The sequence below is a fragment of the Streptomyces sp. NPDC088915 genome, from assembly GCF_044749825.1.
In the GTDB taxonomy this organism is placed as follows: domain Bacteria; phylum Actinomycetota; class Actinomycetes; order Streptomycetales; family Streptomycetaceae; genus Streptomyces.
This window is the reverse complement of sequence record NZ_JBIVIR010000001.1, coordinates 672,897-727,789: the sequence shown is the minus strand read 5'-3', so window position 1 is coordinate 727,789 and position 54,893 is coordinate 672,897. Positions and strand designations below refer to the sequence as shown.

The 54,893-nt window shown below is 72.7% G+C and carries 55 protein-coding genes (2 of these 55 cut by a window edge); 19 read left to right on the top strand and 36 right to left on the bottom strand.

Annotation, left to right across the window (positions count from 1 at the left end; all coding sequences use genetic code 11):
* A protein-coding gene (gene cseC / locus ACIP5O_RS03490) for a two-component system sensor histidine kinase CseC (protein WP_356539023.1) crosses the window boundary here: on the top strand, positions 1-82 show its end. Its footprint begins 1,238 nt before the window's first position; the window shows 82 of its 1,320 coding nt (coding positions 1,239-1,320); its start codon lies beyond the left edge, outside the window; its stop codon occupies positions 80-82.
* A 90-nt stretch (positions 83-172) separates the two neighbouring features.
* Here cseC and ACIP5O_RS03485 read toward each other — a convergent pair whose 3' ends face one another.
* On the bottom strand, positions 173-1,750 hold the full coding sequence (locus ACIP5O_RS03485; RefSeq protein ID WP_401288017.1) for an MDR family MFS transporter: 1,578 nt from the start codon (positions 1,748-1,750) through the stop codon (positions 173-175).
* A 102-nt stretch (positions 1,751-1,852) separates the two neighbouring features.
* Between ACIP5O_RS03485 and ACIP5O_RS03480 the strand changes: the two genes are divergently transcribed.
* On the top strand, positions 1,853-2,410 hold the full coding sequence (locus ACIP5O_RS03480; RefSeq protein ID WP_401288015.1) for a TetR/AcrR family transcriptional regulator: 558 nt from the start codon (positions 1,853-1,855) through the stop codon (positions 2,408-2,410).
* Between the two features lie 23 nt (positions 2,411-2,433).
* On the opposite strand, the gene ACIP5O_RS03475 is transcribed toward ACIP5O_RS03480, so the two are convergent.
* Positions 2,434-3,138 carry a M23 family metallopeptidase gene (locus ACIP5O_RS03475; RefSeq protein WP_401288013.1) on the bottom strand — a complete coding sequence of 235 codons (705 nt, stop codon included), beginning with the start codon at positions 3,136-3,138 and terminating at the stop codon, positions 2,434-2,436.
* A gap of 572 nt (positions 3,139-3,710) precedes the next feature.
* Here ACIP5O_RS03475 and ACIP5O_RS03470 point away from each other — a divergent pair.
* Positions 3,711-6,464, top strand: coding sequence for an NACHT domain-containing protein (locus ACIP5O_RS03470; protein ID WP_401288010.1), 2,754 nt, complete (start codon positions 3,711-3,713; stop codon positions 6,462-6,464).
* Between the two features lie 71 nt (positions 6,465-6,535).
* Here the strand turns inward: ACIP5O_RS03470 and ACIP5O_RS03465 are convergent, their stop codons facing one another.
* Positions 6,536-9,058, bottom strand: coding sequence for an ATP-dependent Clp protease ATP-binding subunit (locus tag ACIP5O_RS03465; protein WP_053646569.1), 2,523 nt, complete (start codon positions 9,056-9,058; stop codon positions 6,536-6,538).
* Between the two features lie 518 nt (positions 9,059-9,576).
* Between ACIP5O_RS03465 and ACIP5O_RS03460 the strand changes: the two genes are divergently transcribed.
* Entirely contained in the window at positions 9,577-10,167 is a 591-nt protein-coding gene (locus ACIP5O_RS03460) for an SCO3374 family protein (RefSeq protein ID WP_401288007.1), read from the top strand.
* On the opposite strand, the gene ACIP5O_RS03455 is transcribed toward ACIP5O_RS03460, so the two are convergent.
* From ACIP5O_RS03455 to ACIP5O_RS03410, 10 genes are all read right to left on the bottom strand, one after another.
* Positions 10,146-10,481: an Lsr2 family protein gene (locus ACIP5O_RS03455; RefSeq protein WP_401288004.1), complete on the bottom strand. Its 336-nt coding sequence runs from the start codon at positions 10,479-10,481 to the stop codon at positions 10,146-10,148. The two genes, ACIP5O_RS03460 and ACIP5O_RS03455, sit on opposite strands and share 22 nt — an antisense overlap.
* A 132-nt stretch (positions 10,482-10,613) precedes the next feature.
* Positions 10,614-11,159 (bottom strand): amino-acid N-acetyltransferase, encoded by a 546-nt coding sequence (locus ACIP5O_RS03450; RefSeq protein ID WP_356539037.1) that lies wholly within the window; start codon positions 11,157-11,159, stop codon positions 10,614-10,616.
* 9 nt (positions 11,160-11,168) lie between these two features.
* A complete protein-coding gene (locus ACIP5O_RS03445; protein WP_401288001.1) occupies positions 11,169-11,600 on the bottom strand; it encodes a BlaI/MecI/CopY family transcriptional regulator in 432 nt (143 codons plus the stop codon).
* A 138-nt stretch (positions 11,601-11,738) separates the two neighbouring features.
* Positions 11,739-11,918, bottom strand: a complete 180-nt coding sequence (locus ACIP5O_RS03440; protein WP_356539041.1) for a hypothetical protein — start codon at positions 11,916-11,918, stop codon at positions 11,739-11,741.
* A gap of 14 nt (positions 11,919-11,932) precedes the next feature.
* Positions 11,933-12,505 carry a hypothetical protein gene (locus tag ACIP5O_RS03435; protein ID WP_401288143.1) on the bottom strand — a complete coding sequence of 191 codons (573 nt, stop codon included), beginning with the start codon at positions 12,503-12,505 and terminating at the stop codon, positions 11,933-11,935.
* A 151-nt stretch (positions 12,506-12,656) separates the two neighbouring features.
* A complete protein-coding gene (locus ACIP5O_RS03430; RefSeq protein WP_356539043.1) occupies positions 12,657-13,463 on the bottom strand; it encodes a type III pantothenate kinase in 807 nt (268 codons plus the stop codon).
* Positions 13,463-14,485 carry a carboxylating nicotinate-nucleotide diphosphorylase gene (gene nadC, locus ACIP5O_RS03425; RefSeq protein WP_401287997.1) on the bottom strand — a complete coding sequence of 341 codons (1,023 nt, stop codon included), beginning with the start codon at positions 14,483-14,485 and terminating at the stop codon, positions 13,463-13,465. The genes ACIP5O_RS03430 and nadC overlap by 1 nt, the downstream gene beginning before the upstream one ends.
* 42 nt (positions 14,486-14,527) lie before the next feature.
* A complete protein-coding gene (locus ACIP5O_RS03420) occupies positions 14,528-16,210 on the bottom strand; it encodes an L-aspartate oxidase (protein ID WP_401287995.1) in 1,683 nt (560 codons plus the stop codon).
* Positions 16,207-17,226 (bottom strand): pantoate--beta-alanine ligase, encoded by a 1,020-nt coding sequence (panC, locus tag ACIP5O_RS03415; RefSeq protein ID WP_401288141.1) that lies wholly within the window; start codon positions 17,224-17,226, stop codon positions 16,207-16,209. The genes ACIP5O_RS03420 and panC overlap by 4 nt, the downstream gene beginning before the upstream one ends.
* Positions 17,227-17,606: 380 nt before the next feature.
* The gene (locus tag ACIP5O_RS03410) at positions 17,607-18,572 is read right to left on the bottom strand and encodes a Rossmann-like and DUF2520 domain-containing protein (RefSeq protein ID WP_401287992.1); all 966 of its coding nucleotides are present in this window, start codon (positions 18,570-18,572) and stop codon (positions 17,607-17,609) included.
* Between the two features lie 125 nt (positions 18,573-18,697).
* On the opposite strand from ACIP5O_RS03410, the gene ACIP5O_RS03405 reads away from it, so the two are divergent.
* Positions 18,698-19,900 (top strand): threonine aldolase family protein, encoded by a 1,203-nt coding sequence (locus ACIP5O_RS03405; protein ID WP_401287989.1) that lies wholly within the window; start codon positions 18,698-18,700, stop codon positions 19,898-19,900.
* Positions 19,901-19,916: 16 nt separating this feature from the next.
* Here ACIP5O_RS03405 and ACIP5O_RS03400 read toward each other — a convergent pair whose 3' ends face one another.
* On the bottom strand, positions 19,917-20,246 hold the full coding sequence (locus ACIP5O_RS03400) for a hypothetical protein (RefSeq protein WP_401287987.1): 330 nt from the start codon (positions 20,244-20,246) through the stop codon (positions 19,917-19,919).
* Between the two features lie 147 nt (positions 20,247-20,393).
* On the opposite strand from ACIP5O_RS03400, the gene ACIP5O_RS03395 reads away from it, so the two are divergent.
* The gene (locus ACIP5O_RS03395) at positions 20,394-21,482 is read left to right on the top strand and encodes a DUF5937 family protein (protein WP_401287985.1); all 1,089 of its coding nucleotides are present in this window, start codon (positions 20,394-20,396) and stop codon (positions 21,480-21,482) included.
* Between the two features lie 89 nt (positions 21,483-21,571).
* Here ACIP5O_RS03395 and ACIP5O_RS03390 read toward each other — a convergent pair whose 3' ends face one another.
* Positions 21,572-22,249 (bottom strand): response regulator, encoded by a 678-nt coding sequence (locus tag ACIP5O_RS03390; RefSeq protein ID WP_401287983.1) that lies wholly within the window; start codon positions 22,247-22,249, stop codon positions 21,572-21,574.
* Positions 22,250-22,271: 22 nt separating this feature from the next.
* Positions 22,272-23,477, bottom strand: a complete 1,206-nt coding sequence (locus tag ACIP5O_RS03385; RefSeq protein ID WP_401287980.1) for a sensor histidine kinase — start codon at positions 23,475-23,477, stop codon at positions 22,272-22,274.
* A 96-nt stretch (positions 23,478-23,573) separates the two neighbouring features.
* Here ACIP5O_RS03385 and ACIP5O_RS03380 point away from each other — a divergent pair, with 96 nt between their 5' ends.
* Entirely contained in the window at positions 23,574-24,578 is a 1,005-nt protein-coding gene (locus tag ACIP5O_RS03380) for an SAM-dependent methyltransferase (protein ID WP_401287977.1), read from the top strand.
* A 64-nt stretch (positions 24,579-24,642) separates the two neighbouring features.
* Positions 24,643-25,785 (top strand): NADH-quinone oxidoreductase subunit D, encoded by a 1,143-nt coding sequence (locus ACIP5O_RS03375; protein ID WP_356539060.1) that lies wholly within the window; start codon positions 24,643-24,645, stop codon positions 25,783-25,785.
* A gap of 8 nt (positions 25,786-25,793) precedes the next feature.
* Here ACIP5O_RS03375 and ACIP5O_RS03370 read toward each other — a convergent pair whose 3' ends face one another.
* From ACIP5O_RS03370 to ACIP5O_RS03350, 5 genes are all read right to left on the bottom strand, one after another.
* The gene (locus tag ACIP5O_RS03370) at positions 25,794-26,282 is read right to left on the bottom strand and encodes a GNAT family N-acetyltransferase (RefSeq protein WP_401287973.1); all 489 of its coding nucleotides are present in this window, start codon (positions 26,280-26,282) and stop codon (positions 25,794-25,796) included.
* Positions 26,279-27,337 (bottom strand): hypothetical protein, encoded by a 1,059-nt coding sequence (locus ACIP5O_RS03365; RefSeq protein WP_401287971.1) that lies wholly within the window; start codon positions 27,335-27,337, stop codon positions 26,279-26,281. Before ACIP5O_RS03365 ends, ACIP5O_RS03370 begins: the two co-directional genes overlap by 4 nt.
* 130 nt (positions 27,338-27,467) lie before the next feature.
* A complete protein-coding gene (locus ACIP5O_RS03360; protein WP_401287969.1) occupies positions 27,468-28,466 on the bottom strand; it encodes an ABC transporter substrate-binding protein in 999 nt (332 codons plus the stop codon).
* Between the two features lie 10 nt (positions 28,467-28,476).
* Positions 28,477-29,169, bottom strand: coding sequence for an ABC transporter permease (locus ACIP5O_RS03355; protein ID WP_356539065.1), 693 nt, complete (start codon positions 29,167-29,169; stop codon positions 28,477-28,479).
* Between the two features lies 1 nt (position 29,170).
* Positions 29,171-29,857: an ABC transporter permease gene (locus tag ACIP5O_RS03350; protein WP_401287966.1), complete on the bottom strand. Its 687-nt coding sequence runs from the start codon at positions 29,855-29,857 to the stop codon at positions 29,171-29,173.
* 142 nt (positions 29,858-29,999) lie between these two features.
* On the opposite strand from ACIP5O_RS03350, the gene ACIP5O_RS03345 reads away from it, so the two are divergent.
* Entirely contained in the window at positions 30,000-30,965 is a 966-nt protein-coding gene (locus tag ACIP5O_RS03345) for an ATP-binding cassette domain-containing protein (RefSeq protein WP_356539069.1), read from the top strand.
* Positions 30,966-30,992: 27 nt separating this feature from the next.
* Here the strand turns inward: ACIP5O_RS03345 and ACIP5O_RS03340 are convergent, their stop codons facing one another.
* Positions 30,993-32,105 (bottom strand): alpha/beta hydrolase, encoded by a 1,113-nt coding sequence (locus ACIP5O_RS03340; protein ID WP_401287962.1) that lies wholly within the window; start codon positions 32,103-32,105, stop codon positions 30,993-30,995.
* Between the two features lie 165 nt (positions 32,106-32,270).
* On the opposite strand from ACIP5O_RS03340, the gene ACIP5O_RS03335 reads away from it, so the two are divergent.
* The 6 genes from ACIP5O_RS03335 (at position 32,271) to ACIP5O_RS03310 (ending at position 37,108) form a co-directional block, all read left to right on the top strand.
* Positions 32,271-34,115: a phosphatidylglycerol lysyltransferase domain-containing protein gene (locus tag ACIP5O_RS03335; RefSeq protein WP_401287959.1), complete on the top strand. Its 1,845-nt coding sequence runs from the start codon at positions 32,271-32,273 to the stop codon at positions 34,113-34,115.
* 27 nt (positions 34,116-34,142) lie between these two features.
* On the top strand, positions 34,143-35,003 hold the full coding sequence (gene folP / locus ACIP5O_RS03330) for a dihydropteroate synthase (protein WP_356539073.1): 861 nt from the start codon (positions 34,143-34,145) through the stop codon (positions 35,001-35,003).
* Between the two features lie 56 nt (positions 35,004-35,059).
* A complete protein-coding gene (locus ACIP5O_RS03325) occupies positions 35,060-35,491 on the top strand; it encodes a nuclear transport factor 2 family protein (protein ID WP_401288139.1) in 432 nt (143 codons plus the stop codon).
* A 134-nt stretch (positions 35,492-35,625) separates the two neighbouring features.
* Entirely contained in the window at positions 35,626-35,985 is a 360-nt protein-coding gene (folB, locus tag ACIP5O_RS03320; RefSeq protein WP_125668569.1) for a dihydroneopterin aldolase, read from the top strand.
* On the top strand, positions 35,982-36,581 hold the full coding sequence (folK, locus tag ACIP5O_RS03315) for a 2-amino-4-hydroxy-6-hydroxymethyldihydropteridine diphosphokinase (protein ID WP_401287955.1): 600 nt from the start codon (positions 35,982-35,984) through the stop codon (positions 36,579-36,581). Before folB ends, folK begins: the two co-directional genes overlap by 4 nt.
* A gap of 47 nt (positions 36,582-36,628) precedes the next feature.
* Positions 36,629-37,108, top strand: coding sequence for a DUF3180 domain-containing protein (locus ACIP5O_RS03310; RefSeq protein WP_401287953.1), 480 nt, complete (start codon positions 36,629-36,631; stop codon positions 37,106-37,108).
* 15 nt (positions 37,109-37,123) lie between these two features.
* Here ACIP5O_RS03310 and ACIP5O_RS03305 read toward each other — a convergent pair whose 3' ends face one another.
* The 8 genes from ACIP5O_RS03305 to dacB form a co-directional block, all read right to left on the bottom strand.
* On the bottom strand, positions 37,124-37,747 hold the full coding sequence (locus tag ACIP5O_RS03305; RefSeq protein ID WP_401287950.1) for a histidine phosphatase family protein: 624 nt from the start codon (positions 37,745-37,747) through the stop codon (positions 37,124-37,126).
* Positions 37,748-37,807: 60 nt separating this feature from the next.
* Positions 37,808-38,785, bottom strand: coding sequence for a hypothetical protein (locus ACIP5O_RS03300; protein ID WP_401287947.1), 978 nt, complete (start codon positions 38,783-38,785; stop codon positions 37,808-37,810).
* Positions 38,786-38,880: 95 nt separating this feature from the next.
* On the bottom strand, positions 38,881-39,486 hold the full coding sequence (gene folE, locus ACIP5O_RS03295; RefSeq protein WP_401287945.1) for a GTP cyclohydrolase I FolE: 606 nt from the start codon (positions 39,484-39,486) through the stop codon (positions 38,881-38,883).
* 106 nt (positions 39,487-39,592) lie between these two features.
* On the bottom strand, positions 39,593-41,614 hold the full coding sequence (ftsH, locus tag ACIP5O_RS03290; protein WP_401287942.1) for an ATP-dependent zinc metalloprotease FtsH: 2,022 nt from the start codon (positions 41,612-41,614) through the stop codon (positions 39,593-39,595).
* Positions 41,615-41,785: 171 nt separating this feature from the next.
* A complete protein-coding gene (gene hpt, locus ACIP5O_RS03285; protein WP_030219931.1) occupies positions 41,786-42,325 on the bottom strand; it encodes a hypoxanthine phosphoribosyltransferase in 540 nt (179 codons plus the stop codon).
* 41 nt (positions 42,326-42,366) lie between these two features.
* Complete coding sequence (tilS, locus tag ACIP5O_RS03280) at positions 42,367-43,413, bottom strand: tRNA lysidine(34) synthetase TilS (RefSeq protein ID WP_401287940.1); 1,047 nt, start codon at positions 43,411-43,413, stop codon at positions 42,367-42,369.
* Positions 43,414-43,621: 208 nt separating this feature from the next.
* Complete coding sequence (locus tag ACIP5O_RS03275; protein WP_401287937.1) at positions 43,622-44,761, bottom strand: zinc-dependent metalloprotease; 1,140 nt, start codon at positions 44,759-44,761, stop codon at positions 43,622-43,624.
* Positions 44,762-44,815: 54 nt separating this feature from the next.
* On the bottom strand, positions 44,816-46,255 hold the full coding sequence (dacB, locus tag ACIP5O_RS03270; protein ID WP_401287934.1) for a D-alanyl-D-alanine carboxypeptidase/D-alanyl-D-alanine-endopeptidase: 1,440 nt from the start codon (positions 46,253-46,255) through the stop codon (positions 44,816-44,818).
* Between the two features lie 102 nt (positions 46,256-46,357).
* Here dacB and ACIP5O_RS03265 point away from each other — a divergent pair, with 102 nt between their 5' ends.
* Both ACIP5O_RS03265 and ACIP5O_RS03260 read left to right on the top strand, forming a co-directional pair.
* The gene (locus tag ACIP5O_RS03265; protein WP_015034462.1) at positions 46,358-46,849 is read left to right on the top strand and encodes an inorganic diphosphatase; all 492 of its coding nucleotides are present in this window, start codon (positions 46,358-46,360) and stop codon (positions 46,847-46,849) included.
* A 169-nt stretch (positions 46,850-47,018) separates the two neighbouring features.
* Entirely contained in the window at positions 47,019-48,722 is a 1,704-nt protein-coding gene (locus ACIP5O_RS03260; RefSeq protein WP_401287931.1) for a threonine/serine exporter ThrE family protein, read from the top strand.
* 13 nt (positions 48,723-48,735) lie between these two features.
* On the opposite strand, the gene ACIP5O_RS03255 is transcribed toward ACIP5O_RS03260, so the two are convergent.
* Complete coding sequence (locus ACIP5O_RS03255; RefSeq protein ID WP_401287929.1) at positions 48,736-49,440, bottom strand: DedA family protein; 705 nt, start codon at positions 49,438-49,440, stop codon at positions 48,736-48,738.
* 151 nt (positions 49,441-49,591) lie between these two features.
* Here ACIP5O_RS03255 and ACIP5O_RS03250 point away from each other — a divergent pair, with 151 nt between their 5' ends.
* A complete protein-coding gene (locus ACIP5O_RS03250; RefSeq protein ID WP_381733095.1) occupies positions 49,592-49,960 on the top strand; it encodes a YbjQ family protein in 369 nt (122 codons plus the stop codon).
* Positions 49,961-50,140: 180 nt separating this feature from the next.
* Positions 50,141-51,430 (top strand): ion channel protein, encoded by a 1,290-nt coding sequence (locus ACIP5O_RS03245; protein ID WP_401287926.1) that lies wholly within the window; start codon positions 50,141-50,143, stop codon positions 51,428-51,430.
* A 12-nt stretch (positions 51,431-51,442) separates the two neighbouring features.
* On the opposite strand, the gene ACIP5O_RS03240 is transcribed toward ACIP5O_RS03245, so the two are convergent.
* The 5 genes from ACIP5O_RS03240 to ACIP5O_RS03220 form a co-directional block, all read right to left on the bottom strand.
* Positions 51,443-52,207, bottom strand: a complete 765-nt coding sequence (locus ACIP5O_RS03240; protein ID WP_401287923.1) for an ABC transporter permease — start codon at positions 52,205-52,207, stop codon at positions 51,443-51,445.
* A complete protein-coding gene (locus ACIP5O_RS03235) occupies positions 52,204-53,157 on the bottom strand; it encodes an ATP-binding cassette domain-containing protein (RefSeq protein ID WP_401287920.1) in 954 nt (317 codons plus the stop codon). Before ACIP5O_RS03235 ends, ACIP5O_RS03240 begins: the two co-directional genes overlap by 4 nt.
* Before the next feature lie 134 nt (positions 53,158-53,291).
* The gene (locus tag ACIP5O_RS03230) at positions 53,292-53,906 is read right to left on the bottom strand and encodes a PadR family transcriptional regulator (protein ID WP_401287918.1); all 615 of its coding nucleotides are present in this window, start codon (positions 53,904-53,906) and stop codon (positions 53,292-53,294) included.
* A 44-nt stretch (positions 53,907-53,950) separates the two neighbouring features.
* Positions 53,951-54,499 (bottom strand): DinB family protein, encoded by a 549-nt coding sequence (locus tag ACIP5O_RS03225; RefSeq protein WP_401287915.1) that lies wholly within the window; start codon positions 54,497-54,499, stop codon positions 53,951-53,953.
* A gap of 179 nt (positions 54,500-54,678) precedes the next feature.
* Positions 54,679-54,893 carry the end of an aldehyde dehydrogenase family protein gene (locus tag ACIP5O_RS03220; protein ID WP_401287913.1) on the bottom strand. The gene runs 1,243 nt beyond the window's last position, so 215 of the gene's 1,458 nt are visible here — the last part of the coding sequence; its start codon lies beyond the right edge, outside the window; it ends in the stop codon at positions 54,679-54,681.

Genomic DNA, 54,893 nt, shown 5'->3' with positions numbered 1-54,893 from the left:
GGCCATCGCGGTCCTGTGGCTCCCGGACCACGCGCCGACGACCACGGGCAGCTTCCCGATCCTGCGGCTGCCGGAGCAGTAGGGGCGTCCGGTACGGCGGTGGGGCCGCCGGTGCGACAGCGGGGCCGGGCCCCTTTTCCGGGACCCGGCCCCACCGCCGTACTCGGGTGTCTCAGACCTTCTCGGACACCTTCGCCGTACCGCCGTCGGCGGGCTCCTTCGCGGCGTCCGGTCCGGCGCCCCGGAGCGCCACCTCCTTGACGAAGAAGGCGAGGACGAAGGCGAGGACGGCGACCGCCGCGGCGAGCAGGAAGGCGCCGTGGGTGCCGGAGGCCACCGCGTGCTGGTAGGCCTCGCGGAGCTGCGCCGGGAGCTTGGCGAGGCTGGCCGCGTCGAGCTGGGCGGTCCGCGCCGTCAGCTCCGAGCCGCCCCGGGCGGCCATCTCGTCCTGGACGCGGCTGGTGAAGAGCGCGCCCATGATCGCGACGCCGAAGGAGGAGCCGAGCGTCCGGAAGAGGGTGGTGGAGGAGGAGGCGACGCCCATGTCCTTCATCTCCACGCTGTTCTGGGCGACCAGCATGGTGATCTGCATGAGGAAGCCCATGCCGGCGCCGAGGACGGCCATCCAGACCCCGGAGACCAGGCGCGAGGTGCCGGTGTCCATGGTGGAGAGCAGGAAGAGGCCGGCCGTCATGAGGGCCCCGCCCGCGATGGGGAAGACCTTGTACTTCCCGGTGCTGGTGGTGACGCGGCCGGCGACCAGCGAGACGACCATCATCGAGAGCAGCATCGGCAGGAGCAGCAGTCCGGAGTTGGTCGCGGAGGCGCCCTGGACGGACTGCTGGAAGAGCGGCAGGTAGAGGACCGCGCCGAACATCACGAAGCCGGCGACGAAGCCGATCAGGGACATCAGGGTGAAGTTGCGGCTGCGGAAGATGTGCAGCGGCACGATCGGGTCGCTCGCCCGGGTCTCCGCCCACAGGAAGGCGAGGAGCGCGGCGACGCCGCCGACCGCGAGGCCGACGATGGTGAGCGAGCCCCAGGCGTACTCGGTGCCGCCCCAGGTGGTGACCAGGACGATCGCGGTGATGCCGACGGTCAGCAGCGCGGCGCCGAGGAAGTCGATCCGGGTGTCCGTGCTCCGCGGCTTCTTCGGCAGGTGCAGGACGGTGGTGACCATGGCGAGGGCGACGACGCCGAGCGGCAGGTTGATGTAGAAGGACCAGCGCCAGCCCCAGTGGTCGGTGATGGTGCCGCCGACGAGGGGGCCGCCGATCATGGCGAGGGCCATCACGCCGGCCATCATGCCCTGGTACTTGCCGCGCTCGCGGGGCGGGATGAGGTCGCCGATGATCGCCATCACGCCGACCATGAGGCCGCCGGCGCCGAGGCCCTGGATCGCGCGGAAGCCGATGAGCTGGCCCATGTCCTGGGCCATGCCGCTGAGCGCCGAGCCGATCAGGAAGATCACGATCGAGGTGAGGAAGACGCCCTTGCGGCCGAACATGTCGCCGAACTTGCCCCAGAGGGGGGTGGAGGCGGCGGTGGCCAGGGTGTAGGCGGTGACGACCCAGGAGAGGTGCTCCAGGCCGCCGAGTTCGCCGACGATCGTCGGCATCGCGGTGCCGATGATCATGTTGTCCAGCATCGCGAGGAGCATCGCGATCATGAGGGCGAGCAGGACGACACGGACGCTGCGCGCCGGCGGGGCCTCTCCCTCTGGTGTTTGAACGGTCTGTTGCGTCGCCATGTCATTCCCTTACTTGCCGCCCGGCTAGTTACTACACTGGGTACGGTAGATCTGTAACTAGCCGGTCGTCAAGTAAGTTCTTTGGAAAGTGGAGGGCACCCCATGGCCCGAGGCAACACCCGTCAGCGCATCCAGGACGTGGCCCTCGAACTCTTCGCGGAGCAGGGCTACGAGAAGACCTCCCTGCGCGAGATCGCGGAACGCCTCGACGTCACCAAGGCGGCGCTCTACTACCACTTCAAGACCAAGGAAGACATCCTGATCGGGATCTTCCAGGACCTGACCAGGCCGATGGACGAGCTGATCGACTGGGCCCGGGAGCAGCCCCGCACGATCGGGACCAAGCGGGAGATCGTGCGCCGCTACCAGGTGGCGCTGCTCGCGGCGGCGCCGCTCTTCCGCTTCATGCAGGAGAACCAGGCCGCCGTGCGCGAGCTGAGCGTCGGGCTCACCTTCAAGGAGCGCATGATGTCGCTGACCGGCCTGCTGTACGACGACGACTTCCCCGTCAAGGAGAAGGTCCGCTGCATCAGCGCGGTCTTCACGCTCCACGCGGGCACGTTCTTCATGCAGAACGTCGAGGGCGACCCCGAGGAGAAGCACGAAGCCGTCCTCGAGGTCGCCCTCGATCTCATCGACGAGGCCCACCGGGCCTCATAGGTCCCCCTGCAGGGATCGGCGGATCAGATGCCGACGCCGTGGGCGCGCAGGAAGGCGGCCGGGTTGACGGCGGAGCCGTAGTTCGGGGTGGTGCGGATCTCGAAGTGCAGGTGGGGGCCGGAGGAGTTGCCGGTGTTGCCCGAGAGGGCGATCTTCTGGCCGGCGCCGACCTTCTGGCCGATCTTGACCTGGATCTTCGACAGGTGGGCGTACTGCGAGTACGTGCCGTTGCCGTGCTTGACCACGATGGCGTTGCCGTACGCGGGGCCGTCGCCGCCGCCGTACGGGCCGGCCTTCACGACGGTGCCGGTGGCGGCGGCCTTGACCGGGGTGCCGACCGGGACGGCGAAGTCCTGGCCGGAGTGCTTGTGGGCCCACATGGCGCCGCCCTGGTTGAAGCTGGCGCTGAGGGTGTAGGCGGCGACCGGCTTCACCCAGGCCGGGGCCTTCTTGGCGGTGACGGCCTTCTTGGTGGCGGTCGCCTTCACGGCGGTCGCCTTGACGGTGACGGTCTTCGCGGCGGCGGCCTTCACCTGGGCGGCGAGGTGCGCCTGGGTCTCGGCCTGGGCGGCGACGGCGGCGGACGCGGTCGCGGCGGTCGGGACGACGGCCTTGCCCTCGGCGGCGAAGGCGGACCCTGCTCCGGCCACCAGCGACGCCCCCAGGCCGGCAGTGGCGAGAGCGACGGCGGCGGCACGGGTGGCGGGGTTCATAACGCGCTTCGACATACGGGGGACAACCTCCGGGGAGTACGGGACCCGACGCGCTTTCGGTGCGGCGTCGGGCTTGCTCATCCTTGGTAACCCGGACCCCCATCCAGCCCAAAACACCCCATCTACGACATGACGTCGTAGCGATCACGGAGGAAGTTCAGGTCTTGACGACCTGGAACGGGGGCTTCGAAATCGGACATATCGACCCAAGGAAACCGGTTTAACCGCACCTCTCGGGGCCCCGAACCGCCCAGGAGGCCGGTCCGGGCCCGGCCCGGAGCCCGACGGATCCTCCGGCCCCCCGCTTCGCACCCGTACGTCCGAAATAAACGGCAATGTTCGCCACTATTGCGGTTAGTACCCCTCGAAACGCCTGTGCGCCTTGTCACCCGGGGGCCGTTCCGGATGGGACCTGGGTCACTCGGAAAGGCATTCCGCATGCGACCCGGGTCACGTGACGGGGGCCACTGAAAGGGGTTCCGGACGCACGGAAAGGCCCGGGAAAGCGGCCCGGGTCACACCCCCGGACCCCTCCCCGACCCCTCCCCCACTACGCTGACCGCTCCGCGGACACACAGGGGGTCACCATGGAACCGGCACTCATCGGCACACGCCTCGCCTCGGCCGCGATCGGACCGCTCCTGAAGAAGCTCCTGGTGGCCGAGGGCCCCGGGGCGGGACTCGTCCCCAAGGACGCCGAGGTCCGGCTCTCCGGCCTCGTCTCCTTCCGGGGCGAGAAGCGCGCCCTCACCGAGAAGGACGTCCGCGGGCTGGCGGCCACCCTGGTCGAGCGCTCCCGGCGGGGGGACGGGGAGCCGCCGTTCCCCGCCGACGAGACCGGGGCCGTCACCGACGCGCTGGCCGCGCACCTGCTGGCCCTCGGCGACCTCGACATGGACGACGTCCAGGCCGTCCGCCTCGGCCACCGCGACCTCGCCCGCCGGCTGCGGGCCGCCGCCCCGGCCCCCGACGGCCTCTCCACCGACTCGGTCCTCTACCTGGAGACCCTGACCGAGTGGGCCTGCCTCCACATCCTGGAGTTCTTCACCAGGCGCTCCACCTTCGTCGCCCGCAGCCTGGTGGAACAGACCCGCGCCCAGGCCGAGCTCCTCGCGAAGACGGACGAGCTGATCCGCCGGACCCCACGGGCGGAGACCCGGGACGCGGAGTTCGAGCGGCGCTACCTGGCCCACCTGGCGAAGAAGCACGGCCGCCTGACCATCTACGGCGTCGACCTGCACCACTCGCCGGACGAGTGGCCGCTGGACATGGCGTACCTGTCCCTGGAGGCGACGGGCGGGGAGGGCCCGCCCGAGACCTCCGGACGCCAGCGGGAACAGCCCTCCGTCCGCGCCGACCTCGCCCTCGCCCGCCACGAGAGGGTCCTCCTTCGCGGCCTCGCGGGCTCGGGCAAGACCACGCTCATCCAGTGGCTGGCGGTCTCGGCGGCGGAGACCGGGGGGCGGGACCGGCCGGAGGGCCCGGCGGAGGCCGGGGGGCGGCCCGAGGACATGGCGTACCTCCGGGGCCGCATCCCCTTCGTCCTGCCCCTGCGCGCCCTCACCCGCCACGGCGAGCGGCTCCCCTCCCCCGACCGCTTCCTGCCCGCCGCCGGCTGCCCGCTCACCCCGCCCGACGGCTGGGCCGACCGGGTCCTCGCGGCCGGCCGGGGCCTGGTCCTGGTCGACGGCATCGACGAGATCCCCGAGGCCGAGCGCGGCCGGGCCCGGGACTGGCTGCGCGACCTGCTCGGCGCGTACGAGGGCAACCGCTGGCTCGTCACCTCGCGCCCCACCGCCGTACGGGACGACTGGCTGGCCCCGGACGGCTTCACCGAACTGACCCTCGCGCCCATGGCCCGCGCGGAGGTCACCACCTTCGTACGCCGCTGGCACCGGGCCGCCGGGCCGGACGCGGCGGTGTACGAGCAGCCGCTCCTGGACTCCCTGCGCACCGCCGAGCACGTGGCCCAGCTCGCCACCAACCCCCTGATGTGCGGTCTGATCTGCGCCCTCCACCGCGACCGGCGCGGCTTCCTGCCCCGGGGCCGCAAGGCGCTGTACGAGGCGGCCCTGTCCATGCTCCTGTCCCGGCGGGACCGCGAGCGGGACATGGGCGCCCCGACCGGCCTCGCCCTGGACGAGGCCCCGCAGATCCAGCTGATCCAGCGCCTGGCGTACTGGCTGACGCTGAACGGGCGCACGCAGATGGACCGCGACCGCGCCTCGTCGATCGTGACCGGGGCCGTCCCGGCGGTCCTGGAGGCCTCGGCGCACCCGCCGGAGAAGGTCTTCACCCACCTCCTCCACCGCAGCGGCCTCCTGCGCGAGCCCACGGCCGACACGGTCGAGTTCGTCCACCGCACCTTCCAGGACTACCTGGCCGCGAAGGCCCTCGTGGACCACTGGGACATCGGCGTCCTCGTCCGCCACGCCACCGACGACCAGTGGGAGGACGTGATCCGCATGGCGGTGGGCCACGCGAGGCCGCGCGAGTGCGCGGAGATCCTGGGAGAGCTGCTGAAGGCGGCGGACGCGACGGAGAACCGCCGGACGCGGCTGCGGCTGACGCTGCTGGCGGCGACGGCTCTGGACCACGCGACGGAGTTGCCTCCGGCGGTCCGGGAAGAGGTGGTGCGGCGGACGTCGGAGGTGATCCCGCCCCGCACACCCGAGGAGGCCCGGGAACTCGCGGCGGTCGGCCCGCTGGTTCTCGAACTGCTGGGTGCGCCGGAGGAGCTGACCGACGAGGAGGCCTACACCTCGGTGATCACCGCGACCCACGTCATGGCCGACGCGGCCCTCCCCTACCTCGCCCGCTTCGTACGGCACCCATCTCTGGCGGTCCGCTCACAGCTCGTCTGGGCGTGGCCCCGGTTCGACATGGAGCGGTACGCCGAGGAGGTCGTCGCACGGCTGGCCCCGGATCAGCTGTTCCACACCGTGACGAACGACGAGCAGGTCGGCGTCCTGGCCGCGCTCGGGCTCCGGCCCGAATGCCTGGACATCCGCTACGGCGTCACGGAGCACGGTTTGCGGCTGTTGCGTCCGCTCCTTCCTCACGTCCGACGCCTCGACCTCCGCAACAGCGGAGCGGCAGTGCTCGAACACGTCGCCGACTTCGAACTGCCGGACGTGACGGACGTGTACCTACGAGTCGAGTCCGATCAACCGCCCTTCGAGTCGCTCGCCCGCGCCTTTCCCGGTCTCCGGGAACTCCACCTCTACGGCGACGACCTGCCCTCCTCGTACGACCACTCCGTGCTGGAACCCTTCCGGGAGCTGCACACCGTCAACATCTACAGCATCCAGGGCAGCTGGCCACCTCTACCAGGATGGTGAAAAGGGAGCGGCCCCGGAACCATCAGGTTCCGGGGCCGCCCCTTCGTACGCGCTACAGGCTCAGCGCAGCGTCACGCGTCCTTCGAGAGGTTCGGGCCCGGGCCGCCCGCCGCCTCGACCGGCGGGGCGTCCGGCAGGGCCGACTTCTCCTCGCCGCGGAAGGTGAACTTGCGCTCCTCGCCCTCGCCCTCCGTGTCCACGACCACGATGTGACCGGGGCGCAGCTCGCCGAAGAGGATCTTCTCCGAGAGCGTGTCCTCGATCTCGCGCTGGATCGTCCGGCGCAGCGGCCGGGCGCCCATCACCGGGTCGTAACCCTTCTTGGCGAGCAGCTCCTTCGCGGACTGGGAGAGCTCGATGCCCATGTCCCGGTCCTTCAGGCGCTCGTCGACGCGGCCGACCATCAGGTCGACGATCTGGAGGATGTCGTCCTGGGTCAGCTGCGGGAAGACGATGATGTCGTCCACGCGGTTGAGGAACTCCGGGCGGAAGTGCTGCTTCAGCTCGTCGCTGACCTTCGCCTTCATCCGCTCGTAGTTGGACTTCGTGTCGCCCTGGGCCGCGAAGCCCAGGTTGAAGCCCTTCGAGATGTCCCTGGTCCCGAGGTTGGTCGTCATGATGATGACCGTGTTCTTGAAGTCCACGACCCGGCCCTGGGAGTCGGTCAGGCGACCGTCCTCCAGGATCTGGAGAAGGGAATTGAAGATATCGGGGTGGGCCTTCTCGACCTCGTCGAAGAGGACGACGGAGAACGGCTTGCGGCGCACCTTCTCGGTGAGCTGGCCGCCCTCTTCGTAGCCGACGTATCCGGGCGGCGAACCGAAGAGGCGGGAAACCGTGTGCTTCTCGCTGAACTCCGACATGTCGAGGGAGATCATCGCGTCCTCGTCGCCGAAGAGGAATTCGGCGAGGGCCTTCGACAGCTCGGTCTTACCGACACCGGACGGGCCGGCGAAGATGAACGAGCCACCGGGGCGCTTCGGGTCCTTCAGACCGGCCCGCGTACGGCGGATCGCCCGCGAAAGACCGATGACGGCGTCCTTCTGGCCGATGACGCGCTTGTGGAGCTCGTCCTCCATGCGCAGCAGACGCGAGGACTCCTCCTCGGTCAGCTTGAAGACCGGAATGCCGGTGGCGGTCGCGAGGACCTCGGCGATCAGCTCGCCGTCGACCTCGGCGACGACGTCCATGTCGCCGGCCTTCCACTCCTTCTCGCGCTTGGCCTTCGCGGCGAGGAGCTGCTTCTCCTTGTCGCGCAGGGACGCGGCCTTCTCGAAGTCCTGCGAGTCGATCGCGGACTCCTTGTCGCGGCGGACGCCGGCGATCTTCTCGTCGAACTCGCGGAGGTCCGGCGGCGCGGTCATCCGGCGGATGCGCATCCGGGAACCGGCCTCGTCGATCAGGTCGATCGCCTTGTCCGGCAGGAAGCGGTCCGAGATGTACCGGTCGGCCAGGGTCGCGGCCTGGACGAGGGCCTCGTCGGTGATGGAGACCCGGTGGTGGGCCTCGTACCGGTCGCGCAGACCCTTGAGGATCTCGATGGTGTGCGGCAGCGACGGCTCGGCGACCTGGATGGGCTGGAAACGGCGCTCCAGGGCCGCGTCCTTCTCCAGGTACTTCCGGTACTCGTCGAGCGTGGTGGCGCCGATGGTCTGGAGCTCACCGCGGGCCAGCATCGGCTTGAGGATGCTGGCGGCGTCGATCGCGCCCTCGGCGGCGCCCGCACCCACGAGGGTGTGGAGCTCGTCGATGAACAGGATGATGTCGCCGCGGGTGCGGATCTCCTTGAGGACCTTCTTCAGGCGCTCCTCGAAGTCACCGCGGTAGCGGGAGCCGGCGACCAGGGCGCCGAGGTCCAGGGTGTAGAGGTGCTTGTCCTTGAGGGTCTCGGGCACCTCGCCCTTGACGATGGCCTGGGCCAGGCCCTCGACGACGGCGGTCTTGCCGACGCCGGGCTCGCCGATGAGCACCGGGTTGTTCTTGGTGCGGCGGGACAGCACCTGCATGACCCGCTCGATCTCCTTCTCGCGCCCGATGACCGGGTCGAGCTTGGATTCGCGGGCCGCCTGGGTGAGGTTGCGGCCGAACTGGTCGAGGACCAGGGACGTCGAGGGGGTGCCCTCGGCAGGACCGCCGGCCGTGGCGGCTTCCTTGCCCTGGTAGCCGGAGAGCAGCTGGATGACCTGCTGCCGGACCCGGTTGAGATCGGCGCCCAGCTTCACGAGGACCTGGGCGGCGACGCCCTCGCCCTCGCGGATCAGGCCGAGCAGGATGTGCTCGGTGCCGATGTAGTTGTGGCCGAGCTGGAGGGCCTCCCGGAGCGACAGCTCCAGGACCTTCTTGGCACGAGGGGTGAAGGGGATGTGCCCGGACGGGGCCTGCTGGCCCTGGCCGATGATCTCCTCCACCTGCTGGCGGACCGCCTCGAGCGAAATCCCGAGGCTCTCCAGGGCCTTAGCGGCGACACCCTCACCCTCGTGGATAAGGCCCAGAAGGATGTGCTCGGTGCCGATGTAGTTGTGGTTGAGCATCCGGGCTTCTTCCTGAGCCAGGACGACAACCCGCCGCGCGCGGTCGGTGAACCTCTCGAACATCGTTAATCGCTCCTCAGAGCGGTCAGTCAGTTAGGGGTCGATCCCCTCCCTGTCCTTCCGCAGCTTAGTCCCGCAAGCGGGGACCGCTCATTCCAACTGCCGACATCCGTCCGGATCACCCCCTTGTCCGTGGGGAGACCTGCTGCCGAACAGCCGACAAATGCTCCAACCCGATGGTGCGAGACGATGTTCCCGCAGGCCAAGTAGTTACCCGCGCCCGCAGTACGCCGATGGCGAACGTGAGACGCCGAAGCCCGCGGGGTCACCCCTCTCCACTAGGAATGTCTTACCCGTAAGCACCGACACTCCATGCCGCGCACCCCGGTTCCCTCCGCTACCAGCGAACACCCTTGCGCGCGCGAATGCACTCGTACCCCCCATCCCGGACACCTTGCGCGTCCGGCGGGGGACCGTGCGTCACGGCGGAGCGCCTCGGGAATGCCTCGGGAAGGCTCCGAAAGGGCTCCGGAACGGCGCCCGGCGCGTAACCAAGTCGCCCTCGCGGGAGTTCCCCGGGCATGGCCCTCACCGTTCCGTCCCCCCGCGCGCCGCTCGACGACGATCCGGCGCGGTGGTACGAGGACCGGCTCGGCTGGGCGACGGCGGCGGGTCCGCCGGTGGCGCTGCTCACCGGGCGGCGCTTCGACGTCCTGGAGCTGCCCGCCGCGGCCGGCCGCGGCGTCCTGCGCCGGGTGGGCACGGCGACCGGGCCGGTGGCCCTGGCCGGGTCCCGGATGCGGCTCCTGGTGGCCGCGGGGAGCGCGGAGGAGCTGCCGGGGCTGCTCGACTGGCTGGAGTGGGGCGGGATCGCCCTGGACCTCGCGGCCCTCGGCACCGGCGGCCGGATGGCCGCGCCCCCTCCCCCGGGGCGGGACGGCTCCGGCGCGCCGGACGCCGCGGTGTGGCTGCGGGCCCCCGTGCCGGGCCGTGAGGTCGAGCCCTCGCTCCCGGCCGTGCGGGCCGCGCCGTGGGGCGGAGGGGGCGCCCCCTGCCTGGTGCGGCTCGTGGCCGCCGCCGCCGTCGAGTGCCACCGGGTGCGGCTGCTGAGTGCGCGGGCCCGCGGGCCGGCGGCTCAGCAGCTGTCGCCTCAGCGGTTCGCGTCCTCGTAGGCGGCCTTGACCTTCGCCGGGACGCGGCCGCGGTCGTTCACCTCGTGACCGTTCTCCTTGGCCCACGCGCGGATCTTCGCGGTGTCGGCGCTGCCGCCCGCGGCGGCCCGGCCCTTGCCGCGGGGTGCGGTGGCGCGGCCACCCGTCCGCCGGCCGCTCTTGGTGTACGGCTCGAGCAGACCGCGGAGCTTTTCCGCGTTGGCGGTGGTGAGGTCGATCTCGTAGGTCTTGCCGTCCAGCGCGAACGTCACGGTCTCGTCCGCCTCGACGCCGTCGAGGTCGTCGACAAGAAGGACCTGAACCTTCTGTGCCACCGGATTTCCTTTCATCGAAAATGCAGTACGCGGAAAGGAAACCGCTTTTCCCGGAAAAACACAAACCCCTGGGAGAGGTTCAGATCCCCGACGGTGCGGGAAACGTGCGCGTTTCGGACATAGGGTTCCGGGTCAGAGGTGCAGAAGCATCCGGCTGTTGCCCAAGGTGTTCGGCTTCACTCGTTCGAGACCGAGGAACTCCGCGACTCCCTCGTCATAGGAACGCAGGAGCTCGCTGTAGACATCTCCGTCGACCGGGGTCTCGCCGATCTCGACGAAGCCGTGCTTCGTGAAGAAGTCGACTTCGAAGGTCAGGCAGAATACCCGCCGCACCCCGAGCCATCGGGCGGTGTGCAACAACTTGTCGAGCACCTGATGTCCGACGCCGGCTCCCCTGAACTCGGGATCGACGGCGAGAGTGCGCACTTCGGCGAGGTCTTCCCACATCACGTGGAGTGCGCCGCAGCCGACGACGACGGCGTCCTCGTCGCGTTCCGCGACCCAGAACTCCTGGATGGACTCGTAAAGGGTGACGGTCGCCTTGTCGAGCAGGATGCCGCGCCGGACGAAAGGATCGACGAGTCGGCGGACCGCCGCGACGTCACTGGTGCGGGCCCTGCGGACGGTGACGGCTTTGGCGGGGGCCGGAGAGGCGGCCGGGGATGCGGACGACGACATGGGGGGACGCTATCGCTCCTCGGGCCCGGTTCCTCCGGCGCCCTCCTCGGGCGGGGCGGGCGGGGGCGCGGAGATCGGGGTGTCCCTCTGGACGATGCGAATGGCGTCGTCGAGGGCTTCGCGCTGGCCCGGCGACATCATGCCGAAGAAGGCGACGAGCGCGGCGGCGGGATTGTCACTCCGGCTCCACGCCTCGTTCATCAGTGCGGCCGCGTAGGCGGCGCGGGTGGAGACCGCCGTATACCGATAGGCGCGGCCTTCGACTTCCCTGCGGACCCAGCCCTTCTGGTGGAGATTGTCCATGACGGTCATGACGGTGGTGTAGGCGATGGACCGTTCCTGCTGGAGGTCCTCCAGAACTTCCCGGACGGTCACCGGGCGGTTCCATTGCCACACGCGCGTCATGACGGCGTCTTCGAGCTCTCCCAAAGGACGGGGCACAGCGCCACCATAGTGCGCAAAGCGTCCACAAGCGTCGATTGACGGCGGAAAACCGAGCGGAACGGGGCGCGGTCGAGCAAAAAAGGACGCACGGCCCCGTGAGGCCGTGCGTCCCGGGTGGCGCGGGCCCCGGTGGGGTCAGGAAGCGGTGGAACCGTCCGCCTGGCGGGCGGCCTCGGCGCGGGCGAGCGCGGCGTCGACGATCGCGTCCTCCTTGGCCTTGTTCGGACCGCCCTGGCTCTTGACGATCGTGACGACGAGGCCGATGAAGAAGGCGGCCATCACGACGGGGGGCAGGAGCGCGGATACGTATTCCATGACGAACAGAGTAGCTATCCGGCGGCCCGCTCCTCGGGCGGGGGCGGCGGAACGGGCCGCCGGCGCGGCGGGAACACCTCGGAGGGCTTGGGCACCGGGCGCTCCGCCGGGGCGGGCGGGGTCGGCCTGGGCCCGTCGGCCGCCGCGCGTCCGCCGGGCAGGGCGAGCAGCCGGGCCCGGGGGGCACGGTCCGCCGCGGGGGCGGTGGCCTGGACGACCCGGGCCAGGCGCGCGCGTACGGAGCGCTCGGCGAGGCCCTGGCAGCGGGCGAGCAGCTCGGCGGCGGCGGGGTTGCGGCGCAGTGCCCGCAGGGCGGCGAGGTCGTCGGCCCCGGGGTCGTACCCGGCGGCCAGCGCGTCCCGGAGGAGCTCCAGGTAGCCGCCGAGGGAGCCCGGCAGGGCCTCGCGGTAGCGGGCCAGGTCCGCGAGGAGGAAGGCGCGCAGCCGACCGGCCTCGCGTACCGCCTCGTCCACGGATTCGGCCAGGCGCAGGCAGTCCTGGACGTCCTCGTCCTGAAGGGGGGCGGGGTGAAGGGCGATGGCAAGGGCGCGGCGGAGCACACGCAGCTCGTCCGCGCCGAACACCATGCCGCCACGGGATCCGTATGGCGTGGGCATGGGCCGACGGTACGCGCTAATCGGACAATTTTCGCTTAGCGATCATTACGGCGCGCCGCGGGGCAGCCGTTCGGCGGTCCTCCGGCCGTGCGGCCGCCCGGGGAGGCGACCGCGGCGCGGGCTACATGCGCGACACGTTCCGCTCGTACACCAGGCGCAGGCCGATCAGGGTCAGCCAGGGCTCGTGCTCGTCGATCTCCGTGGACTCGCCGAGGACCATCGGGGCCAGGCCGCCCGTCGCGATCACCGTCACGTCGTCGGGGTCGCCCTTCGGGCCGACCAGCTCGCGCTTCATCCGGGCCACCACGCCGTCGACCTGGCCCGCGTAGCCGTAGATGATGCCCGACTGCATCGCCTCGACCGTGTTCTTGCCGATCACGTTCCGCGGGCGGGCCAGCTCGATCTTGCGGAGCATCGCCCCGCGCACGCCGAGGGCCTCCACCGAGATCTCGATGCCCGGCGCGATCGCCCCGCCCGCGTACTCCCCGCGCGCGGTGACCGCGTCGTACGTCGTCGCCGTGCCGAAGTCGACGACGATCGCCGGGCCGCCGTACAGCTCGACCGCCGCGACCGCGTTGATGACGCGGTCCGCGCCGACCTCCTTCGGGTTGTCGGTGATGATCGGGACGCCCGTCTTGACGCCCGGCTCCACCAGGACCGCCGGCACGTCCCCGTAGTACCGGCGGGTGACCTCGCGCAGCTCGTGCAGGACCGAGGGGACCGTCGCGCAGATCGCGATCCCCTCGATGCCGTCGCTCAGCTCGACGCCGAGCAGCGGGTGCATGCCCATGAGGCCCTGGAGCAGGACCGCCATCTCGTCGGCGGTCCGGCGCGGATCCGTGGAGATCCGCCAGTGCTCGACGATCTCGTCCCCGTCGAAGAGGCCGAGGACCGTGTGCGTGTTGCCGACGTCGATGGTGAGCAGCATCAGGCCCGCACCTCGCGCAGGTCGAGGCCGATGTCGAGGATCGGGGAGGAGTGGGTGAGGCCGCCGACCGCCAGGTAGTCGACGCCGGTCGCCGCGTACGCCGCCGCGTTCTCCAGGGTGAGGCGGCCCGAGGACTCCAGGACGGCGCGGCCCGCGACGAGCGCCACGGCCTCCTCGGTCTCGCCCGGGGTGAAGTTGTCGAGCAGGATCAGGTCGGCGCCCGCGTCCAGGACCTCGCGGACCTGGTGCATCGTGTCGACCTCGACCTCGATCGGCACCTCCGGGAACAGCTCGCGCACGGCCTTGAAGGCCTCGGCGACGCCGCCGGCCGCCACCACGTGGTTGTCCTTCACCAGGGCCGCGTCGGACAGCGACATGCGGTGGTTGACGCCGCCGCCGCAGCGGACCGCGTACTTCTCCAGGGCGCGCAGGCCCGGCGTCGTCTTGCGGGTGTCGCGGACCTTGGCCTTCGTGCCCTCCAGGGCGTCCGCCCACGCGCGCGTGGCGGTGGCGATCCCGGAGAGGCGGCACAGGATGTTGAGCGCGCTGCGCTCGCCGGTGAGCAGGTCGCGGGTGCGGGCGGTGACGCTCAGGAGCTTCTGCCCGGCCTCGACGCGCTCGCCGTCCTCGACGTGCCGCTCGACCTCGAACGCGTCGGTGCAGACGATCGACAGGACCGCCTCCGCGACCCGCAGGCCGGCCACCACGCCGGCCTCGCGGGCGGTGAAGTCGGCGGTGGCGACGGCGTCCTCGGGGACGGTCGCGACGGTGGTCACGTCGACCCCGCCGTCGAGGTCCTCCGCGATCGCCAGGTGGGCGACGTCCTCCACCTGGACCGGGTCGAGGCCGGCGTCGGCGAGCAGCCCGGCGAGCGCCGGGTCGAGCCCGCACTCGAACTCCTCGCCGCCGCAGCCGCAGCCGTCGCCGCAGCCGCCGGCCTCCTCCGCGGCCGCGCCGGGGGCGCTGATCTGGATGAGGGGGACGTCCACGGGCTCGGGACGGGCTTCCTCGGGCGTGCTCACTTGCTGCTCCCTGGGGGCGTCGACGGTGGGGGGAAGGAAGGGTCAGGCGGTGACGGTGGCGGGGAAGTCGTACGTGTCGGTCGTGCGGACGTCGAGCGTCCGCCCCGGCGACAGGCGTACGACGAGGTGCCGGCGCCAGTGCGCGTCGTCGCGGTCCGGGCGGTCCTCGCGCCAGTGGCAGCCGCGGGTCTCCTCGCGGCGGCGGGCGGCGGCGACCAGGACCCGGGCGACGCACAGCAGGTTGGTGGTCTCCCAGGAGTCCACGCCCGGCTCGGCGGCCTTGCTGTCGTCGGTGCCGCCCGCCACGGCCTCCTCGTGCAGCGCGTCGAGGGCGTCGGCGGCCTCCCGGAGGCTGGCCTCCGAGCGCAGCACCCCGGCGCCGTTCGTCATGATCCGCTGGATGCGGGTCCGGGCGTCCGTCGCGGGCAGCGGCAGGACCGCCGGGGCCGGGTGCGGCACCGGGGCGCCCGCCGCGCGCGGGGCGGCCGCCACGACGTCCTCGACGATCCGCTCGGCGAAGACCAGGCCCTCCAGGAGCGAGTTCGAGGCGAGCCGATTGGCGCCGTGGACGCCCGTGCAGGCCACCTCCCCGCACGCGTACAGGCCGGGGACGGTGGTCCGGCCCCGCAGGTCCGCGCGGACGCCGCCGGAGGCGTAGTGGGCGGCCGGGGCCACCGGGATCGGCTCGGTGACCGGGTCGATGCCGTGGGCGCGGCAGGCGGCCAGGATCGTCGGGAAGCGCCGCTCCCACATCTCGGCCCCGAAGTGCCGGGCGTCGAGGTACATGTGCTCGGCGCCCTGCTCCTGCATCCGGCGCGTGATCGCCTTGGCGACGACGTCCCGGGGCGCCAGCTCGGCCAGCTCGTGCTGCCCCAGCATGAAGCGGACCCCGTCCGCGTCGACCAGGTGCGCGCCCTCGCCCCGTACCGCCTCGGAGACCAGCGGCTGCTGGCCCTCGGCGCCCGCGCCCAGGAAGAGCACGGTCGGGTGGAACTGGACGAACTCCAGGTCGGAGACCTCGGCCCCGGCGCGCAGCGCGAGCGCCACGCCGTCGCCGGTCGAGACCGGCGGGTTGGTGGTGGCCGAGAAGACCTGGCCCATGCCGCCGGTGGCGAGGACCACCGCGGGCGCGTGGACCGCGCCGACGCCGTCGTGCCGGCCCTCGCCCATGACGTGCAGGGTCACGCCGGCCGTGCGCCCCTCGGCGTCCGTGAGGAGGTCCAGGACGAGGGCGTGCTCGATCGTGCGCACGCCCCGGTCGCGTATCGCCTCGACCAGGGCGCGGGAGATCTCGGCGCCGGTCGCGTCGCCGCCCGCGTGGGCGATCCGGCGCCGGTGGTGGCCGCCCTCGCGGGTCAGCGCGATCTCGCCCTCGGAGGTCTTGTCGAAGTCGGCGCCGGTCTCGATGAGGCGGCGGACGGCGTCGGGGCCCTCGGTGACCAGGGTCCGCACGGCCCGCTCGTCGCAGAGCCCGGCGCCCGCGACGAGGGTGTCGTCGAGGTGCTGCTCGGGGGTGTCGCCCTCGCCGAGTGCGGCGGCGATGCCGCCCTGCGCCCAGCGGGTGGAGCCGTCGTCGAGCCGGGCCTTGGTGACCACGACCGTGCGGAGCCCGGCGGCGGTGCAGCGCAGGGCGGCGGTGAGGCCGGCGACGCCGGAGCCGACCACCACGACGTCGGCGTCGATGGCCCAGCCCGGCTCGGGGGCGTGCAGCCGTATTCCGGTCACGTGGCGGCTCCGAGGTTCAGGGGGACGTTGTCGATGAGCCGCGTGCTCCCCACGCGCGCGGCGACGGCGAGGACCGCCTCTCCCTGGTGGTCGTCGGGGACCTCGGTGAAGTCCGCCGGGTCCACGAGGGCCAGGTAGTCGAGGGTGAGCGGCGGCTCCGCCTTGCCCGCCTCGTCCAGGACGGCGCGGGCGGCGGCCCGTACGGCTCCGGCGCCGGCGCACTCGGCGGCCTGCGCGACCGCGTGGGCGTCGGCGGCGGCCCGGGCCTCCCCGAGCCGGGAGAGCGCCTCGGCCCGGTTCTCGGCCCGGTCCCGGACGCCCGGCAGGGCGGCGGCACGCGCGCGCAGCGCCTCCTGGGCGGCGAGCCGCTCCCGGCCGGCGAACAGCGCGCGGGACAGCGCGAGGGCGGTGCGGCGCTCCCCGGGCGACAGGTAGCGGTTGCGGCTGGAGAGGGCCAGGCCGTCGTCCTCGCGGACGGTCTCCACGCCGACGATCTCGACCGGGAAGTTCAGGTCGCGGACCATGCGCCGGATCAGGGCGAGCTGCTGGGCGTCCTTCTGACCGAAGAAGGCCAGGTCGGGGGCGGTGAGGTGGAGCAGCTTGGCGACGACGGTCAGCATGCCGTCGAAGTGGCCGGGCCGGGAGGCGCCTTCGAGCCGCTCCCCCATGGGGCCCGCGGTGATCCGCACCTGCGGCTCGCCGCCCGGGTAGACCTCGTCCGCGGAGGGCGCGAAGACGACGCTCGCGCCCTCGTCGAAGGCCAGCTCCAGGTCGGCGTCCAGGGTGCGGGGGTAGCGGTCGAGGTCCTCGCCCGCGCCGAACTGGAGCGGGTTGACGAAGACGGTGACGACGACGAAGCCGTCCTCCCCCACGCGCGCGCGTGCGGCGCGGATCAGGGTCGCGTGGCCCTCGTGGAGGGCGCCCATGGTCATGACCACGGCGTTGCCCCCGGGCAGGCCGTGACGGACGACGGCGTCACGGAGGCTCCCGGCCGTGGGGACCAGCTCGGCGGGCAGGTGACGACCGGGCCGGCCGGGGGCGGAAGCCGGGCCGGAGGCCGAGGCCCGGTCGGAAGCCGAAGCCGGATCGGAGGCCGAAGCCCGGTCGGAAGCCGGGGCCCGGTCGGAGGCCGAGGCCCGGTCGGAAGCCGAGGCCCGGTCGGAGGCCGAGGCCCGGTCGGAAGCCGAAGCCGGATCGGAGGCCGAAGCCCGGTCGGGGGTCGGGTGGGAGGCGGAAGCCAAGCCGGGGGCGGAAGCCGAGGCCGGATCGGAAGCCGAAACCCGGCCGGGGGCGGAAGCCGGGCCGGAGGCCGAGGCCTGCTCGGAGGCGGAAGCCGGGCCGGAAGCCGAAGCCCGGTCCGGGGTCGGGTCGGGGGCCCCGGCACGGGTGCGCGGGCTCATCGGTCGTCTCCTTGCGGCCCGTCGGCGGATCCGGTCGTGCCGGTCGCGCCCGCCGGGGTCTCGGCGAGCACCCCCAGCAGGTCTTCGGCCAGCTCGGGCTTGAGCAGGCCGTGGGCGAGCGCCCGGTCGGCGGTCGTACGGGCCATCGCCAGGTACCCGGTGACGGTGCCGGGCGCGTGCTTGCGCAGTTCGGCGACGTGGGCGGCGACCGTGCCGGCGTCGCCGCGCGCGACGGGGCCGGTCAGGGCCGCGTCGCCGGACCGCAGGGCGTTGTCCAGGGCGGCGCCCAGGAGGGGGCCGAGCATCCGGTCGGGGGCGGCGACCCCGGCCTTGTGGAGCAGCTCCATCGACTGGGCCACCAGGGTGACCAGGTGGTTCGCGCCGAGGGCGAGGGCCGCGTGGTAGAGCGGGCGGGCCTCCTCGGCGATCCACTCGGGCTCCCCGCCCATCTCGATGACCAGGGCCTCGGCGGCGAGCCGCAGCTCCTCGGGCGCGGTCACCCCGAAGGAGCACCCGGCGAGCCGCTGCACGTCCACGGCGGTGCCGGTGAAGGTCATGGCGGGGTGCAGGGCGAGCGGCAGGGCGCCGGCCTGGCGGGCGGGGTCGAGGACCCGCGCCCCGTACCGCCCGGAGGTGTGCACGAGCAACTGGCCCGGCCGCACGGCCCCGGTGTCCGCGAGGCCCTCGACCAGACCGGGCAGGGCGTCGTCGGGGACGGTGAGCAGGACCAGGTCGGCGAGGGCGAGGACGCGCGCGGGCTCCACGACCGGCACGTCCGGCAGGAGCTCGGCGGCGCGCCGCCGCGAGGCGTCGGAGACCGCCGAGACGGCGACGGGGCGGTGTCCCGCGAGCCGGAGGGAGGCGGCGAGGGCGGGGCCCACCCGCCCGGCGCCGACGACTCCGACGGTGAGCCGGGCGGGTCGGTCCTCGGCTCGGGGCTCTGGCGCTGATGCTGCGTTCACGGTGGGGACGGCCTTCCGTTCCAGTCCTCGGCGGGTACCGGACGATTTCTGGTCATGCTACGCCAGGGACACGTGCCCTTCCGTGGCTGTCCACAGGCTGTGGGCGGCGGTGTGATGATCGCCCCATGGAAACTGCGGAACCTGTGGAAACCGGTGGCCCCGTGGTCCCCGGCGACGAGGAGGCGGCCCGGCTGCACCGGGCGAAGGTCTGGGGCGGGGCCGCCCGGAAGCTGTGGCACGCCCCCGTGGACGGCACGGTCGGGGAGCGGCTGCGCGAGCTGGCCGAATGGGCGGAGGCCGCCGGACACGGCGGGGCGGCGCCCGACGCGTACGGCGACGGCCCGGTCGAGACCCTGGAGCGGCGGGTCGCCGAGGAGCTGGGCCTGCCCGCCGCCGTCTTCTTCCCGACCGGCACCATGGCCCAGCAGGTGGCGCTGCGCTGCTGGGCCGGGCGCACCGGCAGCCCCGTCGTCGCCCTCCACCCGCTCGCCCACCCGGAGGTCCACGAGGGCGGGGCGCTCGGGGCCGTGTCCGGGCTCCGCACCGTCCACCCGACCGACGCGCCCCGGCTGCCGACGGCCGAGGAGGTGCGGGACCATCCGGAGCCGTTCGGGACGCTGATGCTGGAGCTGCCGCTGCGGGACGCCGGCTTCGTGCTGCCCACCTGGGAGGAGCTGACGGAGGTGGTGGAGGCGGCCCGGGAGCGGGACGCGGTCGTCCACTTCGACGGGGCGCGCCTGTGGGAGTGCACGTCCCGCTTCGGCCGGGGGCTCGCGGAGATCGCGGGGCTCGCCGACAGCGTGTACGTGTCGTTCTACAAGTCCCTCGGCGGCCAGTCGGGGGCCGCGCTCGCCGGGCCCGAGGACGTCATGGAGGAGGCCCGGGTCTGGCGGCACCGGTACGGAGGGCAGGTCTTCCAGCAGTACCCTGCGGCGCTCTCCGCGCTGCGGGGCCTGGACGTCGAGCTGCCCCGGCTGCCCGCGTACACGGCCCACGCGCGCGTGGTGGCCGGCGCGCTCCGGGAGGCGCTCGCGGAGGCGGGCACGGGCTGGTTCCGGGTGCACCCCGAGGTCCCGCACACCCACCAGTTCCAGGTCTGGCTGCCGTACTCCCCCGAGGTCCTGACGGCCGCGGCCCTCGCCCAGGCCGAGGCCACCGGCACCGTCCTCTTCCGCCGCTGGTCCGCCCCGGGCGCGGGCGGCCCGCCGGGGACCGCCCGGACGGAGCTGACGGTGGCGGGGCCGGGCCTGGAGTGGACGGCGCAGGACGTACGGGAGGCGGTGCGGGACTTCCTGTCGCGACTGCCGGGGGCGGGCTCCGGGGGCTGACGGGCACCCCGGTGCCTCAGTCGGCCGGACGGCGGCACGGTACCGGGTCCGTGCGGGACGGGGCCGTACGGGACGGGTCCGTACGGGACGGGGCCGTAGGGGATGCGGACGGGGCCGTACCGGACCGAGCCGTGCGGAACAGGCCCGCGCCGAACGCGCCCGCGCGGCGCAGTGCCCTCCGGAGGCCGCCGCGGGCCGGGCGGCCCGCGAGGACCCGTTCGAAGCGGCGCCGGTCGCGGACCGCCCGCAGGACGGCGAGCTCGTGGGTGCCGGGCGCCGGGGGCGGCGGCTCGCCGATCCGGGCGGCGCGGTGGGCGTCGAAGAGGTACTGGTGCATCGCGTTCATGCCCCCACCGTGCGCCGCTCCCCGGCGCCCCGGCCCGCCGATTGACGAGCCCCGTCAAACGGCGGCCGGACCCGCCCGCGGGCGTCGGTTGACGGCTCCCGTCAATCGGCGCGACACCGCCCCCGGTCCGTCCCGCACCATGGCACGGTGAGCGTGACCATCGACATCACCGGACTGCCGCACGAGCGGATCTCCTTCTGCCCCTCGCCCCTGGCCGAGCTGGGCGCCGCCCTGCACGCCCTGGCGGAGCCCGCGCACCACGCCCGGCTGCACGCCTGGACCGCCACCACGGCCGCCGGGCTGGAACCGGAGCTCGCGGACCGGCTGCACGAGGCGGACTTCATGTGGCGCTCCACCCGGTCCGACGTCCTGCTGCCCGCCCGCCCCCGCGAGACCCTCGCCGAGGAGCTGGACGACCTCGACCGGATGGACGACGAGAAGTACGTGGGCGCGGCCCTGGAGATCTCCTGCGCCGGCCACTACACGCACGGCGCCCCCTCGCCGCTCGTCGACGACCGGATGCGCCGCCGCTCCCTCGACCTGGCCGCCGCGCGCGGCCCGCGCCAGGCCGCCTTCGTGGAGCGGATGCTCGCGGACCCGCCCGGCACGCGCGCGTGGGTCCGGCGGCTCCTGGAGGACTGCGACGAGGCCTTCTTCGCCGACACCTGGCGCCGCGTCCGGATCCAGCTCGCCGCCGACGCCCGTCACAAGACCGAGCTGATGCGCCGCAAGGGCCTGGCCGAGGCCGTCGCCGACGCCTCCTCCTCGATGGCCCTGGAGGAGGACGAGCGGGGATCCCGGATCGTCGTCGACAAGCTGGTCCAGGGCCGCACCGCCGCCGGGGGCACGGGCGTGACGTTTCTGCCGACCGCCTTCGGCTGGCCGCACCTCTTCGCGCTGCACGCGCCCGGCTGGCAGCCGGTGATCCAGTACCCCGTGCCCGCCCGCGACCTCGGCGGCGGCGCCCCCGTGGCGGCGGTCAAGCTGCGCCTGGAGGCCATCGCCCACCCGATGCGGATGCGGCTCTGCCGCAGCCTCGCCCGGGGCGCGTACACGACGAGCGAGCTGGCCGACGCGTACGGCATCACCCCGCCCGAGGTCTCCCGCCACCTCGCGGTCATGAAGAAGGCCGGTCTGGTCACCACCCAGCGGCGCGGCCGGTACGTCCTGCACCAGCTCGACGTGGCCGTCACCGCCCGGCTCGGCAGCGACTTCCTGGAGTCCGTCCTGCGCTAGGGGGTGCCTTGTCGATCATGCCGGGCCCGCGGCGCCCGGCATGATCGACAAGACACCCCCTGGGAGGCACCGCTCCGGAAGGCACGGCGTTACACCGCCCCGCCGCCGCCCGCCCTGACCAGGCCCGACTCGTACGCCAGGACCACGACCTGGACCCGGTCGCGCAGGCCCAGCTTGGTCAGGATGCGGCCCACGTGGGTCTTCACCGTCGCCTCGGAGAGGACGAGCCGGGCGGCGATCTCGCCGTTCGACAGGCCCTGCGCGACCAGCAGCATCACCTCCCGCTCCCGGTCGGTCAGGCGCCCCAGCTCCTTGTGCTCGGGCTCGCGGCCCGTGGAGGGCAGCATCGGCGAGAAGCGGTCGAGGAGGCGGCGGGTGGTCGAGGGCGCCACCACGGCGTCCCCGCTGTGCACCGAGCGGATCGCGCCGAGCAGCTCCGCCGGCGGCACGTCCTTCAGCATGAAGCCGCTCGCCCCCGCCTTCAGGCCGGAGAACGCGTACTCGTCGAGGTCGAAGGTGGTCAGGATCAGCACCTTCGGCGGGTCGGTCTGCGCGCAGATCCGCCGGGTCGCCTCCACCCCGTCGAGGCGCGGCATGCGCACGTCCATCAGGACGACGTCGACCGCCGTGGACCGCAGCACCTCCAGGGCCTCGGCGCCGTCGCCCGCCTCCGCCACGACCTCCATGTCGGGCTGGGCGGCGAGCACCATGCGGAAACCGGTGCGCAGCAGCACCTGGTCGTCGACGAGCATCACGCGAATGGACATGGGAGCGGTTCCTTAGGGGTCGTCAGTGGGCGGGCTTGAGGGGGAGCAGGGCGCTGATCCGGAAGCCTCCGCCCGGACGCGGGCCCGCGTCCAGGGTGCCGCCGACCATGCCGACCCGCTCCCGCATGCCGATCAGGCCGTGCCCCCGCCCGTCGGCGCCCCCGTCCTCGTACATCTCCTGCGGCGCCCCCCGGCCGTCGTCCTCGACGAGCAGCCCGAGGCCGTCGTCGAAGTAGACCAGGCGGACGCTGGCGCCCACGTCGGGGCCGCCGTGCTTGCGGGTGTTGGTGAGGGCCTCCTGCACGATCCGGTACGCGGTGAGCTCGACGCCGCTGGGCAGCGGGCGGGGGCTCCCCTCGATCGCGAAGTCGACGGTGAGGCCGGCGCCCCTGACCTGCTCGACGAGGTCCTCGATCTGGCCCACGTCGGGCTGCGGCACGTACTCCCCGGCCTCCTGGTGCTCCCCGGTGCGCAGGATGCCCAGGAGCCTGCGCATCTCGGCGAGCGCCTGCCGGCCGGTGCCGGAGATGGTCTCCAGGGCCTGTTTCGCGGTCTCCGGCGAGGAGTCCATGACGTAGGCGGCGCCGTCGGCCTGGACCACCATCACCGACACGTTGTGCGCGACGACATCGTGCAGCTCGCGGGCGATCCTGGCCCGCTCGGCGGCGACCGCGACCTTGGCCTGGGCCTCGCGCTCCTGTTCCAGGCGGGAGGCCCGCTCCTCCAGCTGCGCGAAGTAGGCGCGGCGGGTGCGCAGGGAGTCGCCGAGGACCCAGGCGAGGGCGAACGGCACGGTCATGATGACCGTGAAGAAGACCCGGGCGGGGGCGGAGGTGGAGGGGTCGTCCACCGGCCATCTGAGCTGGGCGAGCGTGGCGGCGCTCAGTCCGCCGGCGAGGGCGAGCCGGGACGCCCAGCGCGGTCCGTCGTGCACCGCGACCGTGTAGACGATCACGAACATGGCGAAGTCGGCCAGGAACGGTTCCAGGTCGAGGGCGAGCTGGGCCAGGCCGAGGGCGACGGTGAGCAGCAGCATCTTCTCGGGCACCCGCCGGCGCAGGGCCACGGCCAGGGAGAAGAGGGCGGCGACGACTCCGTACGCGATGGGGTGACGGACCGCCGGGTAGGTCGACCCCACCCACAGCAGGGAGAACCCGAGGAGGACGACGGCCCAGAAGGTGTCGACGCCCGTCGGGTGTCTGCGGAGGAAGTCGTAGAGGCGCTGCACGTCACCCAGCGTAGGGAAGGCGAAAGGTTCAGGGATCAACCGCGGGGGCGATCCTTGCCCCGGAGACCGTACTCCCCGAGGTGGAGACTGGGTCCCGTGACGGACGAGACGCGGCGGTGGCAGGGGTGGCGGGAGGCCACGGAGCGGGCGCTGTACGGCCCGGGGGGCTTCTATCTGCGGCCCGAGGGGCCCGCGGGGCACTTCCGCACCTCGGTGCACGCCTCCCCGCTCTTCGCGGGGGCCGTGGCCCGGCTCCTCGGCGAGGTCGCGGAGGAGCTGGGGACGGACGGGGTCGACCTCGTGGACGTGGGCGCGGGGCGCGGGGAGCTGCTCGCGGGGGTGCTCAGGGCGACCGCCGGGAGCGGTCTGTCGGTGCGGGCGTACGCGGTGGAGCGCGCCGGGCGCCCGGACGGGCTCGACCCCCGGGTGGAGTGGACGGACCGGCCGCCGCGCGGGGCGCGGGGGCTGCTCTTCGCGAACGAGTGGCTGGACAACGTGCCGGTGGACGTGGCCGAGGCGGACGCGACGGGCACGGCCCGGTACGTGGAGGTGCGCGCCGACGGTACGGAGCGGCTCGGCGCGCCCGTCTCCGGGGCGGACGCGGAGTGGCTGGAGCGCTGGTGGCCGCTGCGGGAGCCCGGCGCGCGGGCCGAGATCGGGCGGCCCCGCGACGAGGCCTGGGCGTCGGCGGTGTCCCGTCTGGCGGCGGGCCGGGCGGTGGCCGTGGACTACGCGCACGTACGGGGCGCCCGGCCGCCCTTCGGCTCCCTGACCGGCTTCCGGGCGGGCCGCGAGGTGCCGCCGGTCCCGGACGGCTCCTGCGACCTGACGTCCCACGTGGCGCTCGACGCGTGCGCGGCGGCCCCCTCCGGAGGGGCGGACACGGAACTGGTCACGCAGCGGGAGGCGCTGCGGCGGCTCGGGGTGACCGGGGACCGGCCGCCCCTCGCGCTCGCGTCCGCCGACCCCGCCGGGTACGTCAGGGCCCTCTCCTCGGCCGGCGAGGCGGCCGAGCTGACCGCCCGGGGCGGCCTCGGGGACTTCCTCTGGCTGACCCGGCGGGTGCCGGGACCTGCGGCCGACGACCCGGCGGACGGCTGAGGCCCGCCCGGCGGTCCGGCGGACAGCCCGCGGGAGCGGGGTCCGTACGGGAGATACTGGCCGCATGACGGAGACGACGGTCGGAATCGGCGGCGCGGCGGAGAGCACCGACATGGTGCTGAACATCGGGCCGCAGCACCCCTCGACCCACGGCGTGCTCCGGCTCCGGCTCGTCCTCGACGGCGAGGTGATCCGGTCGGCCGAGCCGGTGGTCGGCTACATGCACCGGGGGGCCGAGAAGCTCTTCGAGGCGCGGGACTACCGGCAGATCGTCATGCTGGCCAACCGCCACGACTGGCTGTCCGCCTTCTCCAGCGAGCTGGGCGTGGTGATGGCCGTCGAGCGGATGCTGGGCATGGAGGTCCCGGAGCGCGCGGTGTGGACCCGTACGCTCCTCGCCGAGCTGAACCGGGTCCTCAACCACCTCATGTTCCTCGGCTCGTACCCCCTCGAACTGGGCGGCATCACCCCGGTCTTCCACGCCTTCCGGGAGCGCGAGGAGCTCCAGGCGGTGATGGAGGAGGCGTCCGGCGGCCGGATGCACTACATGTTCAACCGGGTCGGCGGCCTCAAGGAGGACCTGCCGGCCGGGTGGGCGGGGCGGGTGCGGCAGGCGGTCGCGGACGTGCGGTCGCGGATGGACGTGTACGACCGGCTCGTCCTCGGCAACGAGATCTTCCGGGGCCGCACGCGCGGGATCGGGGTCCTGTCGCGGGAGGCGGTCCACGCGTACGGGGTGTCGGGGCCGATCGCCCGCGCCTCGGGCGTGGACTTCGACCTGCGCCGCGACGAGCCGTACCTCGCGTACGGGGAGCTGGCGGACGTCCTGCGGGTGGCGGTGCGGGAGGAGGGCGACTGCCTGGCCCGGTTCGAGTGCCTGCTCGACCAGACGCACAACTCCCTGGACCTGGCGGACGCCTGCCTGGACCGGATGGAGGAGCTGCCGCCGGGGCCGGTCAACCAGCGGCTGCCGAAGGTGCTGAAGGCGCCGGAGGGCCACACGTACGCGTGGACCGAGAACCCGCTCGGCGTGAACGGCTACTACCTGGTGTCGAAGGGCGAGAAGACCCCGTACCGGCTGAAGCTGCGCTCGGCCTCGTTCAACAACATCCAGGCGCTCGCCGAGCTGCTGCCGGGGACGCTGGTCGCCGACATGGTGGCGATCCTGGGCTCGCTCTTCTTCGTCGTCGGCGACATCGACAAGTAGCCGGGGTCCTAGTCCTCGCGGCGCATCACCGCGTACGCGCGCCCCGACGCGCCCGGCGTGCGCCGGTCGTACACGCTCCAGCCCCAGCGTTCGTACCGCTTCGTCAACTCCGGTACGTCGAGGGTCATCAGAAGGCGTGGGCCCGGGGCCAGGCCGGCGAGGATCGCGTCGTGGAGGGCGCGGCCGGTGCCGAGGCCCTGGTGGGCGGGGGCGACGACGAGTTCGGCGAGTTCGAAGGCGGGCTCGCGGCCGGTCAGGGCGGTGTCGGTCCAGCCGGCCGTGAAGCCCCGCAGCTCGTCGTCGGGACCGAACGCGGCGACGGCCCGGAAGTCGGGCCGCCCGGCCGCCGAGCCGAGCAGCCGCTCCACGGTCCGCACGGCGCCGAGGGGCGGCTCGTGCCAGGGTGCGCCGCAGAAGGCCTGGGCGCACAGAGCGAGCAGTTCGTCCCGGCGGCGGGCGACCTCGCCGGCGGGGAGGTCGGCGAGGCGGTGCGTCACGAGTTCACGGCCCCGCGCAGCTCCGCCACGTCGAGCTGCTCCGTCTCGTCGTGCGCGGTCAGGTCGATGACCTGACCGACCGTCCGCGGCGGCGCGGGGGTGCCGGTGCCGGCGGCGGGTCCGGCGACCGGGGTGAGGGCGGGGGCGCCGAGCGCGGCCCCGGCGGCCAGGACCTCCTCGCCGACGACGTCGGCGAGGTCCGTGTTCTGCACGGCCTCGATGGCGTCCGCCGTCTTCTGCGTGCCGAAGAAGTCGAAGCCGCCCTCGGGGCGCGGGGCGGGCCTGCGCGAGGCGTACGGGACGATCGCGGCGGCGACCGGGACGGGGGCGGAGGCGGGAGCGGGGGCGGGCGGGAGCGCGAGGGCGGCCGGCCGGGTGTGCTGCTCGGTCCCGGTGGCCGCCGCGTGCTTCCCCTGCGGCTCCTCCGTCTCGCGGGCGCGCTCGGCGAGGTCGCGGGCGCGGGCCGCCTCGGCGGTGCGGCGGGCCTGCTGGGCGGCGGCGTTGCGCGGGAGGTCGCGCAGGGCCCGGGCGGCGCGGCGGAAGGCCTCCGGGGTGGGCGTGGAGCCGGCGGCCGGGAGGGCCTTGGCGTCGCCGCCGGCCGCGCTCTCCAGCGCGAGGACGCGGCGGCCCTCCAGGGCGCTGGCCCGCTCGGTCTCGGCGGTGGCGTAGCGGCGGAGCAGGTCGGCGTGCTCGCCGCGCAGCCCGGCGAGCTCCACGCGCTTGGCGCGGAGCTTGGCGTCGAGCCGGGCGCGCAGGGCGCGGGACTCGTCGAGGTCGGACTCCAGTTCGGCGACCCGCTCCTCGGCCTTCCACTGGTCGGCGGCGCGCGCCCGCTCGGTCTCGGCGACGCGCAGTCCGGCGCTCCGGTCCCAACTGCGCATGAGGACGGCGCCGGTGACGGCCGCGGCCGCCGCGGCGGCGGTCAGGAGCCGCACGACCACCAGGTCTCCGGGCAGCCAGGCGGCCGCGGCGCACACGACCGCGGCGCCGGCGACCGCGGAGGGCGGCAGCAGCTTGTGCAGAGGCGGGGAATGGCGGTGGCGTCCACGTGGCATGGCCTGAAATTTACCGTGCGTAGGCGTCGTGTGGGGGGTCGGCCCGGCAATCTCTTGGCCACTTCTCGCCACCGGAAGTGGATAACGGCCCTTCCGGTTCCGTTTCGGGCCGACTCCCCCCGCCCCGCGCCTACTTCTTGAGCAGCCCCTTCGCCGTCAGATACTCCTTGGCGACGTCCTCCGGCTTCGCCCGCTCGGCATCCACCTTGCGGTTGAGTTCGGCGAGATCCGCTGTGGTCAGCACCTTGGTGATCTTGTCGAGGGCGGCGGCTATCTCGGGAGAACCGGCGTCCTCGGCGTTGACCACGGGCAGCACGTTGTCGGCGTTCTGGAGCTTCTTGTCGTCGGCGAGGAAGACGAGTCCGTAGTTCTCGATCGTGGCGTCCGTGGTGGTCGTCAGGACCAGCTGGTCCACCCCGTCCTTGACGGCCTGCTTGGCCTGCGGGGTGCCGACGCCCTTGGGGTCGATCCCGGCCACGTCGATCCCGTACGTCTTCTTCAGACCGGGGGCGCAGAAGGGGCGCACCGCGCATTCGTCACCGGCGGCGATCTTCACCTTGATCTTGGCGGCGCCGAGGTCGGAAAGCGTCTGCAGCTTGTTCTTCTCGGCGAATTCCCTCGACACCGCGAAGGCGTTCTGGTCGACCGCCTCTCCGACCGCGAGGACCTTCAGGCCGCGCGGTTCGGCGAGCTTCCGCAGCGCCTCGACCGTGGCCTTCGCGTCGCCCGAGGCGACCGGCTTCTCCTCGGGCGCCTTCGGGCCGTTCGCCTTCGCGTTGAGGAATTCCGCGATCGTCGCCGCGTATTCCGGGACGACGTCGATCTCGCCGTTCTCCAGGGAGGGCTCGTACAGCTCGCGGTTCTTCACGGTGGTGATCGAGACGGAGTATCCGGCGTCCCGCAGCGACTGGGAGTACAGCTCCGCGAGGACCTTGGCCTCGGTGAAGGCGGCCGCGCCGACCACGAGCGAGCCCTTGGACCCGCCGCCGGAGCTCCCCGCACCGTCGGAGCCCTTGTCCTTTCCGTCCTCCAGGCTGTCACCGCCGCACGCCGCGAGGGCGGCCGTCAGCGCCGCCGTACCCAGCAGCGCGCCCGCGATACGCGAGACCCTGTTCACGAGATCACCCATCCAGTCGGCTTCATCGAATCGTTCGGTCCTTCGGTGCGCGCGCGTGCCCCGGCCCCGACAGGAGCCGGTCCGCGCCCACGAGCGCGCCCTCCACCAGGAGGGCGAGCAGGGCCACGAGCACGGCGCCCGCCACCACCTGCCCCGTGTCGTACGTGGCGAACCCGGCCGTGATGATCCGGCCGAGGCCGCCCTGGCCGACCATCGCCGCGACCGTGGCCGTGGCGACGACCTGGACGGCGGCCGAGCGGACGCCGGTCATCACCACGGGCCGGGCGAGCGGGAGTTCCACCCGGAGGAAGACCTGCCCGCCCGTCATCCCCATGCCCCGGGCGGCCCGCACCGCGGACCGGTCCACCTCCCGCACCCCCACGTACGCGTTGGTGAGGAGCGGGGGCATCGCGAACAGCACCAGGGCCACCACGGTCGGCACGTATCCGGCGTTCCGCAGGGGCGACACCATGAACAGGGCGAGGACCGCGAAGACGGGCACCGCCCGGCCCACGTTCGACACGTTCACCGCGAGCGCGCCGCCCCGCCCCAGGTGGCCCAGCCACAGGCCGAGCGGCAGCGCGAGCGCCGAGGCGATCAGGAGCGCGAGCCCGCTCACGTACACGTGCTCGGCGAGCCGCTGCCCCACGCCGCCGTCGCCCGTCCAGTGCGCGCCGGTGGTGAGCCAGCCCCAGGCGTCCGTCACGACCCCCACCTCACCCACCTCCCGGCGCGGTCCGTATGCGGGCCCAGGGCGTCAGGAGCCGCTGGAGGCCCAGGAGCAGCAGGTCGGCGACGATCGCGAGCAGCACGCACAGCACCGAGGCGGCGAGCACCTGCGCCTTGAAGAAGCTGGGCAGGGCGTCCTCGATCAGGTTGCCGAGGCCGCCGCGCCCGACGACCGAGCCGATCGTCGTCAGCGCGATCGTGGACACCGTCGCCATCCGCACGCCGGCCATCAGGACCGGCAGCGCCAGGGGCAGTTCGACCGCCCACAGCAGCCGCAGCGAGCCGTAGCCCATGCCCCGGGCCGCCTCCCGCGTCTCGGCCGGGACCGCGGCGAGCCCCGCCAGCGTGTTCCGCACGAGGATCGTCAGGGCGTACAGCACGAGGCCGGTCACCACGAGCGCCGCCGACAGCCCGAAGAACGGCAGCAGCAGCGAGAACATCGCGAGCGACGGGACCGTGTAGAGCAGGGTCGTCAGACCGAGGACCGGGCCGGCGAACCGGGGCCTGGCCCGCACGAGGAGCGCCAGCGGCACCGCGACGACGAGCGCGATCAGCACCGAGGCGACCGTGATTCCCACATGCTGGAGCAGCGCGTCCGTCAACTCCTCGCGGCGCGTGCGGAGGTACTCCCCGCAGATCCAGTCGTTCGTGACCAGACAGTTCGGCGCGCTCATCATCCTCCCCCCGCTACCCCACCCACCCGAACGCATGTGTGGACGACCCTAACCCCCGCCACCGACAATCCCCGAGATCCGCCACAATGCGGCAACACGCCCTTCACACTCCCCCGCCGTCCAGGGGCCAGAATGGGGAACCATGATCCGGTTCGAGCACGTGACCAAGCGGTACGACGACGGCACCACCGCCGTGGACGACCTCTCCTTCGAGGTCGCCGAGGGCGAACTCGTCACCCTGGTCGGCCCGTCCGGCTGCGGCAAGACGACCACGATGATGATGGTGAACCGGCTCGTCGAGCCGACCTCCGGCCGCGTCCTCGTCGACGGACAGGACATCGCGGGCGTCGACCCGGTCGCCCTGCGCCGCAAGATCGGCTACGTCATCCAGCAGGTCGGGCTCTTCCCCCACCGCACCGTCCTCGACAACACCGCGACCGTCCCCGCCCTCCTCGGCTGGAAGAAATCCGCCGCACGCGCGCGTGCCGCCGAACTCCTCGACCTCGTCGGCCTCGACCCGGCCACCTACGGCTCCCGCTACCCCGCCCAGCTCTCCGGCGGCCAGCGCCAGCGCGTCGGCGTCGCCCGCGCCCTCGCCGCCGACCCGCCCGTCCTCCTCATGGACGAGCCCTTCGGCGCCGTCGACCCCGTCGTCCGCGAACGCCTCCAGAACGAGTTCCTCGCCCTCCAGGCCACCGTCCGCAAGACCGTCCTCCTCGTCACCCACGACATCGAGGAGGCCGTCCGCATGGGCGACCGTATGGCCGTCTACGGACAGGGCCGCATCGAACAGTTCGACACCCCCGCCACCGTCCTCGGCTCCCCCGCCACCCCGTACGTCGCCGACTTCGTCGGCAGCGACCGCGGCCTCAAGCGCCTCGCCGTCACCCCCGTCGGCGAGGCCGACCTCGACCCCGTGCCGGCCGGCGGCCCCGGGGACGGCGACCCCGCCCCCGTACCCCTGGGCACCTCCCTCAAGGAGGCGCTCGCCGTCCTCCTCCAGCACGACACCGGCCGCCTCACCGTCACCGACGCCGACGGCACCCCCCTCGGCGTCCTCACCCCGGCCGGCGTCCACCGCGCCCTGCGCCGGGCCTCGGCCGCGTAACCGACCCCCCGGCGACCCGCGGGAGGCTCAGCCCGCGCTGAGCTTCCCGCTCATCCACACCAGACCCGGCGGAATCTCCCGGTTCCACGTGTTGAAGTTGTGGCCGCCGCTCTCCAGGACGATCGACGAGACGCCCGCCGGGCTCTTCACCTTCCGGATGAACTCCCGCGTCCCCCTCAGGTTCCCCTCGCCCCTCTTCGACGTCGTCACCAGGAACGACGACCGCCCCTGCGGCAGGTGGTCCAGGCTCCACAGCAGGTCCGCCCGCTTGCGCAGCCGGTCGTCCCCCCGGAAGAGGTCACCGGTCGTCACGTCCTCCGCCGCCCTGTAGTACGCCGAGAAGCCCGCCCCCGCCGCGAACCGGTCCGGATGGCGCAGCGCGATCTTCAGCGCGCAGTAGCCCCCCGTCGAATTCCCCATGAAGCCCCAGTTCCGCGGCTCCGTCCCCACCCGGTACGCCTCCGAGACCGCCTTCGGCAGGTCCTGGGCGAAGAAGGTCTCCGTCTGCGGACCCCCCGGGACGTCCACGCACTCCGTGTCCCTGGGCGGCGCCACCGTCGGACGCAGCATCACCAGGATCATCGGCTGCATCCGCCCTTCCTTCGCCTGGAGGTACGCCGTCTTCGGATACTTCAAACCCTTGATCAGGTTCTCCGCCGTCCCCGGATACCCCGTGAGCACCACCGCGGCCGGGAACGTCCGCCGCGCGTACCGCTCCTGGAAGTACTCCGGCGGCAGGTACACGTAGGCCGGCGAGACGATCTTCGACCGCTCCCCCGCCACCACCACCTCCTGGATCTGCCCGCCCACCTCCCGGCGCCCGCCGCCCGGCACGTCGAGCGCCCGCGTCCCCAGCACCCGCACGCCCTTCGAACCGGCCGCGTGGTCGACGACCACGCCCATGTCCTGCTCCTGCCCGAACAGATCGGCCCACGAGCCGTAGAACAGGAACGACCGGTTCGCCGCGAGCCCCACCGCCGCGAACAGCGTCACCTGGGTCACGAGCAGCAGCCCCACCCGGCCCGCGACCGACCTCCACCCACCGCGCGCGAGCCGCGGCCACAGCAGGACCGTGGCCAGGAACAGCGCCACGGCCGTCACGACCGCCAGCACGAGGACTTTGGTACTGGTGAGACCCATGGGACGACCGAGCCCTCTTTCCGAGAATTTCCCGTGCACCGATGAACCCGGCTCCGCACGCCGCCGTCCTAGAAGGCGCACCAGCCGGAACGGCCCGCCGAACGCGCCGCAGGGCCCGACCGGAGTCAAAGACCCTGCGCAGGACCACGGGAAGTACGGGAAGCCATGTCTGTCACGGTAGATGGGGACAAAAGAGGATTGGTTCCGGTTCGGGTACGCCGGATTCTCCACGGCCCCCGCCCCGAGAAGGTCCCCTCGCTCGTCGGCACGGCCTGCACCCTCATCGGCCTCCTCGACATCGCCGCCGGGGTCTTCCCCCGCTTCCGCGCCAGCCGCGTCCACGCCGTCGCCGAAGTCCTCCCCGGCACCCTCGGCCCCCTCTCCGCCGCCCTCTCCCTGAGCGCCGGCGTCCTCCTCCTGCTCCTCGCCCACGGCCTCAAGCGCCACAAGCGCCGCGCCTGGCGGGCCGCCGTCGTCCTCCTCCCCCTCGGCGCCACCGCCCAGTTCGTCTGGCGCCACTCGATCCTCGGCGCCCTCCTCTCCCTCACCCTCCTCGCCCTCCTCCTCCGCCACCGCCGCGAATTCGCCGCCCTCCCCGACCCCCGCAGCCGCTGGCGCGCCCTCGCCAACTTCGTCGTCATGGGCGCCGGATCCCTCGCCCTCGGCCTCGTCATCGTCAGCGCCCACCCGCGCCGCACCCTCGGCAGCCCCAGCCTCGCCGACCGCCTCGAACACGTCCTCTACGGACTCTTCGGCGTCGAAGGCCCCGTCGCCTACACCCACGACGTCGACTGGACCGTCGGCTACTCCCTCGGCGCCCTCGGCATGCTCACCGCCCTCACCACCATCTACCTGGCCTTCCGCCCCGAACACCCCGCCGCCCGCCTCACCGACGACGACGAGACCCGCCTGCGCGCCCTCCTCGACCAGCACGGCGGCCGCGACTCCCTCGGCCACTTCGCCCTCCGCCGCGACAAGGGCGTCCTCTTCTCCCCCAGCGGCAAGGCCGCCGTCTGCTACCGCGTCGTCTCCGGCGTCATGCTCGCCAGCGGCGACCCCATCGGCGACGTCGAAGCCTGGCCCGGCGCCATCGAACGCTTCATGGACGAAGCCAAGATCCACTCCTGGACCCCCGCCGTCATGGGCTGCTCCGAGACCGGCGGCCAGGTCTGGACCCGCGAAACCGGCCTCGACGCCCTCGAACTCGGCGACGAGGCGATCGTCGACGTCGCCGACTTCTCCCTCTCCGGCCGCGCCATGCGCAACGTCCGCCAGATGGTCAAACGCATCGAACGCAACGGCTACACCACCCGGGTCCGCCGCGTCCGCGACCTCGACGACACCGAACTCGCACACATCCGCCGCGCCGCCGCCGACTGGCGCGGCACCGACACCGAACGCGGCTTCTCCATGGCACTCGGCCGCATCGGCACCCCCGGCGACGGAGACGCCGTGATAGCGACCGCCCACAAACACGGCGACGACGACCCCGACTCCCCCTACGGCGACCTCAAGGCGATCATCCACTTCGTCCCCTGGGGCCGCGACGGCATGTCCCTCGAACTCATGCGCCGCGACCGCTCCGCCGACCCCGGCATGAACGAGCTCCTCATCGTCGCCTCCCTCCAGGCCTCCCCCGCCCTCGGCATCGCACGCGTCTCCCTCAACTTCGCCATGTTCCGCGCCGCCCTCGCCCGCGGCGAGAAGATCGGCGCCGGCCCCGTCCTCCGCCTCTGGCGCGGACTCCTCGTCTTCCTCTCCCGCTGGTTCCAGATCGAGTCCCTCTACAAGTTCAACGCCAAGTTCCGGCCCCGCTGGGAACCCCGCTTCGTCGTCTACCGCACCAGCCGCGACCTCCCCCGCATCGGCCTCGCCGCCATGCAGGCCGAAGGCTTCGTGAACCTCTCCCTCCCCCGCCCCCTCACCCGCCGCCGCCCCGCCCCGGCCCCCCGCCCCTGCGCCCACCTCACCCCCGCCGCCCCCGCCGAACACGAGGCCCGCGCCGCCTGACCCCGCCCCGAGCCCTACGCTGGTCCCATGAGTACGACGATCGGCCGGGGCACGGCCCGGGGCCTGCCGGAGTGGGACCGCTGCGCGGTCATGGGCGTGGTCAACGTGACCCCCGACTCCTTCTCCGACGGCGGCCGCTGGTTCGACACCACGGCCGCCGTCAAACACGGCCTCCACCTCGTCGCCGAAGGCGCCGACCTCGTCGACGTCGGCGGCGAGTCCACCCGCCCCGGAGCCACCCGCGTCGACGAGGAGGAAGAACTCCGCCGCGTCGTCCCCGTCGTCCGCGGCCTCGCCGCCGAAGGCGTCACCGTCTCCGTCGACACCATGCGCGCCACCGTCGCCGCCCGCGCCGTCGACGCCGGCGCCGTCCTCGTCAACGACGTCAGCGGCGGCCTCGCCGACCCCGGCATGGTCCCCGCCGTCGCCGCCGCCGAAGTCCCCTTCGTCGTCATGCACTGGCGCGGCTTCAGCGACACCATGAACAGCCTCGCCGTCTACGACGACGTCGTCACCGAAGTCCTCACCGAACTCCGCACCCGCCTGGAGGCCGTCGTCGACGGCGGCGTCGACCCCGACCGCATCGTCATCGACCCCGGCCTCGGCTTCGCCAAACTCGCCCCCCACGACCTCGCCCTCGTCGCCCACCTCCCCGAGCTCCACGCCCTCGGCCGCCCCCTCCTCGTCGCCGCCTCCCGCAAACGCTTCCTCGGCCACGTCCTCGCCCACGAGGGCGCCGCCCCGCCCCCCGCCCGCGAACGCGACGCCGCCACCGCAGCCGTCTCCGCCCTCGCCGCCCACGCGGGCGCGTGGGCCGTCCGCGTCCACGAGATCCGCGCCACCGCCGACGCCGTCCGGGTCGCCCGCGCGGTCGAAGGAGCCAGGTGACCCCCGCCACCGACGAAGCGGCCGTCGAAGCCGCCAACACCGCCTTCTACGAAGCCATGGAGACCGGCGACTTCGACACCGTCTCCGGCCTCTGGCTCGACGACGACGCCACCCCCGTCACCTGCGTCCACCCCGGCTGGCCCGTCCTCACCGGCCGCAGCGAGGTCCTCCGCTCGTACGCCCTGATCATGGCGAACACCGAGTACATCCAGTTCTTCCTCACCGACCTCCACGTCTCCCTCGCCGGCGACACCGCCCTCGTCACCTGCACCGAGAACATCCTCAGCGGCGGCCCCGCCGAGGACGGCGACGAACTCGGACCCCTCGTCGGACAGCTCGTCGTCGCCACCAACGCCTTCCGCCGCACCCCCGACGGCTGGCGGCTCTGGTCCCACCACGCCTCCCCCGTCCTCGCCGGGACCGACGACCCCGACCCCGCCGAACCCACCCTGGACGACGCCCCGGGCGACCCCGAACCGCCCCTCTGACCTGCACTTCCACCCACCCCCCGCCCCCCGCGGGCACGCCCTGTCGGTCCTCGCGGGTAGATTCGACGACGGACACCCGGCCGTCCGCACCCGGCTGCGTGGCCACCCGAACTACGACAGCAGGAGTGATTCGCGTGGATCGTGTCGCGCTGCGCGGCCTCAAGGCCCGGGGCCACCACGGCGTCTTCCCCAAGGAGCGCGAAGAGGGACAGACCTTCATCGTGGACCTGACCCTCGGCCTGGACACCCGCCCCGCCGCCGCCGGGGACGACCTCACGAAGACCGTCCACTACGGGATCGTCGCCGAAGAAGTCGTCGACGTCGTCCAGGGCGAACCCGTCGACCTCATCGAGACCCTCGCCGAACGCATCGCCCAGAAGTGCCTGGGCCACGCCGGGGTACAGGAGGTGGAGGTCGTCGTCCACAAGCCGGACGCGCCCATCACCGTGCCCTTCGACGACGTCACCGTCACGATCACCCGGAGCCGACGATGAAAGCGACGCACAGCGACCCGACCGTCCAGCCCGTACCCGCCTCCGTCGTCGAGACCGTCGACGCGGCCGACACCACCCTCTCCAACCCCCGCTGGGCCGTCCTCGCCCTCGGTGCCAACCTCGGCAACCGCCTGGAGACCCTCCAGGGCGCCGTCGACGCCCTCGCCGACACCCCCGGCCTCCGCGTCAAGGCCGTCTCCCCCGTCTACGAGACCGAACCCTGGGGCGTCGACCCCGGCAGCCAGCCCTCGTACTTCAACGCCGTCGCCCTCGTGAAGACGACCCTGCCGCCCTCCTCCCTCCTGGAGCGCGCCCACGCCGTCGAGGAGGCCTTCCACCGCGTCCGCGAGGAGCGCTGGGGCCCCCGCACCATCGACGTCGACATCGTCGCGTACGCGGACGTGGTCTCCGACGACCCCGTCCTCACCCTGCCCCACCCCCGCGCCCACCAGCGCGCCTTCGTCCTCGCCCCCTGGCACGACGTGGACCCCGAGGCCCAGCTCCCCGGCCACGGTCCGGTCGCCGACCTCCTCGCCGCCGCCGGCGACGAGGGCGTCACCCTCCGTACCGACCTGGAACTCCGTCTGCCCGAATAGTCGTTAGGCTCGTGGCAGACCGCCCACGACCACACGAAGGACACCCGGTGAAACAACTGCGGCTGAAGGTGCTCGCCGGACTGTTCCTGGCGGCCGGCGTCCTCTCCTGGGGCGGCGCCCGCCTCTGGGACGCGGTCGGCTCCCTCCCGAGCGTGCCGGTCGCCGCGCCCGTCGTCCTCGCCGTGATCGCCGTCGTCCTCACCGCGACCGCCCTCTCGATCCGCACCCGCCTCAGGGCCCAGCGGGAGCGCCGCCCCGGCGCCAAGGGCGTCGAACCCCTGATGGCGGCCCGCGCGGTGGTCTTCGGCCAGGCCAGCGCCCTGGTCGCCGCCCTCGTCGCCGGCATGTACGGCGGCACGGGCGTCTTCCTCCTCGGCTTCCTCGACGTCCCGGCCCGCCGCGACCAGGCCCTCTACGCGGCCTTCGCGGTCCTGGCGGGCCTGGCCGTCATCGCCGCCGCCTTCTTCCTGGAACGCGTCTGCAAGCTCCCCGAGGACGACGAGAACGGGCCGTCGACCGCACAGTGACGGAGCCCCCGCCCCTCAGACCCTGAGCTCGGGCGGAAAGCCGGTCCACCGCAGCTCGGCGGGCAGGTGCCCGGTGTCGTTGAAGACCAGGACGGACGGGGGCCGACCGGGCGCGTACCGGATAACGGTCAACGCGGCATTGGCCTGATTGATCCCCATCCACCGCCACCGGGGAGCGTCCAGGGCGGCCCGGACCAGCCAGCCGATCAGGAAGGCGTGGGTCACCACGAGCTCATGACGCGGCTCCTCCCCGTCCACGGGCCCCGTGAACAGCTCAAGGGCCTCCCGCGCCAGACCGGGCCCCTGCTCACGCTCCTCCGCCGGAAACCGCGCCAGCCGGTCGAGCGTGGCGTCGGCCGACTCCTCCGGCAGCTCCTCGCGCGACGGCACGTACGGGATGTAGTCCCCGGCCGGCGCGGAACACCGCAGGGGCACCCCGCCGAGCCGCTCCCCGACCACCCGCGCCGTCTCCTCGGCCCGCGCGAGCGGCCCGTGATGCACCACCGAGAGCGGAACCCCCCGCAACCGCTCCCCGAGCAGCACGGCCTGCCGCCGCCCGTCCTCCGACAGCCCGCTCTCGTCCGCCGTCGCCTCCCCGTGCCGCGCGAGGTACAGATGACGAGCGGCTTGCACCGACATGGACGGGACCTCCACCAGACGTCATGATCTTCCGAACGCCTGAACGGACGCCGCCTCGCACTACGCGGTTCCGCGCACGAGGTGCCCGTTCAGGAGAAAGGTGGGGTGCGGGGCGAGGCGGTAGCCGTAGAAGGTGAAGGGCTTGGTGCCGAGGGCGGGACGGGGTCGGACTTCGTGGACGTTGATCCAGGAGGACTCCTGCAACTGCAAAGGGTGCTCCTCAGGCCGATAGGTGTCTCGGCTGGGCCAACGATCGGCAATGTAGAGCCGCGACACCCGGCCCGGTACGCCCTCGGGTGTGAAGCGCGCTCCGATGATCGGTGCCCACTCGCTCAGGAACGGGACATTGGCGCTTGCCACCACCCGCCCCTCGTAGTCCCCCCACGTCACCCGACAGCCGTCCCCGTCCACGTAACCGTCCATGAAGCCTGTGAACGTCTCCGTGTCCCGCAGGACCACACGGGGGAAGCGCTGGCGCATGTGGTGGGCGTCGCCGCCCACGTACTGACGTACCAGGTCAGACAGGTACGACGAGACCACACGGACTCGGAAACCCGCCACGTCTCGCTTGAGGTACCCAGACGGCCGACTGACCGCCTCCAACCGTGCGGAAAGCCCGGTGCAGGCCGTCAGAGCAGCCGCGTACCGGGAAGCGAAGCCCTCGTCATTGACGATCAGGGACACATAGTTCTTGTGAACGGTGCCGTCCGCGCACGTGGCCCCGACGAAGTACCCGAACTCGTACCCCGGCCTGATCGTCAACCGCTCCCGGCACAGCTTCCGTGCATGCGTCCAGGCGACCGTCCTCCCCGCCGCGTCGGCCGCGCGCACCCAGCCCTCCGGCGTGAACAGCAGCAGGTCCGGGCTGGCGGTGAAGGTCATGTGGTCCGTCACCACGTCGACGGCGGTGCGCGCCTTCACCGCCGTCACGTCCACGACCGTGGTCCGCACCGTCCGGTCGCCGTCCAGCGTCCACATCGCACTGCCCGGCGCCACGTCCTTCGCCGGAGCGCAGCCGTTCACCAGGTTCACCAGCATCTTGCTGGTAGGCCCGTATCCCATACCGATCCCCCTCGATCAGCGATCAATTCCACTGATCGAGGACGGTATGGAGCGGTGTGAACCTCCCGCTACTAGCGAGCGAGTATCAAGGACATGGCCTCGGCACGCGTAGTAGCGTTGCGCAGTTGACCACGTACCGCCGAGGTCGTCGTCTTCGCGCCCGGCTTGCGGACCCCACGCAGGGTCATGCACATGTGCTCGGCCTCGATGACGACGATCGCTCCGCGCGCTTCGAGGATGTCCATCAGGGAGTCGGCGATCTGCGTCGTCAGGCGCTCCTGCACCTGGGGACGGCGGGCGAAGACGTCGACGAGACGCGCCAGCTTGGACAGGCCCGTGATCTTGCCCGTTTCTGCCGGAATGTAACCAATGTGAGCTACGCCATGAAATGGGAGGAGATGATGCTCACAGGTCGCAGTCAGTTCAATGTCCTTCACCAGGACCATCTCGTCGTGCCCCAGATCGAATGTCGTCGTCAGCACGTCCTCGGGCTTCTGCCACAGCCCCGCGAAAAGCTCCTTGTACGCCCGCGCCACCCGCGCCGGCGTTTCCCTCAGGCCCTCGCGGTCCGGGTCCTCGCCGACCGCGATGAGGAGCTCTCGTACGGCGTTCTCGGCGCGCTTCTCGTCGAAGTCGCCGATCCTGCCCTCGCCGTCCAGCGTCACCGGGTCGGTCATCTTTGCCTCGTTCCGTCTGACTGTGTGCGCGAATGGCCGCGCCCCCACAGGCTAAAACCTGTGGGGGCGCGGGATCCATTCCGGGTCCGTCCGGTCGGCCGGGAGGTCAGTCCTCCGGGGACGGGGGGTCCACCGGGGCGATGTCGATGCCCTTGGTGGTCTCCACCGGGGTGGCCGAGCCGTTCGCGCTGTTCGTCAGGGCCAGCTCCTTGGGGGAGAGGACCGGCGGGCGCGTGGAGGGGGTGCGGCGGGAGGAGCCGGTCCACGCCGGGCGGGCCGGGCGCTTCACGATGGGGCGGAAGATCTCGGCGATCTCCTCCTTGCCCAGGGTCTCCTTCTCCAGGAGGGCGAGGACCAGGTTGTCGAGGACGTCGCGGTTCTCGACGAGGATCTCCCAGGCCTCGTTGTGGGCGGTCTCGATGAGCTTCTTGACCTCTTCGTCGACCAGCGCCGCGACCTCTTCCGAGTAGTCGCGCTGGTGCGCCATCTCGCGCCCGAGGAAGGGCTCGGTGTTGTCGCCGCCGAACTTGATCGCGCCGAGGCGCTCGGTCATGCCGTACTGGGTGACCATCGCGCGGGCCGTGGCGGTGGCCTTCTCGATGTCGTTCGCGGCGCCGGTGGTCGGGTCGTGGAAGACCAGTTCCTCGGCGGCGCGTCCGCCCAGCATGTAGGCGAGCTGGTCGAGCATCTCGTTGCGGGTGGTGGAGTACTTGTCCTCGTCCGGCAGGACCATCGTGTAGCCCAGGGCGCGGCCGCGGGACAGGATGGTGATCTTGTGGACGGGGTCGGAGTTCGGCGAGGCCGCCGCGACGAGGGCGTGGCCGCCCTCGTGGTACGCGGTGATCTTCTTCTCCTTGTCCGACATGATGCGGGTCCGCTTCTGCGGGCCCGCGACCACGCGGTCGATCGCCTCGTCCAGCGCCTTGTTGTCGATCAGCTTCTGGTCGCTGCGGGCGGTGAGGAGCGCCGCCTCGTTGAGGACGTTGGCGAGGTCCGCGCCGGTGAAGCCGGGGGTGCGTCGGGCGACGGCGCCGAGGTCGACGTCCGGGGCGACCGGCTTGCCCTTCTGGTGGACCTTGAGGATCTCCAGGCGGCCCTGCATGTCCGGGCGGTCGACGGCGATCTGCCGGTCGAAGCGGCCGGGGCGCAGGAGCGCCGGGTCGAGGATGTCGGGCCGGTTGGTGGCGGCGATCAGGATGACGCCGCCCTTGACGTCGAAGCCGTCCATCTCGACGAGGAGCTGGTTGAGGGTCTGCTCGCGCTCGTCGTGGCCGCCGCCGAGGCCGGCGCCGCGGTGGCGTCCGACGGCGTCGATCTCGTCGACGAAGACGATGGCCGGTGCGTTGGCCTTGGCCTGCTCGAAGAGGTCGCGGACGCGGGAGGCGCCGACGCCGACGAACATCTCGACGAAGTCGGATCCGGAGATCGAGTAGAACGGGACCCCGGCCTCGCCGGCGACGGCGCGCGCGAGGAGCGTCTTGCCGGTTCCGGGGGGGCCGTAGAGCAGGACGCCCTTGGGGATCTTGGCGCCGACGGCCTGGAACTTGGCGGGCTCCTGGAGGAATTCCTTGATCTCGTGGAGTTCCTCGACGGCCTCGTCCGAGCCGGCGACGTCGGCGAAGGTGGTCTTCGGGGTGTCCTTGGTGATGAGCTTCGCCTTGGACTTGCCGAACTGCATGACGCGGGAGCCGCCGCCCTGCATCTGGTTCATCAGGAAGAGGAAGACGACCACGATGAGGACGAAGGGGAGGAGGGAGAGCAGGATCGAGACGAAGGGCGACTGCTTCGTCGGGGAGACGGTGTAGCCCTTCTCGATCTGTCCGGCCTCGAACTTCTCCTGGAGCTTGTCGGCGAGGGCGACGCCCTGGCTGCCGATGTAGCTGGCCTGGATCTTGTCGCTCTTGTCGATCTTCTGGCCCTTGACGAGCTCGATCTTGATGAGCTGCTCGTCACCGGTGGTGATCTTTGCCTGCTTGACCTGGTTCTTGTCGATCGCCTGGACGACCTTGCCGGTGTCCACCGTCTTGTAGCCCTCGGACGAGCCGACGACCTGCATCAGCACGACCACGGCGAGGACGGCCAGCACGATCCACATGACCGGCCCACGGAAGTATCGCTTCACGTCCATCCATACGGAGCGATAGCGCTCCGTCCCTCCTGCCCGTAGGAAAATGCTGCTGTGAGTACTGCTGTGTGAAAAAGCTGTTCTTCGGACGGTACCTCAGCATCGTCGCCCGCGACCGCCTTCCCGTGGTTCAACGGAGGGAAGGCGGTGCGGGTTCCCCGTACGGCCGTGGGATCAGCCGCCGTAGACGTGCGGGGCGAGCGTGCCGACGAAGGGGAGGTTCCGGTACTTCTCGGCGTAGTCGAGGCCGTAGCCGACGACGAACTCGTTGGGGATGTCGAAGCCGATCCACTTGACGTCGATGGCGACCTTGGCGGCCTCGGGCTTGCGCAGGAGGGTGCACACCTCCAGGGAGGCGGGTTCGCGCGAGCCGAGGTTCGACAGGAGCCAGGACAGGGTGAGGCCGGAGTCGATGATGTCCTCGACGATCAGGACGTGCTTGCCCTTGATGTCGGTGTCGAGGTCCTTGAGGATGCGGACGACGCCGGAGGACTGGGTGCCGGCGCCGTAGGAGGAGACGGCCATCCAGTCCATGGTGACGGGGGTGGACAGGGCGCGAGCCAGATCCGCCATCACCATCACGGCGCCCTTGAGGACGCCGACGATGAGCAGGTCCTTGCCCGCGTATTCCGCGTCGATCTTCGCGGCCAGCTCTGCCAGCTTGGCGTCGATCTCTTCCTTGGTGATGAGCACCGACTGGAGGTCGGTGCCCATGTCCTTCTCGTTCACCCGGGTCACTTTCGTTGCAGCGTGCGTCAGCCTTGCCGGATGACCAGTCTGCCACCCTGGCGGCGGGCTTCGACGCGGCCGGGCAGGTTGATGGCTCCCTGGCCGCGCCAGCCGGTGACGAGGCGGTCGACTTCCTCGATGTGGCGGGCGAAGAGGGATCCGGCGGGGGCGCCCTCGGCGATGACGGCGCGGCGCAGGACGCGGCGCCGTACGGCGGGGGGCAGTCCGAAGAGTTTGGCGCATTCCAGGGCGCCGGCCTCGTCGCGCACGGCGGTCTCGGCGTCGGCGGCCCAGGTGTCGAGGGCGTCGGCGTCGTCGCGGGAGAGCTGGGCGGTGCGGGCGAGGGCTTCGACGACGCCTTTGCCGAGGGCCTTCTCCAGGGCGGGGAGGCCTTCGTGGCGGAGTCGGGAGCGGGTGTAGGCGGGGTCGCTGTTGTGGGGGTCGTCCCAGACGGCGAGTTCCTGTGCGACGCAGGCCTTGCGGACGGTCTGGCGGTCGAGCTGGAGGAAGGGGCGCCGGTAGCGGCGGGTGGCGCCGGAGACGGCGGCCATGCCGGAGAGGGAGCGGATTCCGGAGCCGCGGGCGAGGCCGAGGAGGACGGTCTCGGCCTGGTCGTCGCGGGTGTGGCCGAGGAGGACCGCGGCGGCGCCGTGGCGTTCGGCGGCGGCGTCGAGGGCGCCGTAGCGCGCGTCGCGTGCGGCGGCCTCGGGCCCTCCTTCGCGGCCGACGGTGACGGTGACGGCCTCGGAGGGGGTGAGGCCGAGCGCGGTCATGCGTTCGGCGACCTCGGCGGCCCGGGTGTCGGAGCCGTCCTGGAGGCCGTGGTCGACGGTGATGCCGCCGGCGCGTACGGGGAGTTTGCGGGCTTCGAAGGCGAGGGCGGAGGCGAGTGCCATGGAGTCGGCGCCTCCGGAGCAGGCGACGAGCACGAGGGGGGCGTGCGCGTCGGACGCGGTGGGGGGAGTGCCGTTCCGGTGCTCGGCGGGCTGCTCCGCCCGGTGTTCGGTGAGGACGTCGTGGAGTACGCGGCGGACCGCCAGGCGTATCGCCGCGACCGCAGGATGGGGACCCATGTCCGGTGCCCTTCGTGAATGGGGTGGGGTGCCTCGGTCGGAGTCTTAACGGTCGGAATGGGGGGTTCGGTCACTCAGAGTGCGTCGATGGTGACAGAAACCCGGCCGTTACCCGAGCATTGCACGCCTCACCCCGTGGTCAGGGTCCCTCGGACGGGTGATTGGCGGAGGGTCGACCGGTGTTCCCGTGCCGTCCGCCCCACGCGTCTCACGAGTCTGCCTTACGGTGCACCCTCGCGATCCAGTCGGCGGGGGCGGCGATCTCGCTCTTGGTGGGGAGCGTGTTGGGGGAGGTCCAGACGCGGTTGAAGCCGTCCATGCCGACCTGGTCGACGACGGCGCGGACGAAGCGTTCGCCGTCGCGGTACTGGCGGAGTTTGGCGTCGAGGCCGAGGAGCTTGCGGAGGGCGAGGTCGAGGCGGGAGGCGCCGCGGGCGCGGCGGGCCTGGAACTTCTCGCGGATCTCGGCGACGGAGGGGACGACCTGGGGGCCGACGCCGTCCATGACGTGGTCGGCGTGGCCTTCGAGGAGGGACATGACGGCGGTGAGGCGGCCGAGGATCTCGCGCTGTTCGGGGGACTGGACGAGTTCGACGAGGGAGGGGGCGGGTTCGCCCTCCTCGCCCTCGGGGCGTCCGCCGACGAGGGTCTGGGCGGCTTCGCGGAGGCGTTCGACGAAGGTGCCGGGGTCGACGTCGGTGGCGGCGAGGAACGACTGGATTTCGCCCTGGAGGTGGTCGCGGAGCCAGGGGACGGCGGTGAACTGGGTGCGGTGGGTCTCCTCGTGGAGGCAGACCCAGAGCCGGAAGTCGTGCGGGGAGACTTCGAGTTCGCGTTCGACGTGGACGATGTTGGGGGCGACGAGGAGGAGGCGTCCGGGGCCGTCCGCGCCGGTGGCCGGGGCGCGTCCGGCGGGGGCGAAGGTCTCGTACTGGCCGAGGATGCGGGAGGCGAGGAAGGACAGGAGCATGCCGAGTTCGACACCGGTGACCTTGCCGCCGACGGCGCCGAGGACGGCGCTGCCGGGGACGGCGGAGCGGCGTTCCTGCATCTTGCCGAGGAGGGGGGTGAGGAGTTCGCGGAAGCCGGCGACGTTGGCCTTGATCCAGCCGGCGCGGTCGACGATCAGGACGGGGGTGTCGGGGGGTTCGTGGCCCTCGGGGACCATGCGGGTGTAGGCGCGGACGTGTTCTTCCGAGGCTTTGGCGTGCCTGCGGAGTTCGGCGACGACCTCGCGGGCCTCGTCGCGGCCGACTTCGGGTCCGGGCCGCACGAGGCGGGTCGCGGTCGCGACCGCGAGGTTCCAGTCGACCATCCCGGCTGTGCCTGCTCCACCGATGCTCGTCATGTGTCAACCGTACGGTCTCGGGGCCCGTTCGGTGTGTGTTCGGTACGGGCCCGGTTATGACGGGTCTTGACCGGCGAGGGCGGCGGAGAGGCGGTCGAGGGCGGGTTGGGCCTGGTACGGGGAGGGGGTGCGGCCGGCGAGGAAGGCGAAGGCGAGGAGGCGTCCGTCGGGGGTGACGACGGTGCCGGCGAGGGTGTTGACGCCGGTGAGGGTGCCGGTCTTGGCGCGGACGAGGCCGGCTCCGGCGGGGGCGGTGTCGAAGCGGTCGGCGAGGGTGCCGGTGAAGCCGCCGACGGGGAGGCCGGTGAGGAGGGGGCGCAGGGCGGGGCGGGCGGGGTCGGCCGCCCGGGTGAGGAGGGCGGTGAGGAGGGCGGCGGAGACGCGGTCGTCGCGGTCGAGGCCGCTGCCGTCGTCGAAGCGGGTTCCGGCGACGGGGGCGCCGAGCGCGGCGAGTTCGGCGCGGACGGCCTTTCCGGCGCCGTCGAAGCTCGCGGGGAGCCCGCGGGCGAGGGCGGTCTGCCGGGCGAGGGCTTCGGCGAGGTCGTTGTCGCTGTGGGTGAGGGTGCGTTCGACGAGGTCGGCGAGGGGGGCGGAGTAGGTCCGGGTGAGGGGGGCGGCCTTGGGGGTGCGGCCGGGGGCGGGGTCGCCGGTGACCCGGACGCCGGCGTCGGTGAGGAGGGCGGCGAAGGCGGTGGCGGTGGCGCGGGCGGGGTCGGCGCTGCGGGGCGCGGGGCCGCTGGGGCTGGCGTCGAGGCGTCCGGCGCGGGTCATGAGGGCGGTGACGGGGGCGATGTTCTCGTTGGGGCCGATGGGGTGGACGGCGGGGCCGGTGTAGAGGCCGGTGTCGTAGGCGAGGCGTACGGAGGTGTGTCCGCGGGTCGTGAGGGCGCGGGCGGTGTCGGTGGCGAGGGCCTTGAGGCGGGTGTCGTCGAGGGTGGGGTCGCCGCCGCCGGTGAGGGTGACGGCCGTGCCGTCGGGGGCGGCGGTGACGGTGGTGGCGATGCGGTGGTCGGGGCCGAGGGCGGAGAGGGCGGCCGCGGTGGTGGCGATCTTGACGGTGGAGGCGGGGGTCATGGGGGTGGTGGCGCCCTCGCCGTAGAGCTGCCTGCCGGTGGCGGTGTCGACGACGGAGGCGGTGCGGAGGGGGCCGAGGCCGGGGTCGGCGAGGAGGGGGACGAGGACGGCGGCGAGGTCGGCGGGGCGCTCGCCGGGCTGTCCGTCGGCGGGGCCGGTGGAGGGGGCGGCCGGGGCGGCGGGGTGCAGGGCGGCGAGGACGCCGGGGGCGCTGGGGGCGGGCGCGGGGCGGCGGGGCGCGGCGGGGGCGGGGGGCGGGGCGTGACGTGCGCCACCCGCCGCGGGGGCGGCGGCGCGGGTCCGCTCGGCCGTACGCTGGCCCGAGTCCCACGGGCCGGCCGCGGTCGCCGTCACGGCGGCCAGGGCCAGACCGAGGGCGGCGGAGCCCGCCGTGAGCTGCCAGGTCCTCGGCTCGGGCATTGCTGACCAGCCCCTTTCGCGATCACACACGTGCGTGAGGGACACTTAACCACCGCGCTGTGTCGCGAGCATTCACTTGTGTTGATTCAGGAGGAGCCACCCGTGGAGTTCGACGTTCTCATCGAGATCCCCAAGGGATCGCGGAACAAGTACGAGGTCGACCACGAGACCGGTCGCATCCGTCTGGACCGTCGCCTCTTCACGTCGACGGCCTACCCGACCGACTACGGCTACGTCGAGAACACCCTCGGTGAGGACGGCGACCCGCTGGACGCGCTCGTCATCCTCGACGAGCCCACGTTCCCGGGCTGCCTGATCAAGTGCCGTGCCATCGGCATGTTCCGCATGACGGACGAGGCGGGCGGCGACGACAAGCTGCTGTGCGTGCCGGCCACGGACCCGCGCATGGAGCACCTGCGGGACATCCACCACGTGGCGGAGTTCGACCGCCTGGAGATCCAGCACTTCTTCGAGGTCTACAAGGACCTGGAGCCGGGCAAGTCGGTCGAGGGCGCGGACTGGGTCGGTCGCGCCGAGGCCGAGGCCGAGATCGAGAAGTCGTACGCGCGCGCCAAGGAGCAGGGCGGCCACTGAGCCGTTCCGGGACCGCTGAGCCGGTTCCGGTCCTGAGCGTGTGAAGGGCGGCGCATTCCCCGGGGAGTGTGCCGCCCTTCGCGTGCCCGTCGTCCGGCCGTCGCACGTCCGTGCGCCGCGCGCCCATACTGGAAGCCACGATTCCTCCTAGGGAGAGCGGGGCGGCAGAGTGGTGGCGGAGCCGGGCGGCTCGATGGACGTGCGGGACGAAGGGGTCGAGGAGGCCCCGGAGGACCGGAAACCGCAGTCGGACGAGGCGCGGAGCGCGTTCGTCCCGCCGGCCGGGGTGGAGCGGCCCGCGCCACCGGAGGAGGAGCACCCGACCTCCGAGTTCGCCCTGCCGTCGGGGCTTCGGACGGAGCCCGAGCCGGAGCGGGAGCCGGAGGGGTCGGCGTTCGCTCCCCCGGCCACGTACTCGGCGAAGAACTCGCCGCCCGCCTTCACGCCCGCTTACGGGGTGCCGCTGGTGCGTCTGGCGCGGGACGCGCCGTGGCAGGACCGGATGCGGACCATGCTGCGGCTGCCGGTGGGCGAGCGGCCGGTGCCGGAGGCGCCGCGCAAGGAGGACGAGTCGGGGCCGTCGGTGCCGCGCGTCCTCGACCTGACCCTGCGCATCGGCGAGCTGCTGCTCGCGGGCGGGGAGGGCGCGGAGGACGTCGAGGCGGCGATGTTCGCGATCTGCCGTTCGTACGGGCTCGACCGGTGCGAGCCGACGGTGACGTTCACGCTGTTGTCGGTGACGTACCAGCCGTCGCTCGTGGACGACCCGGTGACGGCGAACCGGACGGTGCGCCGGCGGGGCACGGACTACACGCGGCTCGCGGCGGTGTACCAGCTGATCGCGGACATCAACGCGCCGGCGCACGACGAGCAGGTGCACGAGGTGACGCCGGAGGAGGCGTACCGGCGGCTCGCGGAGATCCGGCGGAACCGGCACCCGTATCCGGGCTGGGTGCTGACGACGGCGGCGGGGGTGCTCGCGGGGGCGGCGTCGGTGCTGCTGGGCGGCGGGCTGACGGTGTTCCTGGTGGCGGCGCTCGGCGCGGTGCTCGGGGACCGGCTGGCGTGGCTGTGCGCGGGGCGGGGGCTGCCGGAGTTCTACCAGTTCCTGGTGGCGGCGATGCCGCCGGCGGCGATGGGAGTGCTCCTGACGCTGCTGCACGCGGACCTGCGTCCGTCGGCGGTGATCACCGGTGGCCTGTTCGCGCTGATCCCGGGGCGGGCGCTCGTGGCGGCCGTGCAGGACGGTCTGACCGGTTTCTACATCACGGCCTCGGCGCGGCTCCTGGAGGTCATGTACTTCTTCGTCGCGATCGTGGTGGGCGTGCTGTCGGTGCTGTACCTGGCGGTGCAGTTCGACGCGCAGCTGAACCCGGAGGGGGCGCTGCGGGCGGTGGAGCGGCCGGTGACGCAGACCCTGGCGTCGATGGCGCTGTCGGCGACCTTCGCGATCCTGTTGCAGCAGTCGCGGGCGACGGTGCTGTTCGTGACGCTGAACGGCGGGGTGGCGTGGGTGGTGTACGCGTCGATCGCGGTGACCGCGGGCGGCTCCGCGGTGATGGCGACGGCGGTGGCGGCGGGTCTGGTGGGGCTCTTCGGGCAGTTGATCGCCCGGTACCACCACACGTCGTCGCTGCCGTACGTGACGGCGGCGATCGGGCCGCTGCTGCCCGGTTCGGCGACGTACTTCGGGGTGCTGGCGATCGCCCAGCACAATCTGGACCAGGGGTTCGCGTCCCTGGCGAAGGCGGCGGCGCTGGCGCTCGCGATCGCGATCGGGGTGAACCTGGGGAGCGAGCTGGCCCGCCTCTTCCTGCGGGCCCCCGGTGCGGCGGCGGCCAGGCGGGCCGCGAAGCGCACCAGGGGCTTCTAGGGGGTGTCGGCGGTCAGCGCTTGGCGTGGCGGCCGCGGGGGGCCTGCTGCGGGGTGCCGGGGGCGTCGTGGTCGCCGCCCTCGGCCGCGCGGGCCTTCTTGGACTGGGAGCGGGCGCGGAGGTACTCGATGACGATCGGGACCACGGAGATCAGGACGATGCCGACGAGGATCATCTCGATGTGCTGGTGCACGAAGTCGATCTTGCCGAGGGAGGCGCCCAGGAGGGTCACGCCGGCGCCCCACAGCACGCCGCCGATGACGTTGAACGTGATGAACGAGCGGTAGTTCATCCGGCTGACGCCCGCGATGATGGGCGTGAACGTGCGGACGATCGGGACGAAGCGGGCCAGGATGAGGGACTTCGGGCCGTGCTTCTCGAAGAACTCGTGCGCCTTCTCGACGTTCTCCTGCTTGAACAGCTTGGAGTCGGGGCGCTTGAAGAGGGCGGGTCCGACCTTGCGGCCGAAGAGGTAGCCGACCTGGTCGCCGATGACCGCGGCGGCCACCACCAGGGTGCAGACCAGCCACAGCGGCGTGTCCAGCTTCCCTGTGGTGACGAGCAGGCCGGTGGTGAAGAGGAGGGAGTCACCGGGCAGGAAGAACCCGATGAGGAGTCCGGACTCGGCGAAGACGATCACCAGGACACCGATCAGACCGAAGGTCTGGATCAGATAGTCCGGGTCCAGCCAGCTCGGTCCGAGGGCAAGCGTGTTCACGGGTTCCGGGCTCCTGCGGTCGGTGGGGGCGTGGGGACGGGCTGCCCCAAGCTATCAACGTGGACCGGGCGCCCCCGGTTCCACCCGGCCCCCCACGGGATGCGGAGGGGTTCCGCGGGGCAGAAGGTGGTGCATCAGGAGGTGCATGCCGATGGGCATCGAGGAGTACGGGGGCGGCCAGGGGCCGCATCCCGAAGTGCTGGTCGTGACGACGAACGACATCCCGGGCCACGAGGTCCGGCAGGTGATCGGCGAGGTCTTCGGGCTGACCGTGCGCTCCCGTCATCTGGGCAGCCAGATCGGCGCGGGTCTGAAGTCGATGATCGGCGGGGAGCTGAAGGGCCTGACGAAGACCCTGGTGGAGACCCGCAACCAGGCGATGGAACGCCTGGTGGAGCAGGCGCGGGCGCGCGGCGCGAACGCCGTCCTGGCGTTCCGCTTCGACGTGACGGAGGCGGCGGACGTGGGGACGGAGGTCTGCGCCTACGGTACGGCGGTGGTGATCGCGCCGCGGGTGTGAGCGGGCCCCGGAAGTGAGCGGGGTGTGAGCGCGGCCGGGGTGTGAGCGCGGCCGGGGTGTGAACGGGGTGGGGACGGGGTGGGGACGCGGCCGGGGCGGTGGGACACCTGGTGACAGGTGCCCGGGAAGGCCCGGCCGGACCTAGGCGGTTCGCGGCTTTTGCTCACCTATGGTGGGGCCGTGTCCACCGATCGCGTCCCGGCCGCGCCGTCCCCCGCCGCCGACGAGGCCCCGCTGCGGGTCCTGTTGCCGCAGATCCTGCCCGCGCTCGTGGTCGGGGTCCTGGCGAGCCTGCTCTTCCTGGGGGTCAGCGCCCTGTCGGAGGAGTTCAAGGACGTGCTCTGGGAGGACCTGCCCGACGCCCTCGGGATCGGCGGGTACTCCTCGCTGTGGATGATCGTCGTGCTCACGGCGACCGGCGTCGCCGTGGGCCTGGTCGTGTGGAAGGTGCCCGGGCACGCCGGGCCCGATCCGGCGACCACCGGGCTCGGCGGGAGGCCGATCGCCCCGGGGGCGGTGCCGGGGCTGCTGCTCGCCGGGACCCTCGCGCTCGCCGGCGGGGTCAGCCTCGGCCCCGAGAACCCGATCATCGCCTCCAACATCGCGCTCGCGTACTGGCTGGGCCGCAAGGCCGCGCCCGCCGTGCCGGGCATCGCCTGGGTGTCGCTCGCCTCGGCCGCCACGATCGGCGCCCTCTTCGGCACCCCGGTCGCCGCCGCCCTCGTCATCTCCGAGGCCCTGGCCGGGCACCCGGGCCCCGGGTCCCTCTGGGACCGCCTGTTCGCCCCGCTGGTCGCCGCCGGAGCCGGTGCCATGACCACCCAGCTGCTGGCCGAGCCCACCTTCGCCCTGGGGCTCCCGCCGCTGACCGACCCCGGCTGGGGCGACCTCCTCGCGTCCCTGGTGATCGCCTCCGCCGCGGCCGTCTTCGGCCTCGCCGCCTGCTTCCTCTTCCCGTACGTCCACGCCGCGTTCCGGCGCCTGCGCCATCCCCTGCTGATGCTGCCCGCCGGCGGCCTCGCCCTCGGCCTCCTGGGCGCCCTCGGCGGGCACCTGACCCTTTTCAAGGGCCTGGAGGAGATCAAGGAGCTCACGGCGAACATCGGCGGCTGGTCCTCGGGCGAGCTGGCGAAGCTGGCCGTCGTCAAGCTCGTTGCCCTCCTCACCGCCGCCGCCTGCGGCTTCCGGGGCGGCCGGATCTTCCCCGCCGTCTTCATCGGCGCCGCCTTCGGCCTCCTCGCCCAGGCGCTCGTCCCCGAGGTCCACCCGGCCGTCGCCGTCTCCTCCGCCGTCCTCGGGGTGCTGCTCGCCACCACCCGGCAGGGCTGGATCAGCCTCTTCACCGGCGCCGTCCTCGCCGCCTCCCCCGCCATGCTGGCCCTGCTCTGCCTGGCCTCGCTCCCGGCCTGGCTGATCGTCACCGGCCGCCCGCAGCTCGAACTGGACGAGGACGGGCGGCCGTTGACGTAAGCACGGCCCGCGCTACCGCCCGAGTCGGCCGAACTTCCGTACCGCCAGCGGGAAGAAGACCGCGAGGAACAGCAGCGGCCAGACCACCGCCGCCGTCAGGTGCCCCGGCTCGCCGCCCGGGTTGCCGAACAGCTCGCGGACCGCCGTCGCGGTCGCCGACATGGGGTTCCACTCCACGAGCGCGCCGAGCCGGCCCGGCATCGCGTCCGGCGAGGCGAAGGCGTTGGAGAGGAAGCCGAAGGGCCAGACCAGGATCTGGACCGCCTGCACCAGCTCCGCCCGCCCCGCGACCAGGGCCAGGAGGATCCCGATCCACAGCATCGCGAAGCGCAGCAGGAGCAGCAGCCCCAGCGCGCCCAGGAAGGCCCCGGGGCCGCCGTGCGCCCGCCAGCCGATCGCGTACCCCACGCCGGTCATCAGGAGCAGTCCCACCGCCGACTGGAGCATGTCCGCCGCCGCCCGCCCGACGAGGACCGCGCCGTCGGTCATCGGCATGGCGCGGAAGCGGTCGATCACGCCCTTGTCCAGGTCCCGGGTGACCGCCGTCATGGTGCCTTCGAGGCCGAAGACCATGGTCAGGGTGAGCATGCCGGGCACCAGGTAGTCGACGTAGTCGCCGTCGACGGCCCGCCCGCCGCCGACCAGGTGGCCGAACATCAGCAGCATCATCACCGGGAAGACGAGGCCGACCAGGACCTGCACCGGCTGCCGGGCCCAGTGGGCCAGCTCGCGGCGGGTCATCGTCCAGCAGTCGCCCACCGCGTACGCGGCGCTCATGCCGCCGCCTCCCCGTCCTCGCGGCCCGTCAGGCGCAGGAAGACCTCGTCGAGGGTCGGACGCCGCAGGGCGATGTCCTCCGCCTCGATCCCGGCCGCCCCGAGCGCCCGCACGGTCTCGGCGAGCGCGGCCGTCCGGTCGGCCGCGGGGGCGCTGAGCATCCGCCGGTCGGCGTCCACGGTCACCTCGGCGCGCGCCGCCGGGAGGAGGGCCGCCGCCTCGTCGAGCCGGTGGGCGTCCCGTACGACCACGTCGATCCGGTCCGCGCCCACGCGGGCCTTCAGTGCGTCGGCGGTGCCGTCGGCGACGACCCGCCCCCGGTCCACGACCGAGATCCGGTCGGCGAGCCGGTCGGCCTCCTCCAGGTACTGCGTGGTGAGCAGGACGGTCGTGCCGCCGCCGACCAGCAAGCGCACCGACTCCCAGACCTCGGCGCGTCCGCGCGGGTCGAGTCCGGTGGTCGGCTCGTCGAGGAACAGCACTTCCGGCTCGGTGATCAGCGACGCCGCCAGGTCGAGCCGCCGCCGCATGCCGCCGCTGTACCGCCGGACGGGCTTGCGCCCGGTGTCGGCGAGGCCGAAGCGCTCCAGGAGCTCGTCGGCGCGGGTCCCGGCGCGCCGGGCGCCCAGGTGGTGGAGCCGGCCGAACATCTCCAGGTTCTGCCGGCCGTCCAGCTCCTCGTCGAGGGCGGCGTGCTGGCCGAGGAGCCCGATCCGCCGCCGCACCTCCCGGGCCTCGGTGCGCACGTCGTGCCCGGCGACGCGGACCAGGCCCGCGTCGTGCCGGAGCAGGGTCGCCAGGATCCGCACCGCCGTGGTCTTGCCCGCCCCGTTGGGGCCGAGGAGGCCGTGGACGGTGCCGCGCCCGACGGCGAGGTCGAGTCCGTCCAGGGCGTCCTTGTCGCCGTACCGCTTCCGCGCGCCCTCCACGCGGATCGCTTCCGCCGTCATCCGTCTCCTCCCGAAACCTGTCTAGTCAAATTTGATCAGGTGCCACCGGCGGAGCAAGGTATGCCCTCGTGAGCCGTTAGTCAAACTTGATTACCTGATCTGCGGCGGAGGCCTGTGGACGGGCCCGCGCCCCCTCAGGTCGCGTACGGGTTCTCCTCGCCCTTCGCGAGCACCCCCACGAACGGGTCGCCCTCGCCCGCGAACACGTACGCCCCGCCCTCGATCCGCCCGATCAGGCCGAGCGTCCACTCCTTGCCCGCGTCGGCCGAGCCGATCCACATGTGCATGATCTCGCCGATGTGCCCGAGCTGCCCCGGGCCGCCCTCCGGCGTGTAGTAGTCGGTGACCGCCGCCCGCCACTCGTCGAGCGCCCGCACCCGCAGGCGCAGCAGCTCCACGGCCTCCGCGCGGGGCAGGTCCACCATGAAGCCGATGCCCGCCGACAGGACGTCCACCTTCTGGTCGTAGGTGGTCAGCGCCGCGCGGAGCAGCGCGAAGTACTCCTCCGTGCCCGCCTCGGTCAGCTCGTACTCGACGCGGGGCGGGCCCCCGACCGCGCTCGGCGCGACCTCGTGCGCGCGCAGCAGTCCCTGCTTCGCCATCTGCTTCAGCGCGTGGTAGATCGAGCCGGGCTTGGCGTGCGACCACTCGTGCGCGCCCCAGTACTCCAGGTCGTTGCGCACCTGGTAGCCGTGGGCGCGGCCGTGCTGCCGCACCGCGCCCAGGACGAGAAGACGGATGGCCGACATCCCACGTACCTCCTGGTCGATCCCGACCAGGGTACGCGCGGCGATCACCGGCCCGACGCCTCCGCCTCCGCCGCGATCAGCTCGTAGGAGCCCTTGCCGTCGATGCTCTCGCGGATGATGTCGGCGTGGCCGGCGTGCCGTCCCATCTCCTGGACGAGGTGGAGCACCATCCAGCGGACCGTGACCCGCCCGTCCTTCGGGAACCAGGGCGCCTCCGGCAACGGGAAGGTGTCGTCCAGGCTCGGCACCGAGCGGACGAAGTCCTCCGTCTGCTCGGCCACGTCCGCCCAGAACGCCACGGTCTCCGGGATCGTCTCGCCGTCCACGAGCCGGAAGGCCTCGCCCCAGGTCTCCCGGGTCCGCTGCTTCTCGTTGGGCCGCTGCTGCGCGAGCCGGAGCCAGTTGAGCTCGACCTCGGCGACGTGCTTGAGCAGGCCGGACAGGCTCAGCCCGCTGGCGCTGGGGGTGCTCGCCGCCTGCTCCTCGGTCAGGCCGAGGACGGCGCGGCGCAGCGCGGCGCGCTGGGCCTCCACGAAGTCGAGGAGCGTGCCGCGCTCGTCGCCGGGGGTCCCTGCGGGAACAAGAGCAACCATGACGTCCGCCTTCCGTACGTGCCCCGGGCCGGGGTCCTGCCGGGGTCCTGCCGGGTTCTTCCGACACAGAGCACGTTACGGAGGCTTGCGGACAGGTACGGTCCGCAATGGTTCCCGGACGGGGTCCGACTCGGAGCCGGCTCGGATCCGGACTGGGTCCGGCCCGGAGCCGGCTCGGATCAGAAGGGGAAGCGGCTGCGGCCGTGCTGGATCGAGATCCACTTCTGGGTGGTGAAGGAGTCCACCATCGAGTCGCCGTTGAGCCGCCCGACGCCCGACTGCTTCTCGCCGCCGAAGGGGACGATCGGCTCGTCGTGCACGGTGCCGTCGTTGATGTGGATCATGCCGGTGTGGATGCGCTTGGCGACCCGTACGCCCCGCTCGACGTCCCCGG

What these genes read in the sequence shown, in the direction of transcription:
- tilS (WP_401287940.1), bottom strand. Translation starts at nt 43,413, where the DNA reads ATGGGTCCCCATCCTGCGGTCGCGGCGATACGCCTGGCGGTCCGCCGC.
- folE (WP_401287945.1), bottom strand. Translation starts at nt 39,486, where the DNA reads ATGACCGACCCGGTGACGCTGGACGGCGAGGGCAGGATCGGCGACTTC.
- ACIP5O_RS03250 (WP_381733095.1), top strand. Translation starts at nt 49,592, where the DNA reads ATGGGCATCGAGGAGTACGGGGGCGGCCAGGGGCCGCATCCCGAAGTG.
- ACIP5O_RS03325 (WP_401288139.1), top strand. Translation starts at nt 35,060, where the DNA reads ATGGAGACCGGCGACTTCGACACCGTCTCCGGCCTCTGGCTCGACGAC.
- ACIP5O_RS03240 (WP_401287923.1), bottom strand. Translation starts at nt 52,207, where the DNA reads ATGAGCGCCGCGTACGCGGTGGGCGACTGCTGGACGATGACCCGCCGC.
- ACIP5O_RS03440 (WP_356539041.1), bottom strand. Translation starts at nt 11,918, where the DNA reads ATGGAATACGTATCCGCGCTCCTGCCCCCCGTCGTGATGGCCGCCTTC.
- folP (WP_356539073.1), top strand. Translation starts at nt 34,143, where the DNA reads ATGAGTACGACGATCGGCCGGGGCACGGCCCGGGGCCTGCCGGAGTGG.
- ACIP5O_RS03375 (WP_356539060.1), top strand. Translation starts at nt 24,643, where the DNA reads ATGACGGAGACGACGGTCGGAATCGGCGGCGCGGCGGAGAGCACCGAC.
- folK (WP_401287955.1), top strand. Translation starts at nt 35,982, where the DNA reads ATGAAAGCGACGCACAGCGACCCGACCGTCCAGCCCGTACCCGCCTCC.
- ACIP5O_RS03365 (WP_401287971.1), bottom strand. Translation starts at nt 27,337, where the DNA reads ATGCCACGTGGACGCCACCGCCATTCCCCGCCTCTGCACAAGCTGCTG.
- ACIP5O_RS03480 (WP_401288015.1), top strand. Translation starts at nt 1,853, where the DNA reads ATGGCCCGAGGCAACACCCGTCAGCGCATCCAGGACGTGGCCCTCGAA.
- ACIP5O_RS03460 (WP_401288007.1), top strand. Translation starts at nt 9,577, where the DNA reads ATGGCCCTCACCGTTCCGTCCCCCCGCGCGCCGCTCGACGACGATCCG.
- ACIP5O_RS03450 (WP_356539037.1), bottom strand. Translation starts at nt 11,159, where the DNA reads ATGTCGTCGTCCGCATCCCCGGCCGCCTCTCCGGCCCCCGCCAAAGCC.
- ACIP5O_RS03360 (WP_401287969.1), bottom strand. Translation starts at nt 28,466, where the DNA reads ATGGGTGATCTCGTGAACAGGGTCTCGCGTATCGCGGGCGCGCTGCTG.
- ACIP5O_RS03305 (WP_401287950.1), bottom strand. Translation starts at nt 37,747, where the DNA reads ATGTCGGTGCAAGCCGCTCGTCATCTGTACCTCGCGCGGCACGGGGAG.
- ACIP5O_RS03225 (WP_401287915.1), bottom strand. Translation starts at nt 54,499, where the DNA reads ATGGTTGCTCTTGTTCCCGCAGGGACCCCCGGCGACGAGCGCGGCACG.
- ACIP5O_RS03470 (WP_401288010.1), top strand. Translation starts at nt 3,711, where the DNA reads ATGGAACCGGCACTCATCGGCACACGCCTCGCCTCGGCCGCGATCGGA.
- ACIP5O_RS03405 (WP_401287989.1), top strand. Translation starts at nt 18,698, where the DNA reads ATGGAAACTGCGGAACCTGTGGAAACCGGTGGCCCCGTGGTCCCCGGC.
- ACIP5O_RS03335 (WP_401287959.1), top strand. Translation starts at nt 32,271, where the DNA reads ATGTCTGTCACGGTAGATGGGGACAAAAGAGGATTGGTTCCGGTTCGG.
- ACIP5O_RS03465 (WP_053646569.1), bottom strand. Translation starts at nt 9,058, where the DNA reads ATGTTCGAGAGGTTCACCGACCGCGCGCGGCGGGTTGTCGTCCTGGCT.
- ACIP5O_RS03485 (WP_401288017.1), bottom strand. Translation starts at nt 1,750, where the DNA reads ATGGCGACGCAACAGACCGTTCAAACACCAGAGGGAGAGGCCCCGCCG.
- ACIP5O_RS03430 (WP_356539043.1), bottom strand. Translation starts at nt 13,463, where the DNA reads ATGCTGCTCACCATCGACGTCGGCAACACGCACACGGTCCTCGGCCTC.
- ACIP5O_RS03275 (WP_401287937.1), bottom strand. Translation starts at nt 44,761, where the DNA reads ATGACGAGCATCGGTGGAGCAGGCACAGCCGGGATGGTCGACTGGAAC.
- ACIP5O_RS03230 (WP_401287918.1), bottom strand. Translation starts at nt 53,906, where the DNA reads ATGTCGGCCATCCGTCTTCTCGTCCTGGGCGCGGTGCGGCAGCACGGC.
- ACIP5O_RS03435 (WP_401288143.1), bottom strand. Translation starts at nt 12,505, where the DNA reads ATGGTGTTCGGCGCGGACGAGCTGCGTGTGCTCCGCCGCGCCCTTGCC.
- ACIP5O_RS03345 (WP_356539069.1), top strand. Translation starts at nt 30,000, where the DNA reads ATGATCCGGTTCGAGCACGTGACCAAGCGGTACGACGACGGCACCACC.
- ACIP5O_RS03390 (WP_401287983.1), bottom strand. Translation starts at nt 22,249, where the DNA reads ATGTCCATTCGCGTGATGCTCGTCGACGACCAGGTGCTGCTGCGCACC.
- hpt (WP_030219931.1), bottom strand. Translation starts at nt 42,325, where the DNA reads ATGGGCACCGACCTCCAGTCGGTGCTCATCACCAAGGAAGAGATCGAC.
- ACIP5O_RS03475 (WP_401288013.1), bottom strand. Translation starts at nt 3,138, where the DNA reads ATGTCGAAGCGCGTTATGAACCCCGCCACCCGTGCCGCCGCCGTCGCT.
- dacB (WP_401287934.1), bottom strand. Translation starts at nt 46,255, where the DNA reads ATGCCCGAGCCGAGGACCTGGCAGCTCACGGCGGGCTCCGCCGCCCTC.
- ACIP5O_RS03350 (WP_401287966.1), bottom strand. Translation starts at nt 29,857, where the DNA reads ATGAGCGCGCCGAACTGTCTGGTCACGAACGACTGGATCTGCGGGGAG.
- ACIP5O_RS03235 (WP_401287920.1), bottom strand. Translation starts at nt 53,157, where the DNA reads ATGACGGCGGAAGCGATCCGCGTGGAGGGCGCGCGGAAGCGGTACGGC.
- ACIP5O_RS03400 (WP_401287987.1), bottom strand. Translation starts at nt 20,246, where the DNA reads ATGAACGCGATGCACCAGTACCTCTTCGACGCCCACCGCGCCGCCCGG.
- ACIP5O_RS03300 (WP_401287947.1), bottom strand. Translation starts at nt 38,785, where the DNA reads ATGCTGGTGAACCTGGTGAACGGCTGCGCTCCGGCGAAGGACGTGGCG.
- ftsH (WP_401287942.1), bottom strand. Translation starts at nt 41,614, where the DNA reads ATGGACGTGAAGCGATACTTCCGTGGGCCGGTCATGTGGATCGTGCTG.
- ACIP5O_RS03340 (WP_401287962.1), bottom strand. Translation starts at nt 32,105, where the DNA reads ATGGGTCTCACCAGTACCAAAGTCCTCGTGCTGGCGGTCGTGACGGCC.